Annotated in this window: 48 protein-coding genes and 1 riboswitch (1 of these 49 only partly in view); of the genes, 40 read left to right on the top strand and 8 right to left on the bottom strand. The window is 50.6% G+C overall.

Annotation, left to right across the window (positions count from 1 at the left end):
• The 9 genes from AC0LWN_RS20160 to AC0LWN_RS20120 form a co-directional block, all read left to right on the top strand.
• Positions 1-4,435 carry the 3' portion of an RHS repeat-associated core domain-containing protein gene (locus tag AC0LWN_RS20160; RefSeq protein ID WP_474668431.1) on the top strand. 2,501 nt of this gene lie to the left of the window's left edge, so only the last 4,435 of its 6,936 coding nucleotides appear in the window; its start codon lies off the left edge, out of view; its stop codon occupies positions 4,433-4,435.
• A gap of 67 nt (positions 4,436-4,502) precedes the next feature.
• Complete coding sequence (locus AC0LWN_RS20155) at positions 4,503-4,817, top strand: hypothetical protein (RefSeq protein WP_474668429.1); 315 nt, start codon at positions 4,503-4,505, stop codon at positions 4,815-4,817.
• A 145-nt stretch (positions 4,818-4,962) separates the two neighbouring features.
• Positions 4,963-5,346 (top strand): hypothetical protein, encoded by a 384-nt coding sequence (locus tag AC0LWN_RS20150; RefSeq protein ID WP_474668427.1) that lies wholly within the window; start codon positions 4,963-4,965, stop codon positions 5,344-5,346.
• Positions 5,347-5,357: 11 nt separating this feature from the next.
• The gene (locus tag AC0LWN_RS20145) at positions 5,358-5,720 is read left to right on the top strand and encodes a hypothetical protein (protein WP_474668425.1); all 363 of its coding nucleotides are present in this window, start codon (positions 5,358-5,360) and stop codon (positions 5,718-5,720) included.
• Positions 5,721-5,748: 28 nt separating this feature from the next.
• Positions 5,749-6,027 carry a hypothetical protein gene (locus AC0LWN_RS20140; protein WP_474668423.1) on the top strand — a complete coding sequence of 93 codons (279 nt, stop codon included), beginning with the start codon at positions 5,749-5,751 and terminating at the stop codon, positions 6,025-6,027.
• Positions 6,024-6,326 carry a hypothetical protein gene (locus AC0LWN_RS20135; RefSeq protein WP_474668421.1) on the top strand — a complete coding sequence of 101 codons (303 nt, stop codon included), beginning with the start codon at positions 6,024-6,026 and terminating at the stop codon, positions 6,324-6,326. The genes AC0LWN_RS20140 and AC0LWN_RS20135 overlap by 4 nt, the downstream gene beginning before the upstream one ends.
• A 417-nt stretch (positions 6,327-6,743) precedes the next feature.
• Positions 6,744-7,634 (top strand): hypothetical protein, encoded by an 891-nt coding sequence (locus AC0LWN_RS20130; RefSeq protein ID WP_474668419.1) that lies wholly within the window; start codon positions 6,744-6,746, stop codon positions 7,632-7,634.
• A 556-nt stretch (positions 7,635-8,190) separates the two neighbouring features.
• Positions 8,191-8,739 (top strand): CPCC family cysteine-rich protein, encoded by a 549-nt coding sequence (locus AC0LWN_RS20125; RefSeq protein ID WP_474668417.1) that lies wholly within the window; start codon positions 8,191-8,193, stop codon positions 8,737-8,739.
• Between the two features lie 263 nt (positions 8,740-9,002).
• A complete protein-coding gene (locus AC0LWN_RS20120) occupies positions 9,003-9,272 on the top strand; it encodes a hypothetical protein (RefSeq protein WP_474668415.1) in 270 nt (89 codons plus the stop codon).
• A 280-nt stretch (positions 9,273-9,552) separates the two neighbouring features.
• Here AC0LWN_RS20120 and AC0LWN_RS20115 read toward each other — a convergent pair whose 3' ends face one another.
• The 5 genes from AC0LWN_RS20115 to AC0LWN_RS20095 form a co-directional block, all read right to left on the bottom strand.
• Positions 9,553-10,278, bottom strand: coding sequence for a hypothetical protein (locus AC0LWN_RS20115; protein ID WP_474668413.1), 726 nt, complete (start codon positions 10,276-10,278; stop codon positions 9,553-9,555).
• Positions 10,271-12,487, bottom strand: coding sequence for a M1 aminopeptidase family protein (locus AC0LWN_RS20110; protein WP_474668411.1), 2,217 nt, complete (start codon positions 12,485-12,487; stop codon positions 10,271-10,273). Before AC0LWN_RS20110 ends, AC0LWN_RS20115 begins: the two co-directional genes overlap by 8 nt.
• On the bottom strand, positions 12,484-13,350 hold the full coding sequence (locus tag AC0LWN_RS20105) for an ATP-binding cassette domain-containing protein (protein ID WP_474668409.1): 867 nt from the start codon (positions 13,348-13,350) through the stop codon (positions 12,484-12,486). Before AC0LWN_RS20105 ends, AC0LWN_RS20110 begins: the two co-directional genes overlap by 4 nt.
• 308 nt (positions 13,351-13,658) lie before the next feature.
• A complete protein-coding gene (locus AC0LWN_RS20100; RefSeq protein WP_474668407.1) occupies positions 13,659-15,173 on the bottom strand; it encodes a sensor histidine kinase in 1,515 nt (504 codons plus the stop codon).
• Positions 15,154-15,822 (bottom strand): response regulator transcription factor, encoded by a 669-nt coding sequence (locus AC0LWN_RS20095; protein WP_474668405.1) that lies wholly within the window; start codon positions 15,820-15,822, stop codon positions 15,154-15,156. The genes AC0LWN_RS20100 and AC0LWN_RS20095 overlap by 20 nt, the downstream gene beginning before the upstream one ends.
• A gap of 154 nt (positions 15,823-15,976) precedes the next feature.
• Here AC0LWN_RS20095 and AC0LWN_RS20090 point away from each other — a divergent pair, with 154 nt between their 5' ends.
• Together AC0LWN_RS20090 and AC0LWN_RS20085 are read left to right on the top strand one after the other, a co-directional pair.
• The gene (locus AC0LWN_RS20090; protein WP_474668403.1) at positions 15,977-17,557 is read left to right on the top strand and encodes a sigma-70 family RNA polymerase sigma factor; all 1,581 of its coding nucleotides are present in this window, start codon (positions 15,977-15,979) and stop codon (positions 17,555-17,557) included.
• Between the two features lie 300 nt (positions 17,558-17,857).
• A complete protein-coding gene (locus AC0LWN_RS20085) occupies positions 17,858-18,067 on the top strand; it encodes a zinc ribbon domain-containing protein (RefSeq protein ID WP_474668401.1) in 210 nt (69 codons plus the stop codon).
• 85 nt (positions 18,068-18,152) lie between these two features.
• Here AC0LWN_RS20085 and AC0LWN_RS20080 read toward each other — a convergent pair whose 3' ends face one another.
• Complete coding sequence (locus AC0LWN_RS20080; protein ID WP_474668399.1) at positions 18,153-18,485, bottom strand: YdcF family protein; 333 nt, start codon at positions 18,483-18,485, stop codon at positions 18,153-18,155.
• 197 nt (positions 18,486-18,682) lie between these two features.
• Here AC0LWN_RS20080 and AC0LWN_RS20075 point away from each other — a divergent pair, with 197 nt between their 5' ends.
• The 10 genes from AC0LWN_RS20075 to AC0LWN_RS20030 all read left to right on the top strand — a co-directional run bounded on the left by AC0LWN_RS20075 (position 18,683) and on the right by AC0LWN_RS20030 (position 29,657).
• Complete coding sequence (locus AC0LWN_RS20075) at positions 18,683-19,261, top strand: TetR/AcrR family transcriptional regulator C-terminal domain-containing protein (protein ID WP_474668397.1); 579 nt, start codon at positions 18,683-18,685, stop codon at positions 19,259-19,261.
• 131 nt (positions 19,262-19,392) lie between these two features.
• Positions 19,393-21,087, top strand: coding sequence for an oleate hydratase (locus tag AC0LWN_RS20070; protein ID WP_474668395.1), 1,695 nt, complete (start codon positions 19,393-19,395; stop codon positions 21,085-21,087).
• A 171-nt stretch (positions 21,088-21,258) separates the two neighbouring features.
• The gene (locus AC0LWN_RS20065) at positions 21,259-21,681 is read left to right on the top strand and encodes a DUF4279 domain-containing protein (RefSeq protein WP_474668393.1); all 423 of its coding nucleotides are present in this window, start codon (positions 21,259-21,261) and stop codon (positions 21,679-21,681) included.
• Between the two features lie 72 nt (positions 21,682-21,753).
• Positions 21,754-21,975: a hypothetical protein gene (locus tag AC0LWN_RS20060; RefSeq protein ID WP_474668391.1), complete on the top strand. Its 222-nt coding sequence runs from the start codon at positions 21,754-21,756 to the stop codon at positions 21,973-21,975.
• Between the two features lie 203 nt (positions 21,976-22,178).
• On the top strand, positions 22,179-23,237 hold the full coding sequence (locus AC0LWN_RS20055; protein WP_474668389.1) for a FecCD family ABC transporter permease: 1,059 nt from the start codon (positions 22,179-22,181) through the stop codon (positions 23,235-23,237).
• Positions 23,238-23,260: 23 nt separating this feature from the next.
• The gene (locus AC0LWN_RS20050; protein WP_474668600.1) at positions 23,261-24,277 is read left to right on the top strand and encodes a FecCD family ABC transporter permease; all 1,017 of its coding nucleotides are present in this window, start codon (positions 23,261-23,263) and stop codon (positions 24,275-24,277) included.
• Between the two features lie 269 nt (positions 24,278-24,546).
• On the top strand, positions 24,547-25,587 hold the full coding sequence (locus AC0LWN_RS20045) for an NAD(P)/FAD-dependent oxidoreductase (protein ID WP_474668387.1): 1,041 nt from the start codon (positions 24,547-24,549) through the stop codon (positions 25,585-25,587).
• A 159-nt stretch (positions 25,588-25,746) separates the two neighbouring features.
• Positions 25,747-27,324, top strand: a complete 1,578-nt coding sequence (locus tag AC0LWN_RS20040) for a spore germination protein (protein WP_474668385.1) — start codon at positions 25,747-25,749, stop codon at positions 27,322-27,324.
• The gene (locus AC0LWN_RS20035; protein ID WP_474668383.1) at positions 27,314-28,513 is read left to right on the top strand and encodes a Ger(x)C family spore germination protein; all 1,200 of its coding nucleotides are present in this window, start codon (positions 27,314-27,316) and stop codon (positions 28,511-28,513) included. Before AC0LWN_RS20040 ends, AC0LWN_RS20035 begins: the two co-directional genes overlap by 11 nt.
• A 46-nt stretch (positions 28,514-28,559) precedes the next feature.
• On the top strand, positions 28,560-29,657 hold the full coding sequence (locus AC0LWN_RS20030) for a GerAB/ArcD/ProY family transporter (protein WP_474668381.1): 1,098 nt from the start codon (positions 28,560-28,562) through the stop codon (positions 29,655-29,657).
• A 1-nt stretch (position 29,658) separates the two neighbouring features.
• Here AC0LWN_RS20030 and AC0LWN_RS20025 read toward each other — a convergent pair whose 3' ends face one another.
• Positions 29,659-29,886, bottom strand: coding sequence for a YczF family membrane protein (locus tag AC0LWN_RS20025; protein ID WP_474668380.1), 228 nt, complete (start codon positions 29,884-29,886; stop codon positions 29,659-29,661).
• 157 nt (positions 29,887-30,043) lie between these two features.
• On the opposite strand from AC0LWN_RS20025, the gene AC0LWN_RS20020 reads away from it, so the two are divergent.
• The 13 genes from AC0LWN_RS20020 (at position 30,044) to AC0LWN_RS19960 (ending at position 46,743) form a co-directional block, all read left to right on the top strand.
• Positions 30,044-30,403: a (2Fe-2S) ferredoxin domain-containing protein gene (locus AC0LWN_RS20020; RefSeq protein ID WP_474668378.1), complete on the top strand. Its 360-nt coding sequence runs from the start codon at positions 30,044-30,046 to the stop codon at positions 30,401-30,403.
• A 111-nt stretch (positions 30,404-30,514) separates the two neighbouring features.
• On the top strand, positions 30,515-31,456 hold the full coding sequence (locus tag AC0LWN_RS20015) for a carbohydrate ABC transporter permease (RefSeq protein ID WP_458964181.1): 942 nt from the start codon (positions 30,515-30,517) through the stop codon (positions 31,454-31,456).
• Between the two features lie 25 nt (positions 31,457-31,481).
• On the top strand, positions 31,482-32,321 hold the full coding sequence (locus tag AC0LWN_RS20010; RefSeq protein ID WP_474668376.1) for a carbohydrate ABC transporter permease: 840 nt from the start codon (positions 31,482-31,484) through the stop codon (positions 32,319-32,321).
• A 363-nt stretch (positions 32,322-32,684) separates the two neighbouring features.
• Complete coding sequence (locus AC0LWN_RS20005) at positions 32,685-34,079, top strand: ABC transporter substrate-binding protein (RefSeq protein WP_474668598.1); 1,395 nt, start codon at positions 32,685-32,687, stop codon at positions 34,077-34,079.
• A 97-nt stretch (positions 34,080-34,176) separates the two neighbouring features.
• Entirely contained in the window at positions 34,177-35,988 is a 1,812-nt protein-coding gene (locus AC0LWN_RS20000; RefSeq protein WP_474668374.1) for a sensor histidine kinase, read from the top strand.
• Positions 35,981-37,588: a response regulator transcription factor gene (locus AC0LWN_RS19995; protein ID WP_474668372.1), complete on the top strand. Its 1,608-nt coding sequence runs from the start codon at positions 35,981-35,983 to the stop codon at positions 37,586-37,588. Before AC0LWN_RS20000 ends, AC0LWN_RS19995 begins: the two co-directional genes overlap by 8 nt.
• A gap of 27 nt (positions 37,589-37,615) precedes the next feature.
• Entirely contained in the window at positions 37,616-39,424 is a 1,809-nt protein-coding gene (locus AC0LWN_RS19990; RefSeq protein ID WP_474668370.1) for a hypothetical protein, read from the top strand.
• Between the two features lie 34 nt (positions 39,425-39,458).
• The gene (locus AC0LWN_RS19985; RefSeq protein WP_474668368.1) at positions 39,459-40,592 is read left to right on the top strand and encodes a glycoside hydrolase family 88 protein; all 1,134 of its coding nucleotides are present in this window, start codon (positions 39,459-39,461) and stop codon (positions 40,590-40,592) included.
• Positions 40,593-40,618: 26 nt separating this feature from the next.
• On the top strand, positions 40,619-42,502 hold the full coding sequence (locus AC0LWN_RS19980) for a DUF2264 domain-containing protein (protein WP_474668366.1): 1,884 nt from the start codon (positions 40,619-40,621) through the stop codon (positions 42,500-42,502).
• Positions 42,503-42,622: 120 nt separating this feature from the next.
• Positions 42,623-43,432, top strand: a complete 810-nt coding sequence (locus AC0LWN_RS19975) for a GNAT family N-acetyltransferase (protein ID WP_474668364.1) — start codon at positions 42,623-42,625, stop codon at positions 43,430-43,432.
• Positions 43,433-43,453: 21 nt separating this feature from the next.
• A complete protein-coding gene (locus tag AC0LWN_RS19970) occupies positions 43,454-43,969 on the top strand; it encodes a DNA topology modulation protein (protein WP_474668363.1) in 516 nt (171 codons plus the stop codon).
• Positions 43,970-44,057: 88 nt separating this feature from the next.
• Positions 44,058-45,212 carry an AI-2E family transporter gene (locus AC0LWN_RS19965; RefSeq protein ID WP_474668362.1) on the top strand — a complete coding sequence of 385 codons (1,155 nt, stop codon included), beginning with the start codon at positions 44,058-44,060 and terminating at the stop codon, positions 45,210-45,212.
• Positions 45,213-45,231: 19 nt separating this feature from the next.
• Positions 45,232-46,743: a carboxylesterase/lipase family protein gene (locus tag AC0LWN_RS19960; protein ID WP_474668360.1), complete on the top strand. Its 1,512-nt coding sequence runs from the start codon at positions 45,232-45,234 to the stop codon at positions 46,741-46,743.
• A gap of 438 nt (positions 46,744-47,181) precedes the next feature.
• On the opposite strand, the gene AC0LWN_RS19955 is transcribed toward AC0LWN_RS19960, so the two are convergent.
• Positions 47,182-48,354: a PstS family phosphate ABC transporter substrate-binding protein gene (locus AC0LWN_RS19955; RefSeq protein ID WP_474668358.1), complete on the bottom strand. Its 1,173-nt coding sequence runs from the start codon at positions 48,352-48,354 to the stop codon at positions 47,182-47,184.
• A gap of 206 nt (positions 48,355-48,560) precedes the next feature.
• Positions 48,561-48,709: riboswitch (FMN riboswitch) on the top strand.
• A gap of 130 nt (positions 48,710-48,839) precedes the next feature.
• On the opposite strand from AC0LWN_RS19955, the gene AC0LWN_RS19950 reads away from it, so the two are divergent.
• The 6 genes from AC0LWN_RS19950 (at position 48,840) to AC0LWN_RS19925 (ending at position 56,809) form a co-directional block, all read left to right on the top strand.
• Positions 48,840-49,829 carry a DMT family transporter gene (locus AC0LWN_RS19950; RefSeq protein WP_474668356.1) on the top strand — a complete coding sequence of 330 codons (990 nt, stop codon included), beginning with the start codon at positions 48,840-48,842 and terminating at the stop codon, positions 49,827-49,829.
• Positions 49,830-50,135: 306 nt separating this feature from the next.
• A complete protein-coding gene (locus AC0LWN_RS19945) occupies positions 50,136-51,899 on the top strand; it encodes a sensor histidine kinase (RefSeq protein ID WP_474668354.1) in 1,764 nt (587 codons plus the stop codon).
• Complete coding sequence (locus AC0LWN_RS19940; protein ID WP_474668352.1) at positions 51,896-53,536, top strand: response regulator; 1,641 nt, start codon at positions 51,896-51,898, stop codon at positions 53,534-53,536. The genes AC0LWN_RS19945 and AC0LWN_RS19940 overlap by 4 nt, the downstream gene beginning before the upstream one ends.
• Positions 53,537-53,571: 35 nt before the next feature.
• Positions 53,572-55,293 carry a type 2 periplasmic-binding domain-containing protein gene (locus tag AC0LWN_RS19935; RefSeq protein ID WP_474668350.1) on the top strand — a complete coding sequence of 574 codons (1,722 nt, stop codon included), beginning with the start codon at positions 53,572-53,574 and terminating at the stop codon, positions 55,291-55,293.
• A gap of 431 nt (positions 55,294-55,724) precedes the next feature.
• Positions 55,725-56,381 (top strand): stage V sporulation protein AA, encoded by a 657-nt coding sequence (locus AC0LWN_RS19930; RefSeq protein WP_474668348.1) that lies wholly within the window; start codon positions 55,725-55,727, stop codon positions 56,379-56,381.
• Positions 56,382-56,383: 2 nt separating this feature from the next.
• The gene (locus tag AC0LWN_RS19925) at positions 56,384-56,809 is read left to right on the top strand and encodes a stage V sporulation protein AB (protein WP_474668346.1); all 426 of its coding nucleotides are present in this window, start codon (positions 56,384-56,386) and stop codon (positions 56,807-56,809) included.
• The last annotated feature ends 862 nt before the right edge of the window (positions 56,810-57,671 follow it).

The following is a 57,671-nucleotide window of genomic DNA, read 5'->3' as shown; positions in this document are numbered from 1 at the left end:
TTTGTTCGTTCGCGATAACGTCAGTGTCAACAATAATCTGAATGTGCAGACAGGCGGTCTGTTCGCCATCGGCGGAGATATGACCCCGAACCAGACACCTATCGTTCATACGGGCATAGGCTCGGGTAAAACCATTCTGACCTATTCGGAGAGCGGTACAAGCGGCGGAAATTCCGGGAATGCAAAATCGGCCAGTGCCGCCGGACTAGCTACATCCATCGCCACTACTGTCAACAAGACCACATGGTCCAATGCGCTCCAGCAGGATACAACGTATGTATGGAACAACAACTTTCAGGTTGCCCAGCGTCAAGCGGCAAATGGAGCCATTGTCAAATACAGCTATGATACCAGCGACCGTGTAACCGGGATAACCGATGCGAGCGGTAACAAAAAGAAATTAGCGTATGACGAGCGTGGTAATATGACGCAGACAACGGACGAGAATGGTTATTCAACCCTCACACGTTATAACGCTTTGAACCGCCCGGTTGAAGAGATAGATGCTCTCGGGAAACGTTCCGCCTATGAATACGATGCAGCAGGCAACCTTGTCAAAACCACAGATGCGCTCGGCAACGCAGTAACTATTGCCAGAGACAGCAAAGGAGTACCTGTCTCCGTAACAGATGCCGAAGGGCATACAACGGCGTATACCAACGATGCTGACGGTTTTGCAAAGGAAATCAAGGACCCGAGTGGATACAGCACAACAATTGAGCGTGACAGCCTGCACCGTACGATAGGAATAGCCGATGATGAAGGCAAGCTGCAAAGTGTTGAATATGATAAAAAAGACCGTGCAGTTGCTGTCACCAACGCACTTGACCAGAAGAGCAGTGTAGTCTACGATGCCAACGGCAACCCGGAGGAACGCACAGATGAAGCTGGGGCCAAGACGATAAGCTCCTATCAGGTGTACCGCTTAAACGGAACGGAGGATGCGCTTCAGAACAGCACCAGTAAAACTTATGACGCGCTTGGCCGGGTCACAGAAGAACGGGATGAGGCTGGAGCCGCAACAGCCTACAGCTACGACAGTGTTGGTCAACTGAAAGAGGTTACCGATGCTGAAGGCCAGACCAACACTTTTACCTACGATGACAACGGAAATATGCTCACCAAGAAGGACGGGAAAGGCAATACCACCACCTACACTTACAGCAAGCGCAATGAGCTTCTAAGTGTAACTGATCCGCTTGGGGCCAAGATCCGGTATCGCTATGATACAGCAGGCAACAAGATCAAAGAAACAGATGCTCTGGGCAACAGCACTTACTACGACTACGATGCGCTGGGACAACTGGTAAAAGTAACCGATGCGCTGGGTGCCGTGACTGAATATCAATATGATAAGAACGGCAACCAGACCGCTGTCATTGACCCTAACCATTCCATCTGGACAACAAAATATGACAGCCGGGGCCTGGATGCGGGAACGATTAATCCTTTGAATGAGGAAACGAAAGTTGCCCGCAATGCGCGGGGGCTGATGACCGAATTCACAGATGCGGCAGGCCAGAAGACCGCCTACGAATATGATGCGCTGGGACGGAATACGCTGGTGCGCAATGCTCTGGGGTATGAAACTTCCTATATCTACGATGCTCAAGGCAACGTAGAGAAGATTGTTGATGCGAATCATCACGAAACTGCTTTTACGTATGATCCGCTTGGCCGGTTAACAGATGTGAAGAATGCAGAGGGCAACACCACCCATTACTCCTATGACGCCTCCGGCAATTTGCTGGACAAGACCAATGCACTTGGAGCGGTGACTTCCTACCGTTACGATGCTTTGAACCGTGTAATTGAATCGGTGAACCCGCTGCTGGAAAAGACTTCACTGGCCTATGATGAGAACGGCAACCTGCTGAAGGTCACTGAACCGGACAACAATACAACCGTGTATGCCTATAATGCAGGCAATCAACTGGAGCAGGTTAAGCACGGTAACGATCTTACAGTAAAATATGAATATGACCTAGCGGGACGCCGCTCCAAAATGACTGACAGCACCGGGGATACGCGGTATACGTATGACGCGCTAAACCGGCCAACATCGGTTATTGATCCTCGCGGCAGCAACGTACGGTATGAATGGACCGCAACCGGAAAGCGCAGCCGGATCATTTACCCGGATAACACCGTGGTCAGCTATGACTACGACAAGCTTGACCGGATCAAGCAGGTGACAGATGCACAGAACGGAATCACCAGCTATCAATATGATGCCGCCGGCCGTCTGACCGAGAAGCTGCTTCCGAACAGTGGCCGGAGCACGTACAGCTATGACGGCTTGGGACAATTGCTGGAGTTGAAGCATGAGGCGCCGGGCGGAGCACTTTTGGAGCAATTAACCTATGTCTACGATCCCGTAGGGAACAAAACACATATTGAACGCCAGGAAGGGGGCAGCGATGAGGATAATCCGACCGGCGCGCAGCGTCCGGCAGACATCTCGGATTATGCCTACGATGCGCTGAACCAACTGGTTCAGGTGCAAAAGCAGAACGGCTCCAAAGTCGTCTACTCCTACGACACCGTGGGCAACCGCCTGAGTAAAGAAACAACAGAAGCCGGAGTTACCGCTGCAGAGCAGTACACTTATGATGCAGCGAACAAGCTGACCCATTTTGAAAAAGGCAGCGACTACAAGGATTATACCTACGACAAGCGCGGCAATCTGCTGGAAGTGACCGGTGTCGATAGCGAAGCGGCTCTGAGTGTAGTCAAGGCTCAGGTAGGCGCGAAAAAGATGACGGTACCGGCTAACGTATATACGGATTCAGGTGCAAGCGGACTGAAATCGGGCAAGGATGCAGCAGACACCAGTGCAGATGCAGGTCTGCCGGATGCGAAGCTGAAAGCAGGGGTAACAGAAGAGGTCTACGGGGCAGACGAAGTGCTGAATCCCGAAGAGCTGCTGAAGGCTGCGCTGGCCGCAGGCCCGCAGGTACTGGAAAGCAACCGCTGGGATGCATCGAATCGTCTGATCGGCAACACCAACGCATCCGGCGACATTACCACCTACAAGTATGACGGTGACGGCAACCGTGTCAGCATGCGGACCACCATCGGAGATGGAACGATTCAGGATGCGTACCCTTCCGGTAATCCTGCGGGCAACCGGGACGGCTGGGAGCCGCAGAACAAGAAGCGGCAACTGGACATTTATTTCACCAATGACATCACCATGAGCATTCCACAGCCATTGACCGCAACCGGAGCAGACGGACAGAACTGGAAACAATCCTATGTCTACGGAGCCGGTGAAGAGCGTATCAGCATGAGTTATTTGGTCAGCGGAGACGAGAGCAACGATTGGGAGAAGACTGCCGGAGCCAGCGGAGCGGGTGCGGCGGCAGGTGCGCCTAAGACCCTCTTTTATCTCAGTGATGCTCAAGGCAGTGTCATTGGGCTGGAAGGCCAGGACGGCAGCATCTCGGCACGGTACCGCTATGACGAATTCGGCGTCGCCGAGAACCCGGAGAAATTCGACCTGAACTGGTCCGGCCCGGACAACTTGTTCGGCTACACCAGCCTGGGCTATGATTACTACAGCGGCTACTCCCATGCGCAGGCGCGGGATTTTGACTCCAGCATTGGACGTTTTATCAGTGAGGATACGTACGAAGGAGATATTAATAATCCGCAGACGTTGAATTTGTATACGTATGTGCAGAATAATCCGCTAAGATATACGGATCCGAGTGGAAACAAGGCATGGGAACCTTATGATGTAAACGAACTAAGGTACTTACTGAATGAGGCTATTTCGAAAGATCTCAATAAAGGAAGTAAACTTTATCAGGCATATTATAATAAAATACGGGACCGATACGGCTTTGCATCCTTTATGGACACCAACCGGTACAACTACTTGTATGGATTCTTAACGGGAACCAGTGCCTACAAGAACAGTGCCGGCAATGCAGATTGGGCGAGAGAAGAGCTAATTTCAGCATTTTTCGATGCAAATCTGGCATCGTATATTGCATCTATGGCAATGGAAGGGTCCACTCATGTAAGTACCGTTAAGATAAAAAGCCCTACGGTGACGGATAGTGAGGCGGTTGTTCCGAAGGGGACGGGGAAAGTTCCTGGAATGCCCCCTATTGTTCAATCCCGAATTAACATCTCAAATGATGGGTTTAAGCATGTTGTTGAAGAACACTTTTCAACTAAGAACAAGTCTCAATTCACTGTTTCTCAAGATGAACTTCGTTCCATTCTTTCAAGTAAGAAAGTAGTAAGTACTCCTGTTACTAGAGCTCTGGAAAGTAAGGATGGAATTCGCTATGTTAGAGAGGTTACACTAAACAGACAGATTGGTACTGATAAGTTTAATGGTTTTAAGCCGACCTCAACGATGACTATTTTGACTGATAGTCATGGAAACTTAATTACAGCATCGCCAGGAATAATAAAATAAGTTAGAGGAGGGATACAAGCTGAAACTTATTGGAAGTAGAACTGAACAAGAAATAAGAGAGCAATTAATGGTATCTAATAAGTCATTGTTTGAGGATGAGGAAAGGCAAATATTGCTGAAAGTCATTCGTCAAAATGTCCCTAGTATGGAAACGGCATATATTCTCCATTGGATACCTGAACAAGAAGAGGATTTCTATAAGATTTTAATAAATGACTCTGTAGTTGCTGATATTGAACTAAATAGAATAAATCAAACTATAACACGGGGCGTTAAACTAATACCATTAGCACAATATAAATTAGGGCTAAGCAAAAATAACCAAATAAAATTAGCGGTAGCACTTGACTTGGCTCAAAAAGACTTGCAAAAAAATAAGTAACCAAGCAATACCTTGATTGGCCTAATGCCTTTCAAGGTTTCTTTTTTAGGTGGGGCTACCCAGTGACGAATGGATAAGCCTAACAAATCACAACTTTTTATTTCTCGTAATAAGTTAAAAGAATTATTACAATCCTGAAGTACAATTGGTCAAGGTTGCTCCCAGAGCAGCAGTAATTGTAGAAGATACGGCCGCGAGCATAATAGTTGGAAGCAAGACAGAAAGATTCGCATTAGGTTTAACTGATTATTTAGACGAGTTTGCATCCGTTCACGGAGCAAAAACTTGGAAGAACTATCCGAATGCGGAAAGTTGGCAATCTACAGTATTGAATAATCTTAGTAATCCCAATGTGCAAATTGTTTTTAATTTAACTGATGTAAATGTTTGGTCTGGTGTTACAAGAGCAGCAAGAGGTGCGGGTGGTCCCACAGATTGGGAACTACTGCAAATTAAAAATAATTCACAATGGTGGGATAAAATTAAATGGTTTATTGATGGTATTGAAGTTCCAAATCCATTCCAATAAAAAGAAAGAAGATGATTATTATTTTAAGTAATTTAGAAAAAAGAAAATTTCAATTCTGGCACTATAAAGTGAGTCATGGAGAATTACTTATTAGAAGTCCGAAGAATGATAAGTACCTTGAAAATATTGATATAATGTTTTTTGATGTTAAATATGTGGAATTACCTAGATTCTTACCTGATTTGAGAATTGAAGAAGCGAGCGATGAGGATGTTAAATATGTGAGTGAAAAGCTACAAAAAGAAACTAAAACTAATGACATAGTTGTTTTGTTGTCTAATGGTAATCGTTATTTAGTTGTTTCTAGTATAATGAAAATTGTTGAAAATGATTTGGATTTATTTGAATTACCATTTGAAAATTTGAAGTACTAGCTTGCAACAAAAAGCGAAAGCGATGTGATTGAACCACAAGCGACTAACCCTCGTCTGTGGTTTTCTTTTATTCATCGAAATCGCCGAAAACCCGGACAACTTGTTCGGCTACACCAGCCTGGGCTATGATTACTACAGCGGCTACTCCCATGCACAGGTGCGGGATTTTGATTCCAGCGTTATGAATTTTTTGGGAGTCTATGAACCATATGGTGCCGGATATGCGGCTGAAATGGCAGAGAATGATAGTGAAGTATCAGTATATAAATACATTCCAATAAGTGTGATAGTGGGGTGGATTCCATGACAAATGAAGCTGAATTAAGGAAGGAAATATCATCGATTGTTCATAAAATTCTTATTTTGATTAGGAAAGACAGAATTATACCAAATGGAGAAATATCAATGTTGATTGATTATTTGGATCATTTAAAAATATTCACTAAAGGAAGAGAGGATATATCTAAAAAACTGGTATATGAATTATTTTATCTGTATACAACTGTTACTAGCCAAATATCTTACAATAATGATGAGGATATCAGCACTATTACAGAATTATATATGAGGATTACTTCAGTTTTTAATGATGGCCTTTATCAATAAAAGACCATAGGAGGGGAAACGGAACTACCCCCTGTTTGTGAGACAGAGATTAAAACACCTACCAAGTTTAAGCAGCCAGTCGTCGGAAATCTATCATACACAGGACATTGAGTTTTTTAACCTGAATTATCTTTAATTTTTGATGGCCTTGAGGGCAATGTTCTTCAAGGTCTTTTTTTATGGCCTACCCAGTGCCAAATGAATCGGGCGGCATTCTCAAATGGAAGTGGCCCATCTTACCTTCGGTTTTCTGAATTATTTGTATCAGTAAATATTCGTCGATTTGCACATCTCATCTCCCCCGGTAAAAACACTATAAGAAATTTCCTTGAAACTAAGACTTGGTCTGGCGATATTAATACTAAAGCTAGGTTAGAAGGAGCGCAGTTATTCCTTAGTACTAGAGGAGTGGGGACTATGCTTCAATTAGTGATAAACATTGACCGATGTTTAGATGAGGAGACCTATTATTTAGTAGATGGTCTTGCAAAAACAAGAAGAATGAAAAGAAATGTTAAGATACTATCTACTATGGTTCCAGGTAAAGATATGGGGATTGATGGCGAATTTTATTACAATCCATTAGATTTTTCAGAGTCTGGACAGAGCGTAGATCCATCCATTGTTGATTATAATGCTCCGCCTAGCTGCCAACCGGATCTCTGGTTGCATTGGACACCAACCGAAGATCGAAAACAAATCATGTGGACCTATAGAGAACAAACGGTAAATATTGTGGAATGGCTCGTGTATTTAATTCAAAAAGTCTTTGGACCAAAATGTTATATTTTAAGTGGAGAGGTACGAGTATCCCAGTCGATGAGGATTAGGATAGAGAACAATGAGGTATTTGTGAACGACAGAGCAATAAACGCCATGGAAATTTTGATGAACATCATGATGTCAAATAAGAATGTGGATTTGAACTCAGCAATTTTACCTGGACGAATTCTCAAGATGGAAATGTCTCCTGGTGAGAAATGGGCTATTGAGATAGAAGACACTAGTTCCGAATTGATGGCTGTATTGTCTTCAGTTGAGAATGAGATCACTTTGGTACAGCGGTATAGTGATGTTTTATTCAATTATTCAGGCGATCACCAACAAGATTATGAAGTTGAAATTCACTGGAGTAATGATGCCCTGAGAGCTGCAGTTGTCCTCAACGGTGTTCTTGTGACTGTTTATGACTTGGATAACCAAAGAATGATAAAATCCACACTGAAAGGTAATGATCTGATTCCAGTTCCTAATAAGTATTTTGAGGAGGGTATTAATGGAAATGTAGGACAAGTAATCAATATATAAATAAACAATATTAACGAATGGTGAATTTTGATAAATAGCTGATTATTGTATGGACTCCATATGAAAATCAGCTTTTCAAGTTGCTGCCCACATTTCCGCCTGGTATCACTACGATGAATTCGGCGTCGCCGAGAACCCAGAGAAATTCGAACAGAACTGGCGCGGGATTTTGACTCCAGCATTGGACGGTTTATACATGAGGATACTTATGAAGGGGATATTAATGATCCACAGACGTTGAATTTGAAATACGTAATGTGGAACGGATCCGAGTGGAAACCTGTCATGGGAACCTTACGAGGTATAGGATCTAAGACTCTTACTGAATGATGCTATTGCCAAAAACCTCAATAAAGGAAGTAAACTATATCAGGCATATCATAATAAAATATGGGAACGATACGGCTTTGCATCCTTTATGGGTACCAACCGGTACAACTAATTATATGGTTTGTTAATGGGAACCAGTGCCTATAAGAACAGTGTCGGCAATGCAAGCTGGGCGAGAGAAGAGTTAGTAAAGGCGTTTTATAAAGCAAAAAAGTGAGGTGAAAAAATGAATCGAGAAGAAGCAATAGCTGTTATCTTAAAATCAGCGATTGAAGATTTGTCTAAGGAAGAAAGGGAAGAAATCCTAATTGATTGGTGGGGGATAGACCAAGACGATCCCGAATTTGATAAGTTGCCTGAAATATTACAATCAGAGATGCTCCAATTTGATGAACCTCAGAGAGATGTAATGGATGAAGTATATAATGCGTTGTTATTTGTAGCATTAAGAAAAAAGTATCTTGGGGTCAGAAATGAGTATTTATCGAAGAGAATATCAGTAATCTTACACTCCAATCAGGAGGTTGAGGGTTTACAGGAAGAACTTTATAGTTGTCCGTGTTGTGAATTTAAGACACTTCCTACAAAAGGTGAATACTATATTTGCCCAGTATGTTTTTGGGAAGATGATGGAAACAGAGATCCAAATTATTATAGTTCACCTAACCATATGACTCTTGCTCAAGCTCGTGATAAGTTTATTAAGTTAGGTGCTGTGGATGAATCTTCGTTACGATTTCTTACGTCAGATAGACTTGAGTTGTATAGTAAATAAATGAGGATGTAATACATGTTTAGCCTTGAGGGATGAAACCTTCAAGGCTTTCTTTTTAAGCCACTCAGTGCCTATTGAATCGGGTGGCACGTCCTGAAGGGAATTAACCTTCATCACCCTCGTATGATATTTCTCTAGTATGCCTGTTCGTACATGTACAGTGTTGACAAATCTGTATTCATAACCGAAGCTTAGCTAATAAAATAGTTAAGGGGCATATTGGTTCGAGATATTACATCAAATAATTATGGAGCGAAAAAATAATGTTAAAGAACCAAATTCTTATTCCAACTTGTTTATGTTCAGAAATTTACTGTTTGGTTATTGTGCAACAACTAATGGACTTATTCGGTATTTCAGAGGAAGAGGCTTTTCTTAGAATCAATTCTTTTTGGAAGGGCAATGACTTCACATCAGAAGATGATATGATTTTTCATGAATCTCCTGATTTTTGGGCAAAAACAATATACTATGAGCAAACTAATTGGTGGAAACTAAAAGAAGAGCAACTAACTCCCAAAAAAATTGATTAAGAAGGTGATTCCCATGGTAAGAGGACCAAAGAGAGAAAAGATCCTCGCTTCGCGATAAACAACGGGAAGTGTTGGAACACCTCATTCGGCGGTCGAGCACTCGTAGTCTTTAGCTTAGAGTCATAGAAGAACTGGAAACTACCATCGTGTTGACGCTCAGCGACCAGCCGCGGAAAAACAATTAACCCCGACCTTGAGGCAAAAACACCTCAAGGTCTTTCTTGTATCCATCTGGAATAGCCCAATTTGTTTCACAATCTCTTCTACCTCATCATTCTGATTACATCCGTCTGTCCTTTTTATTTAGAACGGTATACAGCAGTAAAACTCCGCCCAGCAGCGTATAAGAAAGCTTGCCCATAACAACGGAACCCGGAACAGAAAAGCCGGGGTCAAGGGTGCCAAGCGATAGCGGATAGGCAGTAAAGAAATCTGCGCCGAGCAAGTCAACCGCTGCCGGAAGCGGCAGGAGAGAGAGCAGGAGGAACAGAGGGATCAGCACAAATAACAGCAATGACGGGCGGGTGGAGCCTACCAGCAGGCCGAGTCCCAGCAGAAATATGAGCACCGGCAGCAGAACCATCAAGGTTGGGGCAAGCAGCGCGGATACAGGTACAGATGCTCCAAATAGAACAAGTAAAAAAACGATGCCCAGCAAGACGGTGCAAAAAGCGAGCGCAAGCCATGCGGTAGCTGCTGCAGCGCATTTAATCGCGAGATGCCGGGCGGGTGGAGTTGGCGTTGCGGCTGTCAGTGTCTCCACGCGGCGGGCCTTGCCGGAGAAAAAGCTCCACAAAAAGAAGAATAGCGCGATGGACAATAGAGGCAGCATTTCCGCCAGATAACTGCCAAAGCTCCAGGGAGAGAAGGGTGCGGTATGCGCTACGCCTTGGACCGTTCTGGTGCTGAGAATCTGCCAGCCAAAACAGAGCGAGATGGCGACAAAGCCCCAATAAAATTTGCTGCATACAATAATGCGAAGTTCATAAAAAAAGATCTTATTCAAGCTTCAGTTCCTCCTTCGTTAAGCCGCAGGCGTCCAAAAATTGCTGATAGGTCAAATACGGAGAGTTAGGGTCGATTTCCCGATTAAAAAGTCCGCTCAAAATGGCATCCATCTTTTTCTCTCCGCCAACAAGCTGCTCTGCTTTCAAAATTTTCAGTGGCATTTCGGAGTATTGTCTCATCTGAGACAAGCTGTTGGTCAGATCCGTCCGATAGGATTTCGGCAGTTTCTCCAGATACTCCGGATTGCGGATGTAGAAATTTTGGTAGTAGTCGTTCACCTCAGCCCGCCAGTGGTCCACATAGTTTTGTTTGGCGTACGCTTCCCCGTACAACTCCTTCATCAGGCGATAGGTGGTGTAGACGGTGAGCCCTTCTGAACTCCAGGTGGCTTCGGGGTCTTCCTGGGAGAACATATTGCCGAGGCCCCACCACTGATGGATAATTTCGTGCGCCAGCACTTCATTGCCGCCAGCACCTTTACGGGAGTCCTTAAGGCCCCGCTCGCTAAAGCTGTCCTCTCCCATAACACTGGCCCCGTTGCCGGCATAACCTCCGCCCGATGATCCGATTTCAACAATTCTCATCTTGCCGTCCTTATAAAATTGCAGCGGCCCGTAATGTGTAGTGCAGTACTCAAATACTTGTCTGATAACGTCATCCACATTAAATTGCTTCATAATGGCCGCATGCTTGGCGCTGTACCAAAAATCCACGTCAATGCCAGCGGCTTTGATGTTGTGCGAAGCGTAGTCACCCGCGTATAGGATAGCGCTTGTTCTGCTCGTTTTAACTCTCCATTGCACAGTGCCGTCCAAATGTTCACCGGTTTGCACTGCGGTTTCGGTGCCGAAGAAAACCGGCGTCATACCGGAGGGCAGCGACAGGTCGATGGTATAGTCAGGAACGCCATCCGGTTGCCAGTCAAAGTTCAAAGGAAGGGGAGCAAAGCTTTGATTGGCCAAATAAACATAATCTCTGCTGATTTGCTCAGTTCCTCCTTGAGTAAGCTCAAGAATATTCCATTCCTGCGGAAATCCTCCGTATTCAAGGAAAAGCTCGATCTTCTCTTCGGCGGGAATATCCACCTCCATCGTTTTTGCGTTCAGCTCGTCATTAGCCAAATCCCGGAAGGAAGTGGCCTTGCCGTTGGCGGTAGCCGAAGTGAAGGTGTAACCCGGAATGACCGAAAAAGAAATGGTCTGAGTCTTGCCGCTGGCGTTCAGCAGTTTGAATACGGCTTCGCCCCGCTGGCGTCCGGCGGCAAGATCGGGGTTCGCTGTTACATGAATTGACGAGATGGTTACTTGTTCATTGAATTGGATGTTGTCATTCGCAGCGAAATTGATCTCCTTCTTGCTATGGTCCAAAAAGGGCTGTGAGGTGTAGGTCAGGCATCCGCCAACCGCAAGTACTGCCGCCAGCAGCGGCACATAGAGCTTGCGGATGTTCAAGGCCAATGAACCAAACAGACCTTTGTTATATCGCCGCACACCGAGAAAGGAGGCGATCCAGGCGGCGCTGAGAAGCAGCAGCCAGAACAGGCGGTTCCACCAAACCGACCTCAGCAGCCGGGAGGTTCCAAACACATCGGACAAATAGCTTATTGACGGATTGATCCAGCGGAGCAGCCAATGCTCACCCCAGACAATTAAGCTCAGCAGTACAAATGCGGCAAAAAGAGCCAGAGTCAGATCCAGCCGCCGGGTGATGTGATAAGCCGCTGCGGTGAACAAAACGGCAAAGATCATGGCTGGCAGCATAACGGCCAGATATACCGTTACATAAAGGTCTAAACGGAACACAGCACCGATTTGCGCGTGTGTAAAAGGAAACCAGGCCAGCAGAGTCAATACTTGAGCAGCAGCGGCAACCAGAATTAATGCCAATGTTCGGACTACCGCCGCACTGAAGGGCGAAACAATAGCATCTGTCAGCACGTCCGTGCGCGTTCGATGCACCCGGTTGAGTTCAAGGGCTGTCAGCAGGGCAAACAAAACTGCTCCTGCCAGTGCCCCCACCATTGCGGGATTACCCAGATAGGTTCCGTTGACAGAGGTGAGGTAACTACTACTCGAGTAGGAGGGTAATGGTCGATAGACCCACACCCCCAGAGCCGGTGCCAGGGCGGTGACTGCCGTAAGCAGCCAGGTAAGCCTGTCCCGAAAAAGCCGCCGGGTTTCCACTCGCAGCAGGGAATAAAAAGTCATTGCAGGGCGCCTCCTTTTTCAACAAGAAACAGATAGGCATCCTCCAGCGTTGGCTCTACCGGCTGGGCATAGCTGGGCAAGCTGTCTGCCACGCCCCGGCAGGACACGCCCCGCGCGGTGTTGATCCGGGAAGTAATGAGAATCGTTTGGCCATCGTCATTGGCTTCGTTTTCCATAAAGACGCCCACATGCCCTTGTGCCAGCCGTATAAGCTCGTCCGGGCGTCCAGTGAACAGGACTTTTCCGTCGTTAATGACGATAAGCAGATTGCACACGGACTGCACATCTTCAATAATGTGGGTGGAGAGCAATACGATTTTGTTCTGGGCCATCCGGGAGAAGAAATTCCGGAAGCGGATGCGCTCCTCAGGGTCAAGTCCTACAGTTGGCTCATCAAAAATAAGAAATTCCGGCTCCCCAAGCATCGCCTGCGCGATGCCTACGCGTTGCCGCTGTCCGCCGGAGAGTGTGCGGATACGGGCTTTGCGCTTATCTTCCAGGCCGGTGTCGGCAATAGCCTTGTTGATTGCCTCCTTGCTGTTAGGGATGCCTTTGAGTGCAGCCATGTAGTCCAGAAACTGCCACACGGTAAGCTCGTCGAACAGGCCAAAGGTTTGCGGCAAATACCCCAATTTGGATTTTAGTGCCTTTTCACAGGCTGACAGGGGTTTGCCGTCAATCATAATGGAGCCTTCTGTAGGCAGAAGGCCTGCCACCAGCAGCTTCATAAGTGTGGATTTGCCGGCTCCGTTTGGGCCAAGCAGGCCAATCAGATTGGGTGTCTCGAGCTTCAGGCTTACATCCCGCAAGGCTTGTTTGCCGGCAGGATAGGTCATGCTCAAGTGGTCAACGGTTATTTGCATGTTGTTAATGATCCTTTCTGTTGAGAGTTTCATAGAGTGCAGGAGGCCTGCACCCTGTTGTTGACAATAATAGTTTCTTATTTTGAATCAGAGTTGGATTTAATTTGTAGATTGTATGGAGAAACAAACTAAAAAAACAGCGGCACGAATGTGTGCCGCCGTTAGAGGCTAGAATGGCTTTAACCATCAGTTGTTAGAATTCCCCCATTTCTAAAGTGGCGGGATAGGAACTATCCCCTAAGCTTGGGTAAACTTGGAGCAGTAGCTCTATTGACCAAGAAGCACCTACCTCTTAGGTGGCGTGTAGTTCACTTGAAGGTTACTGTCACCACTACACTATTGTCAGAATTTATGATCTGGCACCTCGCGCCGTGGCGGTCCAGAATGATTTTGGTAATGTGCAGCCCCAGGCCGTTGCCGCCGCTCTCGCGATTGCGTGAAGACTCGACCCGATAAAAGGCTTCGAATATATGCGGCAAGTCGTTCTCCGGGATAGAGGCACCGCTGTTTTTGATGATCAGAACGGGAATGCTGTCTTCTGCAGACAGGGACACAGATATGGAAGCACCCTTGGGGGAGTAAAAAATGGCGTTGGTGATTAGATTGGCCACTGACCGGCCCAGCAGCGCCGTATCGCCGCACACTGTCAATCCCGGAGCAGCTTGCACTTCCAGCGTCTGCTCCTTCTGCTCAGCTAATTCTGCGGCCTGTTCAGCTTGAGTTAGGACGAGGGAGGACAAATCGACGGCTTCCCGCTTCAGGGTGAAGCCGGCATTCTCCAATCTGGATATCTCCAGCATTTCGCCAACCAATCCCTCCATGCGGTTGGTCACAGCAAGAGAACGGAGCAGATATTTGTCACGGTTCCGGTATATGTCCACACCTGCAAGCATCCCGGATATTTGTCCCTTCAGGATGGTGATCGGTGTTTTTAATTCGTGGGAAGCTGCGGAAAAAAACGTCATCCGCTGCCTCTCCAGCCTCATCTTCCTGTCCAGCTCCTGGTGCAGGGCGGCGTTGGCCGTCTGCAATTCGGCAAGAGCGGAGGACAGTCGGTTTGACAGCTCGTCCAAATTTCGGCCCAGCACCCCGATTTCATCCGTACGTTTTTCCTGGCATCTCCATGTAAAGTTTAAATCGGCCATTTTTTGCGAAATCGCGCTGAGCCGGACAATGGGTTTTGTAATGTACCGGGAATACAACATCGCGCCAAGCAGTGAGGTTGCCAGCACGACCAGCGCCAAATAGGGCCAGACCTGCGTCAGCGCCTGTTTTGTACGGTTTACGACTGTCAATCCGGAAAAAACCGTCAGAGTGTAGGGTTTAGCGGAATCCCGAAAGGTGAATGTATACGAAGAGGAGTCACGTGTTATAGAAATGGCGCTATTGCTTTCTGGACTCATGACCTCTACGCTGTTTGCCTGTGTGGTGGCTGTATCAAGCTTGTCTCCCGGGCTATGCGTGATGGAAGTTGTCACAGAAACATTCGAGTTATCGCTGCGGACTCCGCTAATTTCTTCGGAAACCGGCAGGTCCATTTTGCGGCCCTCGGCATTCAGAAGCGTGACTTCGGCCCCTGTCTCAATCATGAAACGGTCTATAATTGGCCCGCTGTCCTTAAGTGCAGTTTGCTGCAAATCATTCAACAGCCTAACAGAGCGGTTCTCCAGATCGTTCTTGACGATGGAAGTAAAGGTAATCGGAGTGGTCCAAACGATAAAAGCATAGGTTATGCCGCAGGCCGCCGCCAGAATCAGCGCCGTAATTATAAATACGCGTGCTGTCAAGCTGCTCCGCAGCGCCTTAATTTGTTTTTGCAACACGATATCCAACCCCCCGGACCGTTTCAATATAGTCCCTGTCCAGCTTTTTTCTCAGATTCTTAATGTGGCTGTCCACAATCCGCTCATCGCCAAAAAAATCGTAATTCCACAAGCGGCCGAGTAAAACCGTACGGGTTAATACCCGCCCCTGATTTTGCAGCAGCTCCCTCAGCAATTCGAATTCCCGGCTGGTCAAATCCAGCGGAAGATCGTCCACAGTGAGCTGATAGGCGTCCAGGTCTAATACGAGATCCTTGTAGACCAGCAGGTGGTTATCCGCTTCATCGCTGCCCATCCGGCGCAGAACTGCGGCGATTTTCCTCAATAGAACCGGCATGGAGAAGGGTTTGGTTACATAATCGTCAATGTTTAAATCGAAACCTCTGAGCTGGTTTTCTTCCGCATCCAGAGCGGTAAGCATAATGATGGGAATGCCTGATTCACGGCGAATCAGCTCGCAGACCCCGTAACCGTCAATTTTGGGCAGCATGACATCCAGCAGAATCAGGTCCCACTTTTCGTTATGGAATAGATCCAGGGCCATAATTCCGTCGTCCGCAGCTCCCGTCTGGTAGCCTGAGTCCCTCAAATAGGCGATGAGCATTTCCTGTATATCCGGTTCATCCTCAATCACTAGAATTCGTTTCATATGTATCACTCCTACCCTGAAGTATAGCGTATAAATTTGGAAATTGGATGGATTTTGGTCATTCGGGGATTGTTGACTTTATAATGAAATGTAACCTTTCCCCGCGAACGTGGCACTTAGATTATGAATACAGAAGAAAAGAGGTGCGGGAAACATGCGGCAGTGGGTAGAGGATGCGAGGAAGGGGGACGCAGAGGCGTTCGGACAGCTGATGCTGCATTTTCGCGGGATGGCTTATGCGGTGGCTTATGATCTGCTGAAGGATGTCCATCTGGCGGAGGATGCTGTACAGGAAGCGTCCGTGGAAGCCTTAGTGAATCTGGGCAAATTGAGCGAGCCGTCTGCGTTTCCGGGCTGGTTCAAGACTATTGTTGTAAGGCAGTGTCAGCGGACTTTGCGGCGCAAAAGCCATGCCATGCTTCCTTTGGAGGAAGCTATGTTTTGCTCCCAGGATTCTCAGGGGGTAGCGGAAATCGCGGAACGAAAGGCGGAGGAGCAGGTACTTCAGCGCACAGTGGCGGCGTTGTCGTCCAAGCTGCGTGTGCCGGTACAGCTATTTTATTTCTATGGATACTCCCTTCAGGAAATTTCCGATTATCTGGGCATTCCGGTCCCGACACTCAAGAAGCGGCTATATGATGCCCGGCAAAAGCTAAGAGGTGCGCTGCCTGTAGCCGACCTGGCTTCTGTATTCAATCATTTGTATGAAGGAGGCAGGCACATGCTGCATATTGTCAACGGTGATGTTGTAGGCGACATGCTGAAGAAGGGGATCGTGCAGGGCGATGTACTGGTATGGAGAGAAATTTACTCTTCCGGTCCCATATTTGAAGAACTTTCCGGGGTAAAAGAACGTGAACAACGTGCCCAATACTTGGAGCAAAGACTCGGCATCCCGTCCGCTGAATACATAGCGGGTTGTGAGGAACAAGAGAAGAAGCTTCATGGCTTAACCCGGTATGACGAAGTCATATTATGGTTCGAGCATGACCTGTTCGATCAGAGCATGCTTTCTTACCTGCTGCATTGGTTCACAAGGCATAAGATTGGCCGCACGAAGCTGAGTCTGCTCTGTATCGGAGAGTTTCCGGGAATTGAGCGGTTCCACGGTCTTGGCCAGCTGTCTCCGGCCCAGCTCAAGACCTTATCCGGGACCTGGCGGACGATTGGCCGGCAAGAAATGGAGCTTGGAAGCGAGCTGTGGCAGGCATACGCGTCTCCAGACCCCGTTCGAATGGCTGATTTGCTGGAAAAGAGGAGAGCGGACTTGGAGGCATCCGCCCTACCTTTTGCCTACGAAGCCTTCAGAGCTCATTTATCGCGGTTGCCTTCGGTGCGCTCCGGTCTTGGGATCGTGGAACAGACAACACTTGAGGCCGTTCGGGCTGGAGTCAATACACCGCTGGAGTTATTCCGTCAGGTTACGGACACGCTGCATGTTCTCGGCATGGGGGATCTTGAATATTGGAAATTTCTCCGCGCTTTGGCGGTGGGCAGCCATCCTTTAATTAGTATTGACGGCGTGGCAGCAGTGGCAGATTTCAGAGAAATCCCGAACTTTTTGAACCGCCATCTAGATCTGACTGAGCTGGGGGAACGAATATTGGACGGAGCGGCAGACCGCGTTGCGGTGCAAGGGATTGACGAGTGGTATGGAGGCCTGCATTTGCAGGGATATGACGTGCCGTGGCGGTGGGACAGCTTAGCCGGGCGACTGGCAGGGAGAACATTTTAATCGCTGCAACTGACGAAGGATTTTGGAAAAGTGTGCTTGAGGGATCTCCTTGTTATAAGGGGGTCTTTAATTGTTTTTACCAATTAACTGGATTGGAAAAATTTTGGGTGGTATGATTGGATTATAAATTCGCCAGCTGCCAATGAAATACGGCCTAATCATCAAGTGAAAAAAAATACAGCTTTGCGCCTTTGGAATCATTGTAAGGAAATGAGATTATATTCTAAACTGATTAAGCCGATGTAATAACTATTGGACGAAACAGAAACTAAACAGAGAAACCTTTTGGAGGAGAGTACCATGGCTAGAAAACATTTTATTTGCAGTAAATGCGGCTGTAAAGATTACGCTGTGGATCAATTCCAGGCGACCGGCGGCAACTTTGCGAAGCTTTTTGATGTCCAGAATAAGAAATTCATTACGATCAGCTGCCAGGAGTGCGGCTACACCGAGCTGTATAAGGCCAACACGTCTACCGGATTGAATGTGCTGGATTTTTTGATGAGCTAACCAGAAAAGCCGTTTCCCTGGGAAAGTCGATTTGGTAGGTCAATAAGGCTCTGCGGGCATGGTAGTTCTTACACACCAGGATTATTTATTTAGGATAGATCCCGGCTTGTGTTAAGACCTCTAGGGACAGACTTGAATTCTGAAAGGTATTTGCCGCTTGATCCTCTTGTAGTATTGCATCCTTGGGTATCCCTAACCGGACGCCTTCATCCCGTAAAAATGCCCATTCCGTTGTCTCCACATTAGGGGTTGCACCTCCTGAAGGAAGTACAAAAGGCGCCAATCCCTGATGGTATAATTCTGCTGCCTTCGCCATTAACTGAGGTTGACTGCTGCCCGGAATCAAGATAACATCCGCCGGCTCCATTTGCGTCTCGAAGAACATAAAATTTGTGATGCAATCAAAAGGAAACGACATTTCACTTACCCCCTCCCATCCTTGTAAAAGAAGCTTCTCCCTCTCCTATCGGTAAAATCCAGATTTTAGCTTAATACTTTGCTCCTATTGCATTTGAGATGGAAGGAGAAGTAAGCTTTTACATAGAATGATAATTAGTGATGGCAGAAAGAGCACTCATTAGCCGTAATTTTCAAAAAAGGGGGCAGAAAGCAGGCATGACCTATTCACAAGTCACCAAAAATGCATTGGCCCGCTCACTCAAAAAGCTGATGCTCACAAAGCCGCTCCACAAAATCACCATTCAGCAGCTTACCGCCGATTGCGGCGTGACCCGGCATACCTTTTACAATCATTTTCAAGATATCTATGAGCTGCTGGGCTGGGTCTATCAGACCGAAATTATTGAAGGACTTGAGCAGTACCGCAATGCCGCCGGCTGGAAGCAAGGATTTTTGAGCGTGCTGTACTATACCCAGAGCAACAAAACCATTTGCCTGAATACCTTCCATTCCCTGGGGCGCGAGCATCTGGAGAAGTTTCTGTACGGTGTGATTTATGGCGTCATGATCAAGGTTGTGGATGAGCTGGATGCGCTGGAGGAGCTGCGGGCAAGCGTCCAGGCCAAGCAGGAAATCGCCGATTTCTATACGCTGGCTATTCTGGAGCAGGTGATCCATTGGCTAAAAGCAGGAGCGAACTCTGATCCGGCCCAGATCGTGGGCAAGGTTGCCCGGATTATGGACGGCAGCATCTCCCGGAGTCTGGCGAAATACCAAACGGCTGCGATAAAATGACACAATCCCCGCCATATGTGTAAACGCTGTACAGATGCGAATAGCTGTCCATAGAATTCTTTTCTCCCGCTGGGTATAGTGAAGTCATTCAAAGGCACTTATCCTGGTGATTGAGGAAGGGACGGAGACAAATGGGCACTTATCAAAGAATTCACCCGCTGGTACAGGAAGGCATCGCATCGAGAAAAGCTTATCTGATCGGAGGAGGCATCGGTTCACTGTCGGCAGCGGCTTTTCTGATCCGTGACGGGCATATGCCCGGCCGGAATATTCACATTCTGGAGCAATCGGCCGTATACGGCGGTTCGATGGACGGAGCAGGTAATGCCAAGGACGGCTATAGCGCCCGGGGCGGACGCGAGATAGAGGAGCATTTTGAATGCTTCATGGAGCTGTTCGGCTTCATTCCGTCGTTGACCAATCCCGACCGGACGGTGCTGGACGAATTCCGTGAGCTGAACCTTGCCGAGCCGATCGAATCTCACTGCCGTCTGGTGGAAAATGCGGGGCAGAAGGCAGATTTCTCCTCGCTTGGACTGTCTACGGCGCATGCGCTGCAGCTGGGCAAGCTGGCAATGGTGACCGAAGAGAAGCTGGGCGCGGTGACGATTGAGCAGTTTTTTGACCCGAGCTTTCTGGAAACGAACTTCTGGTATTTCTGGCGCTCAATGTTCGCGTTTGAGAATTGGCACAGCGTGGTTGAGGTCAAGCGCTACATGGAACGGTTCATGCACCTGATCTCGGGAATGAATCAACTGAAGGGTATTTTGCATACGGAATACAACCAGTTCGACTCGCTGATTCTTCCGCTGATGAAATGGCTGGAGAGCAAGGGCGTTCATTTTGACAAAGGGTATCAGGTTGCCGATCTGGATGTGGATTTCAGCGGCGGCGAGAAGACCGTTACGGCGATTCATGTCCTGGTGAACGGAGCTCCGAAGACGATTTCAACCTCGCGCAGTGATCTGGTGATGGTAACGAACGGCTCCATGACAGAGAATTCTACCCTTGGCGACCTGGAGCATCCGGCGGTCCTCAACCGTTCAGTCACAGAGCGCGGCTGCTGGAGTCTATGGGAAAAGCTTGCCGCCAAATCTCCTGATTTCGGCCATCCGGAAGTGTTCTGCGGGGACATTGACAAGAGCAAATGGCTGTCTTTTACGATGACTTTTACCGATGATGAGATCGTGTTCCCTTACTTGCTAGAGCTGACCGGCGATCTGCCGGGGATGGGCGGCGTAGTCACGATTAAGGATTCCAACTGGATGATGTCGTGGACTGCACCGAAGCAGCCGCATTTCATCAACCAGCCGGACAATGTGAAGGTGCTGTGGGCGTATGGCCTCTTCCCGGATGCCGAAGGCAACTATATCAAAAAGAAAATGAGCGATTGCACCGGACGCGAGCTGCTGGAGGAGCTGTGCTACCACATGGGGCTGAAGGACCGCATCCCGGAAATTCTGGCTCATACCACCAACGTTATCCCTTGCATGATGCCTTACATCACCTCACAGTTCATGCCGCGCGTTGCCGGCGACCGTCCGCAGGTTGTACCGCAGGGCAGCACGAACCTGGCATTCCTCGGCCAATTCGCCGAAGTACCGGACGACTGTGTGTTTACCGTGGAATATTCGGTGAGATCAGCAATGATGGCCGTATATAGCCTACTGGCGCTGGAAAAAGAAGTGATCCCCGTGCACCCGAGCAAATTCGATGTGCGTGTGCTGCTGACCGCCGTGCGAACCTGCCTCGGCAACAAGCCGCTGCCGCTTGACCAGACGCTGGGCCAGCTGTTATCGGGAACGGTCATTTCGAAGCTGCTGTAAGCAGTTCAAGGCGGGTTTATAAAGGAGATTATAAATTGGGAGCTCCAGCAGCCACAGCGTTGGCAAAGGGACTCCCTTTTTGCGCATCTGCTCAGGACAACCGGAAGGGATTATGGTATGAATAGAAGGAGAATAGAAGAACTCTTATGAGAATTGAAATGAGGTATAAGTATGGAAGGTGAGTTTTCCTTCAGTATATACGCTGACAGCTTGGATTTTGAGGAGATTAGTACAATGCTGAGTTCGGCTCCAAGCCGTATCATTAAAAAGGGACAGATCGTAGCGCAAGCAAGCCAAAGGAAAGTTCCGTTCGACAGTTGGCACTTAAAAGAGAAGTTTTTTGAGGATACGGCACCGGAAGCCGCGCTTACCCGTTTACTGGATAAGCTGCTTCCGTACCGGGAGGAGATCAGCAAGCTGCAGCAAAAATATGAGAGAGTACATCTTAACGCTTATCTGAGGTCCGAATACGGACAGATGGGTATGGATCTCCCCCCGGAAACAGTTAGGGCACTTGGTGAGCTAGGGCTGGGATTAAGTGTGCATATTCTTTCTTTTGGCGGAGTGGAGCCAAGGGGAATTAATCATGACTAATGACATGTTTCGACATTATATGCCAGAAAAAAGTGGTATTATGATGTAAAACTTCCTCTGGAGGGACCTGCTATGAAAAAGATACTGGGCAGAATCGCGGTCGGGCTGCTGCTGCTGACGTTTGTGGCTATTGTGCTGTGCTTCTATTTTAACAAGTTTATGTATGCATACTCCTTAATCCTGGTCCTGTTCTTCATCTTTGCCGGGATGGGCCAGCTCTACAAGCTGAAAAATGACGAATACATGTACCACAAAGTGAACCAGCGCGATTCGTATGAGGATTACACCAGATAAATTGAAAGCAATACCCCTAAAACTTCAAAACCAAAACCCCGGGCGAAATGGGCTAATCATAGGATGCTTGCCGGGGTTTTTTGCTGTGCTCACAGGTAGATGTGTCTCAGAGTTTGCATTTACCCATTGCCAAAATACGGCTCTTTCCTTTACAATACTATAATGATAATGATTATCAATTTCATAGGGAAAAGGTGGAAGACATGAGTCTGCAGGCAGCGGCTGGTACAAAGGCCGGCCAGCGACAGAATGAGGTGAAGCTTCGTTCACGCTCTTGGGCAGCGACGCTGATCCTGATCGGTGGCCTGATTGCCCTTGTGCTGGGCATTGCAGTATCGGTCTCGTTCGGGGCTGCGGATATCAAGCTGTCCGTGGTATGGAGCGCTATTTTTCAGTTCAACCCGGATATCACGGATCATCAGATCATTCGGGAGCTTCGGCTGCCGCGCGTGCTTGGCGGCGCTATGATCGGCGCCAGCTTTGCAGTAGCGGGAGCGATTATGCAGGGAATGACCCGCAATCCGCTGGCGGATTCAGGGCTGCTGGGCATTAATTCAGGCGCAGGCTTTGCGCTGGCGCTTTGTTTTGCTTTTTATCCGAATCTGTCTTTTATGTATTTGATTCTATATGCTTTTGCGGGTGCAGGGGCTGGTGCAGGAATTGTCTACGGTATCGGGGCGTTCGCCAAAGGCGGACTTACACCTGCAAGGCTGGTGTTGGCAGGTGCGGCCTTCAGTGCACTGCTCTCGGCACTTAGCGAAGGTATAGCACTGTATTTCCGAATCGGACAGGACTTGGCCTTCTGGTATGCGGGCGGTGTAGCAGGAACGACATGGTTCCAGCTGAAAATTATGTTCCCCTGGGTCTTAGCGGCAATCCTTGGGGCAATCGTATTATCCCGTTCCATTACAATGCTCAGTTTGGGTGAGGACATTGCCAAGGGTCTGGGGCAGCGCACCGGCCTGATTAAGCTGGCGGGCGCTGTGCTTGTTCTGATTCTTGCGGGTTCGTCGGTAGCTGTCGTGGGAGCTGTTGGCTTCATAGGACTGATTGTTCCCCATTTGACGCGGTATTTGGTAGGCGTGGATTACAGGTGGATTATTCCTTGCTCCGCTATCCTTGGCAGTCTGCTGGTGGTATTGGCCGACCTGGGTTCCAGAATGATCATTCCGCAGCATGAAACCCCGCTGGGCGCGATTATTGCGCTTATCGGCGTTCCTTTCTTTCTGTATCTGGCCCGCAAAGAAAGAAGGGAGCTGTAATGGTGCAAAGAACAACAAGAACGATGTCCTTCGATGCGGTTAGACGCAGACGCGGACTGCAAGTGCTGACTATTGTATCGGCACTCATTGTGATTGTGTTTATTATCAGCATGAATACAGGATACATACGCTTGACTCCGCTCGAATTGCTGGACACGATGCTCGGCAAGGGAACGGACAAACAGGAGCTGATCTTGTTTGACTTCCGGCTGCCGCGAATCGTAATCTCCGTTCTGATTGGGGCGGGGCTTGCAGTTTCGGGCGCGGTGATGCAGGGGGTATTCCGCAATGATCTTGCCGATCCCGGGATTCTGGGGATTAATGCCGGAGCGGGCCTCATGGTAATGCTGCTTGTATCCTTTTATCCTACAACATCCGCCGCGCCTGTATATTTGCTGCCGCTGGTGGCATTTGCCGGAGCAGCCCTTACGGCGGCCTTGATTTATGTTCTTGCTTACAAACGGCATCAGGGCATCTCCCCGATCCGGCTGCTCCTTACGGGGGTGGCTGTTGCAGCAGGCATGAGTGCAGCGATGATTGTGCTGACCTTACGGCTGGACCCGGACAAATATCAGTTTGTCGCTACTTGGCTGGCTGGAAGTATTTGGGGAACCAACTGGAAATTCGTGCTTTCCCTGCTTCCCTGGATTGTGATTCTGTTACCCTTTGTTTTTTATAAAGCCAGGGTAATGAATGTTCTGAACCTGGGCGAACAGACCGCCATCGGACTTGGTGCGGCAGTAAACAGGGAGCAATTCCGCCTGCTTGCGGCGGCGGTAGGCCTCGCGGCCGCAAGTGTCGCTGTTAGCGGCGGAATCGGGTTCGTTGGTTTGATCGGACCGCATCTCGCCCGGAGGCTGGTCGGTCTGAAGCACCAGTTGATGCTTCCGGCTTCGGCGCTGCTTGGATCGCTGCTGGTCATTACGGCGGATACGATTGGCCGCTGGATTCTGCAGCCGTCCGAAATTCCGACCGGGATTGTCGTAGCCGTTATCGGCGCACCTTATTTTCTCTATTTGCTGGCCCGTACCAAGGCATAACTGTATAAGTTGAACTAAAGAACTACCAAAAGGCAGAAGTGGCGGAGGGGAAGTTTGGAACTGTAGGAGCGGTAGCGTCCGCCTTTATGTTTGGATTTCTACCGTAGACAGCGGTTCAAATCAGGAAATCCAAACATAACAGCGGCCGGAAGTCCAAACATTCCCCCGCAGTTACGACCAGACCTTAATATGTAAATCTAAAGTTCAACTTATTTAGAAGCTGAGATTTGTACAACTGAAAATTACTTTATACCTGCGGAGGGGAAATCATGAAGAGTCAACTGGAATTATACGATGTGACCATTATTGGCGGAGGTCCCGCCGGGATGTATACAGCCTTCTATAGCGGTATGAGAGATTTGAAGACAAAACTGATTGAAGCGAAGGAAGAGCTGGGCGGAAGAATGCTCATCTATCCGGAGAAGATGATCTGGGATGTGGGAGGCGTCACCCCGATTCTTTGCCGGAAGCTGATTGACCAGCTGGCAGAGCAGGCCCGGACCTTTGATCCAACCATAATTTTGGGGCAGCAGATTATTGCCCAGGAGCGGCAGGAGGACGGCACATACATTCTGACCTCGGCTACCGGCGAGCAGCACTGGACACGTACGATTATTCTGACGATCGGCTATGGTATCTTGCAGATGGCGAAGCTGGAGATTGAGGGAGCGGACCGTTATGAGGTGACGAATCTCCATTATACTGTGCAGGAGCTGGAGCCGTTCCGCGGCAAGCGGGTACTGATCTCCGGCGGCGGGGATTCGGCGGTGGATTGGGCCAATGAGCTGGAGTCCATTGCTGCCAGCGTGACAATTGTGCACCGGCGCGATCAGTTCGGCGGCCATGAGAAGAACATTGCGCGTATGAAGGCATCCTCTGTTGATGTGCGTGTTCTCCATGCGGTAAGCCAGTTGCACAGCAGTAGTGGGGAGGAAATTGACAAGGTTACGATCAGCCATGTTGAATCCGGCGCAAGCGAGCAGCTTGAGGTTGACGCAGTAATTGTGAACCACGGCCTGAAAAGTGATTTTGGACCGCTGAGAGAATGGGGACTGGATATGGGCGAATGGTGCGTGAGCGTCAGCGGAAGGCTTGAGACGAACCTTCCGGGTGTATTTGCCGCAGGGGATTTTGTAGACTACAGCAGCAAGGTCCGGCTGATTGCCGGAACCTTCACCGATGCGGTACTGGCTCTGAACAGTGCGAAGCTGTATATAGATCCTGAGGCTCCCAAGGTAGCCTATGTCTCTTCGCATAATGACCGGTTCAAGGAGAAAAACAAAGCGCTCGGCGTAAGCGACGATCACTAGCAGGCATACTATTAACGGAATTGCAGCGCTCTAAGAGGCCGCCCGTGTGTAGAGAATTCTACATGCAGGCGGTCTCTTGTTGCTCTGTGCTTGAGCGTATTCCATAAGCTGCATAAAAAGAGGGTAGCGGGCGAATAGTATGTTCAGGAGGTGCTGATAATGGCTATTCGAAGAAAAGAACCGAAAACAACCGGAAAAGCTGATGACAGCAGCCAAAACTCCCCGCTCTCCCACAGCCTTGAGGATAATTTGCAGCAGATCAGAAAAGGTCTGGGAGACAGTCTGGACCTGACGATACGCCATTTTGAACCGATTGAATGGGCTCCCCAGGTTGCTGCAGTCTACATGGTAGGCATCACCGATAAGGAAATCGTTGATGATTTCATTTCACATGCCATGTCCTTTCAAGCCTATCGCGGTGAAGAGGAGCCCAAGGTATTAACGGGCATGGATGTTCTAAATTACATGAAGGAAAAAGCGCTGAATGTCGGTAAACAACAGCCTGTCAAAAATCTTAGCGAGCTGTTTGCTGCCCTATTGTCCGGGAACACCATCGTTCTGATTGATGGCCAGGATGAAGCGCTCAGCAGCAACACAAGCGGAGGCGAGGTGCGCAGCGTCTCCGAAGCGGGAACCCAGGTGTCGATCCGCGGCTCGAAGGAAAGCTTTACGGAAACGATTTCGACCAATATATCGCTTGTGCGCCGGAAAATTAAGAACCCTAATCTATGGGTGGAGTCGATGAAGCTGGGTGCGGTGACTCAGACGGATGTGGCGATTATGTATATGCACGGAATTGTGAACGAGGAGATTCTCGGGGAATTGAAGCAGAAGCTGCAGGAAATCCGGGTAGATTCTATTTTGGAATCGGGCTATATTGAGCAATTAATTGAAGAAAGCGGGTATTCACCGTTTCCTACACTATTCAACACGGAACGGCCCGACAGCGTTGCCGGTAATCTGCTGGATGGAAGAATTGCTGTTTTTGTGGATGGAACGCCTTTTGTACTCATTGCTCCTACAACATTTTTTATGTTTTTCCATACCGTAGAGGATTACTATCAGCGGTTTGATATTTCGACATTGATCCGTTTATTACGGTTCCTCTGTCTGCTCATTTCTATGTTCGGCCCTGCTATCTTTGTTGCAGCGCTTAACTTTCACCAGGAAATGATACCTACTCCGCTGCTGATTAATTTGGCTTCACAACGGGAAGGGGTGCCATTTCCTGCTTTTGTCGAAGCCTTGATCATGGAGGTTACGTTTGAAATTATCCGCGAGGCAGGAATTCGTCTGCCCTCACCGATTGGACAGACCGTATCCATTATTGGAGGTTTGGTTCTTGGACAGGCGGCAGTTCAGGCGGGGATTGTCTCTCCAGCCATGGTTATCGTAGTTTCATTAACGGGGATCTCAAGCTTTACCACCCCTGCATTTAATATGGCGCTCTCTGTACGAATGCTGCGTTTTGTTATTGTGTTTATTGCCGCGTTTATGGGGCTATATGGTATAGCCATATTCAGCATGATGCTGGTAGCCCATTTATGCAGTCTGCGTTCACTTGGAGTTCCATATATGTCGCCTATGGCTCCTTTTGCCCCGCAGGATCAGAAGGATATTTTTATCCGCTCCCCTATCCATTTCACGAAGATCAGGCCGCGCCTGGCAGACAAGTCCAATATTGTACGCAAGAAGGCGGGTAAAGGCAGCGGCCGGGGAAACAGCAATGAGAGCTAAAATAATCGTTTGCATGGTTGTATATTTGGGTATCTCCGTGATCCTGACCGGCTGCTGGAACAGCAGGGAATTGAACGACCTGGCGATTGTGAGCGGGATCGGGATTGATAAGGTGCCCGGCTCGGATAAATATCGGGTTGCATTTCAGGTGGTGGTCCCATCAGCTTCGAACTCCAGTCAAGGGGCAGGCAGCGGCCAAGCGTCGATTACCATTTATTCCTCAACCGACAGCACCATCTACGGAGCGCTTCGCAGAACCTCGAAGCGGGCAACCCGGAAGCTGTTTTTTGCTCATACACAACTACTGGTACTGGGAGAATCTGTGGCCAAAAGCGGTATCAACGAAATATTCGATATCTTTGAAAGATCGCATGAGCTCAGGCTCAACACGGCTATACTGGTAGCAAGGGATACGGATGCAGCTTCGGTCCTAAAGGTATTATTGGCGCAGGAAAGCGTTCCTTCTATTGGGCTGGTCAAAAAGTCGGACAACACTGCAAAGGTGTGGGGAGAGAACCAGAAGATCAATGTTTTTGAGGCGATTAATGATATCACAGGAAATGGCGGCATGACCATCAGCGGGGTGCGGATTACCGGCAGCGTGGAAGATGGCAAGAAGAAAACGAATCTGGATCAATCCGAGGTACAGGCAGCCGTACTGATGAGCGGTCAAGCCGTATTCAAGAAAGGAAAGCTTATAGGCTGGATCGAAGGTCCAGAAGCGAGAGGTGCAGGATGGATTGTTAACAAGCTTCTGGAAACCAATTTGAATGTTGACACTAGTGATATGAAGGATGCCGTTGCCGTTAACGTGCTGTTTTCCAAAACAAAGGTCAAGGTAGAGATCGTGAAAGGATTGCCGGTTTTCCATCTCCTAGTCACTGAGGAAGGAAATATTTATGAAACGAAGACCTTCGTGGATTTAAGCAAAAAAGCGGAAATCAAGAAGCTGGAAGCGGCCTTGGAAAAGCAGACGAGGGACGAAATCCAGCAGGCTGTGCAGGCGGCGCAAAAAATGAAATGCGATTATTTGAACTTTGGAAATGAATTAAAACGCGTAAGTCCGGCTGTATGGGCAACTGTAGAGAAGGATTGGGAACAATTATTTGCCAAAGGAACGCTTGATCTCAAGATTAAAGCCTATATTCGCGGTACTGGAATGAGGCTGGCGCCGTTCACGGCCCCTTGAGGGAGGAGCGCTTGGTTTCTAATGAATAGATAGGGTGAGCTAAGTGATGAGAAAAGAAGCCGTCGGACCAAGTCAGTTATTCTCTATGATCGTGCTTTTTGAATTTGGAACGGCGCTGGTTGTTCCTATTGGCCTGGAAAGCGGTCGTGCAGTATGGCTGTCCATACTGATGGCCTTGCCTGGAGGAGTGGTGCTGTACCTGATCTACAATGATTTGTACCGGCAGTTTCCGGGTCTGATCATCAGCGGCTATACACAAAAAATACTTGGCAAGGCTATCGGCTGGCCGCTGAGCCTGCTGTACATTCCGGTGCTGCTGTTCAATGGCTCCAGAAATTTGCGGGAGGCGGGCGACCTCTTAATCTCGGCTTCCTATGACCGTACACCGATCCTGATCATCACTGCGATTATGGTCATTGCTGTAATGTTCATTCTGAACAAAGGCATCGAAGTATTTGCCAGAACCGCCGAAATATACTTTTGGATTATGATGATCATGGGGGTCATCTGCAATTTTGTAGTGATTGCTGCCGGACTGGTTGATTTCAAGCACCTGTTTCCGCTTCACGCCAAGGATCTATGGGACGCATTAGGTTCAGCATACCCCAGCATCTGGATTTTCCCGTTTGGAGAATTGGTCTGCGTTACAACGATACTTCCATTTTTCAGCAAAGTTAACAAGGCGAAGAGAGTAGGCGTAACAGCAGTGATATTAAGCGGGCTGCTGCTCACGATTACTCATATGGTTGAAATGTCGGTGCTTGGCGAGGACATGTACAGAAGAGCGGCCTTTCCGATATATACGACGATAACATTGGTGAATGTGGCTAATTTTATCCAGCGGCTGGATGCACTTGTCATTTTAACCTTGATTATTGGCGTGTTTTTTAAAATGTCGATCTATTGTTATGCGGCAACGGCAATCACTGCGGATTTATTTAAGGTTAAGGATTACCGGAAAGTGGTTGTGCCTGTCGGGGTGGTTGTTCTGTTCAGTTCTTTTGTCAGTGCGGAGAATTATTCCAATCATCTGAACGAGGGAAAGGAATTCCTGAAATATATTTTACCTGTCCTGTGTGCATATATTCCAATGTTTCTATTTGTTGTCCACCACATACGTAAACGGTTTGGCTGGTACGATTAGCTTAGGAGTGGGATTTCTTGTTCTTCTTAAGCGCCTCCCATGCTGCGAGGATAACCGGGAAACAGAGAAACGCGATGAGGAGCACCAGCTCCTGAAAGGTTGTAGTGGCAAAGACAGAGCCTAAGAAGCTGAACGACTTGGAGAATGGGGTTCCGGTCAGCCAATCAAGGGATATCACGATAGTTAAGTCCAGCATGGCAAGCACCAGGTAAATCAAGAGGATTTTCACGGGGATCGTCTCCTTTATGGATGAATTAACGTTACTATTCCCTTCTTCGCCGGTCTCTAGTCATTTTTTCTAATTGACAGACTATGAACAAATCGGTAGATTGATTGAAGGCTGGAGTCATAAGGTTATTTACTTCAGGAAGGAGGCGAGGCGTGTCATGACGACCTGGAATTTGCAAGGGACGGTCCACCATTTGCTGATCTGCGGCGGCAGCAGCTGCCGGAAACATAAAGGTGAAGAGGTAGCCGAAGCCATAGAGAATGAGATTGAGAAGCAGGACGCGGCAAGCAGGATACATACCACTGTGACCGAGTGCAACGGAAGATGCTCGGATGCCTGTATCGTGATCTCTTATCCTGAAGGGGTATGGTACAAGGAGATGACCCCCAAAGCCGGCAAAAAGCTGGTGCGGAAGGTTCTGCAGGGGGAACAGCTGAAAGATCACATTCTATACACCTATGACGGAGGGCTGCGGGCCGCGACTGAAGAGGGTGCCAAGGGTAAAAGGAAGAAGTAAAAATTACATCCAATAAGATCAAAATACCGTCAAAGCGCTGACGGTATTTTTTTTATAATGTAAGCAGAGTTAAGGCATGACCTATAACGAAACAATTGAGGTGCTTAAGACATGGGGCAAAATATGGAGACTATAACGCAAAAGCCGCGGGCTGCGCGGGAGCGCAAGTCCTGGTCGCTGCAAAAGGGCGAAACGCTGTCCGGACTGCTGTTTGTAAGCCCGATGCTGATCGGGGTTACGGTTCTGGTGCTGATCCCGATCATTGCTACGATGGTGCTCGGCTTTGCCGACTGGAACTTTGTGCAGGGCTTTGATGGTATCCGCTGGGTGGGGCTGCAGAATTTCAGCAATCTGCTGCAGGATGATATGTTCATCCGCTCGGTGCGCAACAACTTTATTTTTCTGCTGACGGTGCCGGTGTATTTGCTGGTGTCGATGGTGCTGGCGATATTGATTGACCGCTATGTGTATATGAAGGGCTATTTCAAAATCGCTTATTTTGTCCCTTATGTATCCATGACTGTCGCAGTGGCGATTGTGTGGCAGGTGCTGTTCCAGCCCTCCTACGGGCCGATTAACGAAATGCTGAAGGCCTTCGGAATTGCCGATCCGCCAAAATGGATTGCCGATCCGAATTTTGCCCTGATCTCGATTATGATGATCTCCATCTGGATCTCTATCGGCTTCAATATGATTATCTACATCGCCGGCCTGCAGTCCATTCCGAAGGATTTATATGAGGCTGCCGATATCGACGGGGCAAACAGCTGGACGAAATTCAGACGGATCACTTTCCCGTTGCTGTCGCCGACAACCTTTTTCCTGCTTGTAACCGGTATCATTGCTACGTTCAAGGTGTTTGATATTATTGCAGTTCTGACACAAGGCGGGCCGATTGGCTCAACAACGATGATGGTCTGGTACCTGTATGATACAGCCTTTGTTAATCTCAAGGTTGGTTATGCTTCCGCCATTGCTGTAGTGCTGTTCATATTCGTCATGCTGATTACGTTCGGACAATGGCTGGCCGAGAAGAAATGGGTCAATTATTAGACAGAGAAGTGAGGGGAAGAAGCATATGGAAATGCGCTCAGGCCTCGATTGGCGCAAAATTATCGTTACGGTTGTGATGTTTGCGGGAAGTATATTGTTCCTGCTGCCTTTTATATGGATGCTGGTCACCTCGTTCAAGGTGGAGTCGGAGGTATTTGCTTATCCGATCCAGTGGCTGCCTAAGCAATGGAATGCGATTGAGAATTACAAGGAGGTCTGGTTCGGGGATTACCCGTTCACGCTGTATTACTGGAACTCGATCAAGGTGGCGGTGATTACAACTGCGGCGTCCTGCCTGATCTCGGCAATGGCTGCTTACGGCTTCTCCAAAATCAAATTCCGCGCCAGCAATATCCTGTTTATGATCGTGCTTGTTACTTATATGATTCCAGGACAGGCCATTCTGATTCCGCAGTTTATTATTTACCGCAACATCGGGCTGTTCGACAGCCAACTGGGCCTCATTCTGCTAGGGACTTTTAGTGTGCTCGGAACGTTTATGCTGCGGCAGTTTTTTATGGGCCTGCATCAAGAGTTCATTGAATCGGCCAAAATCGACGGTGCAGGACATCCGCGTATTTTCTGGTCGATTGCCCTGCCGCTGGTGAAGCCTGCGGTGGCCACCTACGCGATTCTCCGTTTCATCTGGACCTGGAACGATTATCAGAACCCGCTGATCTTCATCCGCAGCGACAAATTGCTGACCCTCCCGATTGCGATCCAGAAGTTCACTTCCATGAGCGGAGAATTCTATTCTCTGATTATGGCTGCGGCGGTATCGGCAATCCTCCCTCTGATTATTATTTTTATTCTGGGTCAAAAGAATGTTATTGAGGGAATCGCGCTCGGTGGTGTGAAGGGGTAAAATCACAGGTGGACTGGCTGCTACAACCGCAAAAACTGGTGTATAAGATGAACTTGAAAAAATCAAAAAAAAGGGCGGAGTGATGGAGGGGAAGTTTGGAACTGGAGGAGCGGAGCGTCCGCCTTTATGTTTGGATTTCTACCGCGAACAGCGGTTTAAATCAGGAAATCCAAACATAACAGCGGCCGGAAGTCCAAACATTCCCCGCAGTCACGACCAAGCCCCCAATTTTTAAATATCAAGTTCAGTTTATATAGAAGTAAAAATAATTCAATAAAAGTAAATATTGTTTCATGTGCCAAATGAAAGCGTATTCTATAATTCATTTATGAGTCACCTAAATATTCAAGGGAGGGTTCAATGATGGTCACAAGAAAAGTATGGCCGGCGGCAATTGCGGGGGTTCTGATGTTAAGCCTGCTGGCTGGCTGCGGCGGCAATAATGCTGCAAATAGTAATGAAGAGGCGGGCAAGGCAACGAATGGAGCAGCAGCCGGCAGTACAGAGAAAACAAACCTGCGGCTCTATACCTATGGTACGGAGGAAGCCTACAACTGGAAGCACACGCTGGAGGCTTATGAAGCAGCCAATCCGGATGTCACGATTGAACTGGTGCAGTTGAGTGAGAAAGGCGATACACAGGAGGCTTTCAAGAAGCTGGATCTGGAGGCGGCATCCTCTGCACAGATGGATATTCTCATGTTCAGTGATGCAGCCGGTTATGCGCAGCGTGTGGCGCTCGGCATGGCTGAGCCTTTGGATGACTATATTGCCAAGGATGGCTACAAGGTAGAAGAAGACTATAAAGTGGATACCCATCTGGATGGCAAGGTCTATGCGCTGCCAGGCAAATTCAATCCGTGGTATGTGCTGCTGAACAAGGATAATCTGGATGAGGCGGGGCTTGCGGTTCCAACCGATTGGACCTGGGATGATTTTGCCGATTATGCCAAGAAGCTGACCAAGGGGGAAGGTGCTGAGAAGCGTTACGGCGCGTATTTTCACGGTCCGCAAGCAGGGGGCTGGATGGAGTTCCTGAAGCTGAAGATGGAGAACCAGCCGCAGAACTCTGAATTTCTGAAGGCAGACGGCACCTCCAATCTGGATGACCCGAATTTTAAGGCAACGCTTGAGCTCAGACTGAGAATGGAAAAAGAGGATAAATCCTCGGTGCCCTACACTGACATGATCTCTCAAAAGCTGGCTTACCGCACACAATTCTTCAACCAGTCCGCCAGCATGATTCTGATCGGCAGCTGGATGAACACGGAAATCGGCGGAACGGAAAAGGTGCCTTTGAACTTTAATCTCGCGGTAGCTCCATTTCCCAAGAACAACGCTGCGGATGAGAATGGTCTGACTCCAGTGACTACAGATTATGTGGCCGTTGCTGCCAAATCCAAAAACAAGGAAGCCGCCTATAAATTTGTCCGCTGGTACACTACGGAAGGCCAGCTTGTCCAAGGCAAAAACATTCCGGCCTGGAGCAAGGTGACAAGTGATCAAGTCGAAGGCATTATTGACACGATCCTTGCCGGCACGAAGAATCCGGAGAAGGTTGACAAGAAATCACTGGTAGACACACTCGTAGCTTCCAAAGCATCGGCAATCATTCCACCGGCCACCTATCAGGCTGAGGCATACAAAGCGATTAACGAGGAATATGAGAAGATGATTCTGGGCAACCAGGATGTGGATACGACGATTCAAAACTCCCAGGACCGTGTTAATAAAATAATTGCGGCCAACAAAAAATAATTTGATATAATGTTAACAAATTCAAGTGAGCATGGGGCGGCCTGCCTTCCTTAACTGGAGAGCAAAGCCGTTTCTACTTGTTTAGGGGGACACGGCCATGCTTAGCAGACTCAGGGAGCTCACCCCGAAATCAATCCGGCACAAGCTGATCATAGCTTCTATAGCCTGTATTCTGGTTCCGGCTGCCCTCACGCTGCTCATTTACAATTCCTTGACCCAGGAGGCCGTCAAGCGGCAGGCGATCGCCAATGCGGAGGATTCCCTGCAACTGGTGAACGGCTCGGTGACGAACAGCCTGAAAGGGATGCTGACCATCGCCAATTATGTCCAGACCAATCCGGGGCTGAAAGCCTATTTCAAGCTGGCGGCGACCGATAATGTCAGCGGCAATGAGTATCAGCGGTTTATGGACTCGAACCGGGTGCTGGAACAATTGGATACCCTTACAGTCGTTGGACAGAACAGCTACGTTACAATTCTATTGACGAATAATACCTATTTCATGAACTATTCTGTTAGCGATTACAATCCGCTGGATATCAAGAAGAAGAGCTGGTTCCGCAAGATGACGGAGCTGAAGGGATTGGAGTCCTACTGGGCGGGCGTGGAGCCGACCGGGTTCTCCTACGATAAATTTGATCATCCTTATCAGATCACGGTGGCCCGGACTCTGCGTCTGGACAGCACGGAGATCTATGGCTATGCGGTGGTGACGATTATGGAGGATCAACTGCATAATATCTTTGGCAATCTGTCGGCGGGACAGAAGGTGGTGCTGCTGGACGGGGATGGCAACATTGTGTCGGAGGCGGATTCGGAACGGCTTGGCCAGCCTTTTCCTTATGCGGCTGCTGTAGACGGGCTGGATGGCTCCGGGGTGGTGACGATTGCCGGGGACAGATATCTGGTGGTCCAGCAGCAGCTTTCCTTCAACGGCTGGCGCCTGGTGCTGATGCAGCCCTATAAGGAGAGCATCGTCGATATCAGCTCGATCTTTAACCGTGTGTTTATCATTCAACTGCTCTCTTTCTTCTTATTTCTTCTTCTGCTGATTACACTTGTGCGCGCCTTCACGAAGCCGCTGGTAAGGCTCGGCAAGGTGACAAGCGCGGTACAGCGGGGCAATCTGGAAGTGCGTTCCGGGGTCCGGGGCAATGACGAGATTGGACGGCTCGGCCTGCTGTTCGACCAGATGCTCGACCGGGTGAAAGAGATGATCTTTGAGGTATCGGACACCCAGGCACGCAAAAGAAAGGCAGAGCTGAAAATGCTCCAGGCCCAGATCAACCCTCATTTTCTGTTCAACGTGCTGAACTCGATCCGCATGAAGGTGATGAAACGCGGAGATCCGGAGAGCGCCAAAATGATCGGCTCGCTGTCCATGCTGCTGCGGATGACCATCAGCCGGGAGGAGGACGAGATTTTTCTGCATGAGGAGATGGATCTGGTCTCGCATTATGTCGGCCTGATGAATTTGCGCCAGAAGGAGAAAGCGGAGCTGCAGCTGGATATAGATCCGAAGGCTTTTCTGATTAAGGTGCCGCGCTTCTTCCTTCAGCCGCTGGTCGAGAACGCGCTGATTCACGGGCTCAGCCAGCAGCCGGGGATCATCAGCATCCGGGCGGCAGTAGAGGAGAAGGGGATTGTCCTCACGGTTGCTGACAACGGGCGGGGGATGAATGCAGATGTGCTCGCATCCATTAAGAGCCGGTTGGAGGAGGAGACCGGGAGCATTCCTGCCTCCGAGGAGCCTAAAGGCTCTTTCTCCGGCTTGGGCATGTCTAATGTGGCGGAACGGATGCGCATGCTGTTTGGCGGGGATTTTGCCATTGATGTGTCCAGCACAGAAGGCACAGGCACGCTGATTGAGATGCATATTCCACACAGGGAGGAGATAGGGGATGTATAAGGTCATGCTCGTGGATGATGATTATCCGGTGATAGAGCTGTTATCCGAGAGCATCCGCTGGGAGGAGCTGGGCTTTGACCTGATGGGCACTCATGAGAATGGTGAGAGCGCGTGGGAGCATGCGCAGCAGGAAATGCCGGATATTCTGATTACGGACATCGGTATGCCACGGATGAACGGACTGGAATTGTCCGCCCGTGTCAAGGAGCTGAAGCCGGGGGTCCAGATCGCGATTTTGTCCTGTCATAATGAATTTCAGTACGCCCAGCAGGCGATGCGCCTTAATGTACAGGATTATTTGCTGAAGGATGCGCTCGACCCTGAGGATCTTGTAGGGCTGCTGCGGAGATTCAAGGAGTCTCTCGAAGAGGAAAATCGTGCAGGCTGGGAGAATTCCAGAATCAAGCATCTGTTCAGAGAGACCAGAGAGCTGCGCAAGGAGCGAAGCATCAAGAACTTCATTCACCAGCCGCTGCTGTCTCCCGAGAAATGGATGGATGAGGTTGCCGAGTACGGACTGCTTCAGCATGAGGAATTCTGCCTGCCCGTCATAGCGTACCTGGAGGATTACAGGCACGTGAAATACCGTTTTTCCTCGGATCAGACGCTGCATTTTGCCGTGAGCAATGTCATGAATGAAGTGCTGGACGGGATGAAGCCGCGCGGACTTTATATTGGCTATAATGTGAGAGCCTCATTCCTGCTTTTCTCCTACAGGCCAGGACTTCATGGAAATATTTATGCTGAAGCCGCTGCCGGGCTGAAGGTCATCCAGTCAACCTTGTCCAGAGTGCTGAAGGTCCGCATGTCATTCATTACCGGGGAGGGCGCGGGTACGCCGAAGGAGCTCAAGCAGCAGCTATCTGTATTGCTGAATGCCGAAGAGCAGCGTTTCTACCTGGTGCCGGAGGAGATTGCGAAAAGAAAGACTGTTCTTTTACCGTCCATCCCGGGCAATCTCTTCGCCCATTATGATCAGGCAACGGCGGAGCTGAGGGAGGTGCTGCTTGGGCGGCAGGCGGAGCAGGCGCGAGCCGTGACAGAGAAATGGATATCTCTGATCCGTAATGAGAAGTACCCGCCGGAAATGGTAAAGGACTGGACGCTGAAGCTGTTGCTGGACCTGAAACTGAAGCTGCATTCCTTGCAGTATATCCGGCCCGCTTATTCGGCAGATACGCTGCACAAGGAGATTGTGGATATTGATTCTCTGCTGGCGCTGCGGGAATGGCTGGACAGTCATCTTGAATCCATTGTTGCCGCGAAAGGGGCGGGAGCCGGAGGCAGCAAAAGGGCTGAAGTGACGGAAGCCTGCCAGTATGTTTCTCTGCGTCTGGGTGCAAGGATCAGTCTCGATGAGGTGGCGGATCACTTGCATTTGAATGCCAGCTATTTCAGCAGGCTCTTTAAGAAGGAGACAGGCATTACTTTTATCGAATATGTTACGAGGCTGAAAATGGAAAGAGCTAAGGAGCTGCTGGATGGGACCCATTCCACCGTGGGGGAAATCTGCGAACAGCTTGGCTATGACAACCAGAGCTATTTTATAAAGACATTTAAGATTCATGCGGGGGTAACACCGGCGGAATACCGGGGCTAGCTTGCATGGCGGGAAAGGCGGCGCGTGATGGAACGATCCGAACTGCTTGCGGCAGTCAGAAATATGGAGGAAGCCGATCTCAGGCTGTATTACCCGGATGGAAATCCGGCGGGCTTTTGGTCGACGGTAAGGGATTCACCGCTGTACGCGGAGGAAGTAGCAGAAATTCGCGGAGAAGGGGCAAGGCTGAGGGGGACGTCGATTCCAGGGCTTACTTATGAGCTGTTCTCCATCTATAGCCGTACCGGCTCCAGGCTGGAATATGAGCGGGTCTATTTCGAGCGGAGAAGAATATTGAATACGGCTGTGCTGCTCATGCTGCTGGAGCCGGAGCAGGAAGCGCATGTAAGCGCTGTATGCGAGATTCTGTGGAGTATCTGCGGCGAAAATACCTGGTGTCTGCCCGCGCACGTGGGGGAGAGCGGAATTTCAGAGACGATTGATCTGTTCTCGGCCGAGACCGGCTTTGCGCTTAGTGAAATCGGCTGCTTGCTTGGGGACCGGCTTCCAGCCCTGCTGCAGGCCCGGATTAAGGAAGAAGTACATAAGCGCCTGTTCGTGCCCTACCTGACCTCGGGTCCATACCACTGGGAGACGGCAACGCATAACTGGGCCGCTGTCTGCTCCGGATCGATTGGTTCGGCAGCCCTGCTGCTGATAAAAGACCCTGAGGTCCTTGCAGATATTCTCATCAAGGTGCAGGGTACGATGGAATATTACCTTCAAGGCTTCGGGGAGGACGGTGCCTGTCTTGAGGGGCTGGGCTATTGGAATTACGGCTTTGGTTATTTCGTCTATTATGCCGATCTGCTCCGCCGTAGAAGCAAGGGAGCGCTGGATTGGTTCCGGCGGGACAAGGTGGGCAGCATTGCCGCGTTCCAGCAGAAATGCTTTCTAGGCGGGGGCTTGGTGGCGAATTTCTCCGATTCTCAGCAGACCGGCAGCGTGTTCCTGGGCCTAAGCCATTATCTTGCTGCGGCCTATCCCGAAGTGGAGCCGCCTCCCGCGTCTCTTCGGGCCGCGTACACGGACGACCACTGCAGCCGCTGGGCTCCGGCGCTGCGCAACCTGCTCTGGCGCAGCCCGGAGGCGGGCAGCAGTGAATGGGACAGCGCCAGCAGCTATTTGCCGGATGCAGAGTGGCTGTTGTCCCGCAGAATCGGGCCGGAGGGTGCGTTCGGCTTGGCCGCGAAGGGCGGGAACAACGATGAGCCTCACAACCACAACGATCTCGGCCAGTTCATTCTGCTCGGAGAAGGAACGGTCTACCTCTCTGACCTTGGATGCGGGGAGTACACCGCCGATTATTTCGGTGCAGCACGGTACTCTTATGACTGCAACGGCTCGCAGGGCCATAGTGTTCCGATTATTGACGGGCAGTATCAGCGTGCCGGAGCGGATGCATATGCGGAGGTTCTAGAGGCTGCTGCGGGCGGAGGCACGGATGTGCTGAAGCTCGACTTAACCCGGGCCTACAGCAATGTGCGGCTGGAGCAGTTGACGCGTTCCTTCAGGTGGCACAAGGAAGGGAAGCTGCCGGCGCTGGAGCTGATCGACGAATTTCGGTTTAGGGAAGCGCCGGAGGCGTTGACTGAGCGGTTCGTGACCTTTTGCCAGCCAGTGCTGGAGGACGGCAGTATTCTGCTGAGAGGCCATGGCGGGCGGGGGCTGCGCATCTTCAATGAGGGCGGCGCACTTAGGGCGGAAATTTCTGTACATACCTATAAGGACCATTTTGGAGCTGTTAAGACCTGGTATGGTCTCGATTATCATGCCTTAGGGGAGCCCGACAAGCAGGCAAGATATGAATTCAAGTTTCAGTTCATGAACTTATAAATAATATCAAATCCATGAATGGCGGTGGCTCAAGATGACGGAAACAAAGCTGAATTGGGTAGAAGAGGCATGGAGCAAGGCACTGGAGAAAACACAGCGGAATAGTCTGCGGATAGGCGCGGGATTCCCCCATGCCAGTCAAGGCGGAACCTATGTGCTGGAGCAGCCGCACTGGTGGACGGCGGGCTTCTGGCCGGGCCAGTTGTGGCTGCTGTATAACGGCAGCAAGGATGAATCTTTGCGGGCGCTGGCCGAGCAGTGCGAGGAGCAGCTGGACCAGGTGCTGAATGATTATGTGCGTCTGGACCATGATCTGGGGTTCATGTGGACCTTGACCAGCGTGGCTTCTTATAAGCTGCTGGGGAGCGAGGTCTCGAAGGTAAGAGCGCTGAAGGCGGCGAATTTCCTGGCTGCACGCTTTAATCTGAAGGGCAGCTTCATCCGGGCCTGGAATCCCTGGTACGAAGGTGAGGACAACAGGGGTTATGCCATTATCGACTGCTGCATGAACATGCCGCTGCTCTTCTGGGCTGCGGAGGTCACCGGAGATCCGCGTTACCGTCATATTGCTGAGGCGCATATGGATACGGTCGTGAAGCATTTCATCCGCCCGGACGGCTCAGTGTATCATATTGTCCGCTTCGACCCGGAAAGCGGGGAATTCATCGAAGGCTTGGGCGGCCAAGGCTACTCGGCAGAGTCTGCCTGGTCCAGAGGAGCGGCCTGGGCAATCTACGGGCTGACGCTGGCCTATCATCACACCGGCAAAACTACGTATCTCCATACAGCCCAGAAGGTGGCCCACTTCTTCCTGGCACGCCTGCCGGAGGATCATGTGCCGCATTGGGATTTCCGCGCACCGGAAGAAGCGCGGAAATTCCGCGATTCATCGGCCGGTGCGTGTGCTGCGAGCGGACTTCTGCTTCTTGCCGGGAAGGTCGGGGAGATCGAGGCACCGGTATACCGGGAGCCTGCGATTAAGATGCTGGAGTCGCTGTACCGCAATTACGGCACCTGGGGCAATGATGCCGAGGAGGGGCTGATTCTTCATGGCACGAGCCACTATCCGGCAGGTACGAACATTGACGTTCCATTGATTTACGGGGATTACTTCTATGTCGAAGGTCTGGCGCGTCTGAAGAACATTGGCCCATTTTATTGGGAATAAATAAGCTCACTATGGGAGTGGTAAGGATGAGTAAGCATTTGGAGCAGATAAAAGCGAATCCGCTGGTTACCAAAGAAGATATGAAGGAAGCCTTCCGGCAGCTGGTCTATCCGCTGAAGCCGCATTACAGCGAGGGGCATGCCCGCCTGAAGCTGGGAGTAACCGGAGTCCATTATGGCCCGGATATTGCGGAGATGGAAGGCTTCTCGAGGGTGCTGTGGGGGTTCGTGCCTTTTCTTGCCGGAGGCGGAGAAGATGCGCTGTGGGACAACCTTCTGGACGGCATCAGGAACGGTACAGATCCCGGGCATCAGGAATATTGGGGTCTGGTCGGCGATTATGATCAGCGGCTTGTAGAGATGGCGGCATTCGGCTACGCACTGTCACTGATTCCAGAGCGGATCTGGGGGCCGCTGAACGAGCGGGAGCGCTCGAATCTGTATGCCTGGCTGAATCAGATGAATTCGCATCCCTGCTATGATTGCAACTGGCTTTTCTTCAATGTGCTGGTCAATCTGGGCTTCCGCAAGGCGGGACTTCCTTATGACGCGCAGCAGATGGAAGCCAACCTGCGGCGCATAGATGATTTCTACTTATCGGACGGGTGGTACAGCGACGGAATCGGCGGGCACAGCGATTATTATGTTCCGTTTGCACTGCATTTCTATGGTCTGCTGTATGCCAAGCTGATGAATGACGAGGACCCTGAGCGTTCACGTGTATTCAAGGAGCGCGCCGCGAAGTTCGCAGGTGAATTTATCCATTGGTTTGCCGAGGATGGTTCGGCCCTTCCGTATGGAAGAAGCCTTGCATACCGCTTCGCGCAGTCTGCATTCTGGGGGGCGCTGGCCTATGCCGAAGTCGAGGCGCTGCCTTATGGTGTAATCAAGGGATTAATCCTGCGCAATCTGCGGTGGTGGTTCAAGCAGGATATTCTCAATGAAGCAGGCGTGTTGACCATTGGTTATGCTTACCCGAATCTGGTGATGGCGGAGAATTACAATTCTCCGGGCTCGCCTTATTGGTCCCTGAAATACTTCATGCCGCTGGCGCTGCCGGACGAGCATCCCTTCTGGATTGCCGAAGAGCTGCCGCTTCCTGAGCTTGAGACGCTGGCTGTGCAGCAGCCTGCGCATTTGGCCATTTGCCGCCAGCCGGAAACCGGCCATGTCGTCGCCTTCAACAGCGGGCATCTCTCGACCAATGATCATACGCACACTTCGGCCAAATATGAGAAGTTCGCTTATTCCACGGCTTTTGGCTTCAGTGTGCCCCGCTCGGAATGGGGAATTGGCCAGGGTGCGTTCGATTCCATGCTGGCCCTCAGCGAGGCTGGCGACAATCTGTACCGCGTAAGAAGACAGAACGAGGAGTCGCGGATCGAAGACAATATCCTGTACTCCCGCTGGAAGCCGTGGCCGGACGTTGAGGTTCAAACCTGGGTTGTGGCTGGTCTTCCCTGGCATATCCGTATCCACCGCCTGCAGACCGAAAGAGCGCTGGATGCCGCTGAAGGCGGTTTTGCTGCCAGCCTAGAGCCTGCGCACCAGGAAATCGTCTCTGCTGACCGCAAAGGAATCACGGCAATCAGCAGCCACGGCGTCAGCGGAGTCCTTAGTTTTGCCGGCCACAGAGAAGCTGTGATGATCCGTCCGAATACCAACACTAACGTGCTGATGCCCCGGACCGTTATTCCGACACTGCTCGCCAGTCTAACTCCCGGAACACACTGGCTCGTCTCGGCGATCTATGGAGAGCCGGTTGACATGAGCACAATGAGCGCGGAGATTGCTGCACGACATACTCAACAAGCAGGCGATCCGCTGCAGCTTCTGGGCGTCCGGATTAGTGAACAGAAGATCAGCATTACGGCCCGCAATGGCCGAAGCGTAATTCTTCCGCTGGATTGATTCAAGCGAATATTATGTCGTGTAGATGCTCTGTTGCCGGAAATTGTTGGCAGCGGGGCATTTATTTTTGCAGGAGGGAGGATTATGATTGAAAGAAAGGGAGATTAAGGGGGAGAGGTAATGTTTGAGAGATTTGAAGCGGATGATCGGGTGCTGGAGAGTGGGCAGTTCGTCCGGGAGGAGGTTCGGTATAATATCATCCGCCGGATTATCGAATATCCCGATGCGGTCCTTCTTACTACAGCGGAGCGCAATTTGATTCTCGCTCAAGCCGGGGGGCATAATCCGTGGCTGTGGGTGTCGGATGAGCTTGAAGCTCAGCAGCAGACCAGGCTGGTGCAGGAGCTGGCAGAGTGGGTAAGCGATTATGATTTCCCCGGGATCTCTGCACAGCAGGAGACGGCGAAGACGTTTGCGGAGGTTTTTTGCGGAGCCAAAGGTAAACTCTATCATACCAATATGATACTGGAGGCCTATCAATGCCCTGAGGTGCGGCGGCCTGCGCAGGTCAAGGGAGAGCGGATACAGGCGAAGGCGGAATTGATTCCGGTGATTGCGGAGTTCATGCTCCGTTTCATGGAGGACGCCTTTGGCGAGAAGGGGCAGGCGGAGCATTTTTTGAAGATGGCTGAAGAGGATGTCCGCTCCGGGAATCTCTATCTATGGACCGTGGAGGGCACGCCTGTTTCGATGGCCAAAATCACTAACCGCTCAGCCCGGCATGGACGCATTAATGATGTATTTACACCGCGTAACCACCGCAAGCACGGATACGCTAGTAGGCTGGTTGCGGAGCTGAGTGCGTTGCTTCTTGCCGAAGGTCTGACCCCAGTGCTCTATGCGGATGGCAAAAACCCCGATTCGAATAAGGTCTATCAGTCGATTGGCTTTCGGCACGCCGGACAAATTGCCGACATCAAATTTGACTGAGTGCGCCACATAGGAGGTTGTATGCAAAGAATATTAATAATCGGTTCAGCAGGTGCGGGCAAATCGACCTTGAGCCGAAGGATTGGCGAAGCACTGGATCTTCCCGTAATCCATCTGGACGCCTTTTATTGGCAACCTGGCTGGGTAGCCACGGAACGCGAGGATTGGGAGCAGGTCGTCAAGGCCCATGTGGAAAAAGACACCTGGGTACTTGACGGGAATTATTCAGCAACCCTGGATATACGGCTGGAGCGGGCGGATACGGTGATTTTTCTGGATATGCCCAGGCTGCTGTGCCTTTACCGTGTTATTAAACGGCGGATTCAGTATCATGGACGGACCCGGCCGGATTTGAATGAGGGGTGCCCGGAGCGGCTGGATTGGCCGTTTATCGTTTGGATCTGGAATTACCGTAAGCGCAGCAGAAGCAAGGTAGTTGCGAAGCTTGAAGCGTGCCGGGAGGAGAAGCAGGTGATTATCCTCGACAGCCGCCACAACATCCAAAAATTCATCAGCTCCATCACCCGCCAAATTTGACTTGCGGCCCCGGCGTTGACTATGCTATTACATAGTACAAATAATCTTACATATGAATGAGGCAAATGTGGTAAGGGGTGGGGGAACGATGGATAGGCTGCAGGTATGGCCTGAGAAGTTCAAGAAATTTATTCTGAATAACAGATTTGTGGTATCTCTGCTTATTGTGCTGCTGATCGGGGTAAATGTGCTGGTATTCTCGAAGGTTCCGTTCGTCTTTAAGCCGATATCGGTGCTTCTGAATACGGTGGCTGCACCGCTGCTGCTGTCAGGGATCTCCTACTATCTGCTGAATCCGCTGGTTGACCGGCTGGAGCGGAGATTCAAGATCAGACGGGCATATGGCATTGTCATTTTATATCTGCTGATTGCCGGGATTGTCACGCTGATTCTGCTTACGGTGATCCCGATCATCCGTTCTCAGTTGGTTGGCCTAATTGACAATTTCCCCAAATACAGCTCTGAGATTCAAGATCAATTCGTCAAACTGACCGGCAGTGAGCTGTTTGGGCAGATTCAGGAAAATGTCGGCACGGATTTCAAGGATATCACCAGTAAAGTGACCACATGGGGGACCACTTTTCTGAACAATGCCGTTAGCGGTGTAGGCAACTTCGTTGGCGCGCTGACGGAGATTATTTTGGCTGTGGCTACCACGCCGTTTATATTGTTCTATCTATTGCGGGACGGAAGAAAGCTGCCTGATTATTTGTTGAAGTTCATTCCTACCGCTCTGCGGCCGCAGACCCGGGAAGTGATGTCGGAAATGAACAGCCAGGTGGCCTCCTATATCCGCGGGCAAATTATTGTTAGCTGCTGCATCGGCGTTCTGCTCTATATCGGCTATCTGATTATCGGGCTGGAGTATTCACTGGTGCTGGCAATTGTCGCGGCTTGTACGGCTGTTGTTCCTTATTTGGGTCCGGCGATTGCCATCACTCCAGCGTTGATCGTTGCAGTGGTGACCTCTCCGTTCATGCTGCTGAAGATGGTGTTTGTATGGACTGCCGTCCAGCTTATTGAAGGGAAGTTCATCTCTCCGCAGATCATGGGCAAGTCGCTGAAGGTTCATCCGATTACGATCATTTTTGTCATTATTTTTGCAGGTAAAATGTTCGGGGTGCTCGGCATCATTCTGGCAGTACCGGGTTACGCCGTGCTTAAAGTGGTTGTTACCCATGTGTTCCAGTGGTTCCGCCTCCGCTCCGGATTATATCAGCAAACTGTAGAGAACAAGGAATAACAGGAAGAGGATGATTGACATGACAGCACCACTGGTAACCACATTATATGGGAAGCTGCAGGGCGCCGAAGAGGATGGCGTAAAGGTGTGGCGCGGGATTCCTTTTGCAGCGCCGCCTGTCGGCAAGCTGCGCTTTCGTGCGCCGCAGCCGCCGCAGCCTTGGAGCTCCGTTAGAGCTGCGCTGGAGTTCGGGCCGGTCAGCCACCAGCCAGTGAGTACCAGCAGCACCCGGTTTGGCGGCACGTCTCCGGTGTATTCGGAAGACTGTCTCTATCTGAACGTCTGGTCTCCTGCCGCAGAGGGTGAATCGCTGCCCGTGATGGTCTGGATTCATGGCGGAACCTTTGTCACCGGTGCGGGCAGTCAGCCGATGTTCGACGGTGCCAATATAGCCCGTAACGGCAAGGTGGTCCTGGTTACAGTAAATTACCGGCTGGGACCGTTCGGCTTCCTGCACCTGTCCCAGCTCGGCGGAGGCCTTGCCTCTAACGCCGGCCTCCTGGACCAGATTGCCGCGCTGGAATGGGTGCAGGGGAACATTGCCGCCTTCGGCGGCGATCCGCAGCGCGTTACAGTCTTCGGCGAGTCGGCGGGCAGCATGAGCATCGCAGCACTACTGGCAATGCCTGCCGCGAAAGGGCTGTTCGCGGCAGCGATCATGGAGAGCGGCGCGGCGCAGAGTCTGCAGCCGCAGCAGGGGGAAGAGATTGCCGCAGCGCTTCTTGCTGAGCTGGGGCTTACCCCCGGCGGCGACCTCACGCTGCTGGACACTCTTCCGGCAGAACGGATTCTGGAAGCGGGCGCTCGTATGACGTACAAGCTGTCCGGTGAAGCGCTCAGTATGTTTTTCCAGCCTGTAGTGGAGCCTTTCACCTTGCCGGTGGAACCCGCTGAGGCTATAGCCAGTGGCGCGGCAAGCGGGATTCCACTGCTGATCGGGACCAATCTTCATGAAGGAAATCTGTTCTTCCGGGAAGAGCGGCCAGGCGAGAGCTTCGAGCAATCGCTGAAATCGCTGGAGCTGCTGATGGGTATAGATGATCTGGCTGAGCTTGCCAAGGGTTATCCGAAGTCATGGGAGGGCCAGGCCGAGTTTCTGACGGACCTTTTTTTCTGGGGCAGCTCGATTGCATTGGCGGAGAGCCAGCTAGGGTTAGCTCCGGTCTGGATGTACCGGTTCGACTGGACCGTTCCCGGTCATCCGCTGCTGGAAAAGGCCGTTCACGGTGCGGAGATCCTGTACGTGTTCGGCAACCTGCATCAGTTGAAGCATTACGGCCTTACAGTTACTCCAGAGATGGAGCGTCTGTCGGAAGCGATGCAGATGACTTGGACGGCGTTTGCCCACCGGGGCGATCCGTCTTCAGCCGGCCTGGCTTGGGCGCAGTATACGCTGGCAGACCGTGCCACGCTGATTTTTGACCAGGAAGTAAGAGTGGTGCAGGACCCTGATCAGGAGAAGCGCACACGCTTGTTCTCTTCCGCTTCGAACTGGCCTGCGCCAGCCGCAGGCGCAACTGAAGCTAACTAATATACTAAACCGCAGCGCTGCCGGACAAACTGGCAGCGCTGCGGTTTTTTTTCATGCTCGAACAGGGAGGCTTTTCTGGTAGATTCACACTCCGCTGAACTCCTGATCCAAGCAGAGGAAGCTCTTGCTGGAGTCGTTGCTTATCCCGTTATCGTAATTTGCCGAACATGCTAGTTGGAATTTCTCCACTTCATTTCTCTGCATGCACACCCAAGAGGTTGTTAAGTGGAAAAAGGAAACTTAAATCAGAGGAATTAAGCGGAATTGGGAGTAACTCGAAGAATTAGTTTTACTTTTTCCACCTAAAGACTGAAATTCTGCAGAAATCAAAGAATTAGTTTGCTTTTTTCCACTTATGGCTGCTGAGCAGGGGGGATTCCGTCACCGCCGCACTCCCCAGCCTGCCGGTCATAGGGCTGCCCCGGTTGCACCAAAAGATCATTTCAACGACGTATAGCCTGTCTTCTCCACCAGCTCCTGCCCCTCAGCCGACTGCATCCAGTCCAGGAACGGCTGGACGTTAGGGTTGACGCTTCCTGCGGTAACTGCGTAAAACTCGGCGGCAAAAGGGTATTTACCGCTGCGGATACCCTCTTTGTCAGGCTTGACTCCGTTGATCTCCAGCAGCTTGATGTCAGCATTGCCATTCATCTCGGAGGCATAGAACAAAAAGCTGAAGCCCAGCGCGTTCTTGAAATTGCGGTAGTCAGCTGTCCGGGAGATGATTCCGCTCATAACGTCCATAACGTCATCCTGCGGCGGTGTCATAAGCGTGCGGCCTTCCATGATTTTCTCCAGCATGGTCTGGCTTCCGCTGCCTTCATCCCGCTGAAAAGCCCGAATCTTCTCACGTTTGCCGCCGACCTCCTTCCAATTCGTCAGCTTTCCGGCATAGATATCCTTGATCTGATCTGTGGTCAGCCCGGAAACCTTGTTACGCTTGTTAACAAAAAAGACAAAGGCCTCTCGCCCGATTGGAGTAAGCTTAAGCTTCTTTCCGACCCGCTTAGCCTGTTTCTGCTGGGCAAGGGAGGGGGCGGCGGCAAAAATAATGTCGCTCTCTCCGGCGATCAGCCGCTTGTAGGCTTCGGGGGTTGTGGTGCAGAGCACCGTTCCCTCATCCATTCCATTCAAATTATAACTGCCTTCGGGGTATACGGCCTGCACATAAGCAGCATACAGCGGATAGAGCGCAGTAGCCCCGTCTAGCCGGGGGAGATTGTCCTTAATGTGGTACGAGGCCGTATGATCCAGAACAGCAGCTTTGGAGCCTGGAGCGAACGGCGTATACTGGTTCAGATCTACTTCCCGGTCATTCACTACAGTCAGGCTGTTGATGTACAGCTTATTCAGCTCATGTCCGGCGGTAGCCAGCAAGCAAAGACCGGCGAAGACTGCGAGGGCGATATGCCGGACACGCCGGGAGAGCAGCTGAAAAATCGCGATTACGGCATAAACGGCCAGCCCAGCGGCAATAACCACAACAAGCGGCGCGTAAAAGACAAGTCCACCGGCTAATGAGACGATAATATACGCGATAAATCCCGAAAAAACAAGGGCGATCAGCGCCAGAATCGAATAGAGCAGATTCGTTCCAAAGGATCTTTTCACAGCGGCCTCTCTTTCCTGTAACTAAAATATGGATAAAAAACACATTTCTATTATATCTGAACTCTACCAGAATATCTTCCAGATAATGAGATGGACCTGTACCAAAAATGCTGTGCATGATGAAAGAAATGTGAAGATTTTCATAAAATACTGGACGAAAAGCAGGAACAGAGGTATTCTGAGGTTGTGAAAATAATAACGGAATACAAGATTCTCGGGGTAAGGTGAAATTCCTGACCGGCGGTGATGTTCAAGCGAACTAAGCCCGCGACTTCTTTTCCCTGTCCGCAGGGGAAGGAACTGATCTGGTGACATTCCAGAGCCGACGGTAAAGTCCGGATGGGAGAGGATCATAAGGCATAGGCGACAGGGTTATTTCTGCTGTCTTTGCTCTGAATAACCCCCGAATGATGCCTGTTTGTTTCAGGTGATTCGGGGGTTTTGGTCTCTTATCGAGGGTTTGTATCGACAAGGAGAAATGAGTTATGAGTCAAGTTACTGCTTCATCTTCAGGAGCACGCACAGCACCGCTGCGCAGCGGATTCTGGCTGGTTGTGCTGGGAGCGGCGCTATGGGGCGTCGATCCGTTGTTCCGCATCATTTTGCTCAAATCACTGACCTCTTCCCAGATTGTGCTGCTGGAGCATGTCGTGCTATTTCTGGCTGCTGCACCGGTGCTGTGGCGCCACCGCGCCGAGCTGAAGGCTGTCCGCTTGCGTCAGGCCGCAGCACTATTGATCGTATCGTGGGGCGGCTCTGCCGTGGCGACGATCCTCTTCACCAAAGCCTTGTCCAGCGGTGACCTGAATGCCGTGCTTCTGCTGCAAAAGCTGCAGCCGCTGTTCGCCATCGGTCTTGCCGCTGTAATTCTTAAAGAGCGTTTGCCTAAAAATTTCGGAATATTGATCGTTGTCGCTCTTGCCGGAACCTATCTGTTAACCTTCGGCTGGACGATTCCTTTCGGTCATGTGAACAGCTTTATCGGCGTCAGCAGTCTGCTCGCGCTGGGGGCTGCTGCATTATGGGGCGCTTCTACGGTGATGGGCCGTTATTTGCTGGGTTCGATGAAATACGAGACGGTGACTTCGCTGCGCTTCATTCTTGCTTTGCCTTTGCTGTTCGTCATTACAAGCATGGAGGGGGCGCCTTGGCAAATCAACGGGGGGTTAGGCACATCAGCATTGATTGGCCTCAACCTGCTGCTTCAGGCTCTTCTGCCGGGACTGCTCAGCATGCTGCTGTATTACAAAGGGCTTAACACCACCAAGGCCTCATATGCAACACTGGCCGAGCTCAGCTTTCCGATGACCGGTATTCTGATCAACTGGATTGTATATAACCAGCTTGTAACCTTGCCGCAGATTATCGGCTTTGCGCTGATCTGGACTGCGCTCTTCTTCATCTCGAACCAGCAGAGCCGGCAGGCCGAGCCAGCCGCCCTTGATCTGTCCAAAACGAATAAAATCAGCGCCTGAGGGGACTGACCCCAGGGTGCTGCCAGTAAGAAGAAGATGTCTCCGGCAGCCATTTGCGGCTAAGGAGGCATCTTTTTTGTCTGATGCTGCCGCTTGGAGTATTCCAGCTATTACCTTTGCGTCCCGGAAGAAACTTTGTACAATAAAAGCTGTGACTCTATCCTGAAATAACGATGTCTAAACAGAGGACATTGTTATGGAAGCCTCGAATTTGGCGAAGCCAAATTGAGGGCCTTCTATGAATTTTCATCGTCTGAAGTGCCGATAAAGAGCGGCATGGATGTCTAGTGCGGGGTGTGAAGCAGTATGTACAGAACTAATTTGTTCAGCAAAATCGTAGGTATCATGGTCATTATGCTCATCCCGATTACCATTCTCTATTTCTACTCCAATAAGACGACTACCGATGTGCTGCGGAGCGAGCTGAACACTTCGAATAATAACCAGCTCAGCTTTTTTCAGAGCCAGGTGGAGACCAATATGGAGCTGCTGTCCTCCTGGCCGATTCTGCTGATTCATGATCCCGATATTCTTAGACTGAAGGACATTTCTCTTGCGCAAGGGAAAATGAATCTTGACGCTATCCAAATGGTAAAGCGGATACAAACCAAAATCAGCATCCAGGAAAGCTCCTCCAACTGGAACAGCAAGCTGTTTCTGTACTCTCCCTCTATTCAACGGATGGTAACGGAGAACGATGCCACGCTGTATAGTGACGATGATTTGAAGCGCAAGGTGAAACCGGGCTGGCATGTGGAGAAAATCAAGGATCAGGGAGAGGAGCGGTTCCTGTTCTCCTGGTATTCTTTTACACCGTATATGTCCGAGTTCTCTCCGCAGCAGGCAGCCACGATTATGAAGGTAGAGTTCGACAGCCGCAACATTGAGGATATGCTTGATAAATTCAAGAGCGACGGCAGAAGAGATCCTTTCTACTATAAGCCGGGAACGGGACTGATCTTCAACCGGAGCAGCGACCGGGTGCTGGCGGAGCAGCTGGTGAAGCGGCTGGAGCAGGGGGCGCTTACCGGCAGCGGAAACCGGACGCTGGACATCGGCCAGCAATCCTACAGTGTCAACATCGTATACTCCGCCAAAATGGGCTGGTATCTGATCGATTACATGCCGCTCTCGGAGATCCTGCAGCCGATACATACCTCCAACCGGTTATTTTATGTCTCAGTCGGGGCTCTGCTGCTCATGAGCAGTCTAGTGGCTTACTTGCTGTACGTGCAGGTGCAGGTGCCTGTCAGACAACTGGTGGGCGGGTTCCAGAAGCTCAAGCAGGGTGATTATTCCGTCCGTGTCGGCATTAAGGGCAGAAATGAGTTCAGCTTCCTTTCCGTCCGCTTCAACAGTATGGTTGAGCAGATGCAGGAGCTGATTGAAAATGTGCTGATGGAGAAAATTCATGTGCGCGAAGCGAAGCTGAAGCAATTGCAGTCGCAGATCAACCCGCATTTCTTCTATAATTGCTTCTCCTTTATTACGAGCATGGCGAAGCTGGACAATACCAAAGCAGTGATTGGCATGTCGCATAACCTGTCCAGGTATTACAGGTACACCACCCGTCAGGAGCGCGATTTGGTGCCGTTGCCCGAAGAAGTGGAATTCGTGACCCATTATCTGGAGATTCAAAAAATGAGAATGGCCCGCCTGCAGTATTCCGTGAGTATTCCGCCGCAAATGCGCAGGCTCGAGATTCCTCCGCTTGTGCTGCAGCCCTTGGTGGAGAATGCGGTGCTTCACGGTATAGAACCGGCGGCGGATGCCGGACGGCTGATGATAACGGGCACCTGCAGCGGCAGAAGGATGACGCTCACGGTGGAGGATGATGGAATAGGGATGCAGCCGGAGAGCATTGCCAAGCTGGAGCAAATGCTGAACCAGCCGATGGATGAAGAAATGGGCTGCGGACTATGGAATGTCCATCAGCGGCTGCGGCTTCGTTACGGCGAAGAATCCGGCATCACCTTTGCTCCTTCGCAGCTCGGCGGCTTGCAGGCCACCATTCATTGGCTGCTGCCCATCGTCCATTCTGAAAAGAGCACCCGGGAGGGAAAACAATGATCGAGCTATTATTGGTTGATGATGAAGCTTATGTGACGGAGAGTCTGGCCCGTACAATTCCCTGGGGGGAACTGGGAGTGGAGCAGGTGTATCAGGCGGCTTCCGGCCCCGAGGCACTGCAAATTCTGGAGCAGCATGACATCGACATTATCGTTACAGACATCTCCATGCCCGGCATGACCGGACTTCAGCTGATTGAGACAGCAAGTGAACGCTGGCCGGATCTCCGCTGCATTCTGCTTACAGGATACTCCGATTTTGATTATGCCAAGAAGGCGATTCAGCTTCAGGCGTTCGATTATATTCTGAAGCCGGTTAATGACGAGGAGTTCATACGGAGTGTCTCCGGCGCAATTGAGTCGCTTAAGGATGAGTGGGAGGCGCATGATCGCTACCATCTGCTGCTGTATAACCGCAAAGCCGACTATAGCGTGCTGCGCGGCAAACTGATGCATGATTTGCTGCTTGGGAAGCGAATGACTGAGCGGGCGCTTGCCTCGAAGCTTAAGGAATACGAGATTCCGTTCGATACCGGAGCAGAAGCGGTGATGCTGCTCATTCAGCTTGGCAAGCATTACACAGCAATGGACCCGGGCTCCATCTCACTGATGGAATATGCCATTTGCAATATTGCGGAAGAGCTGTTCGAGAACCGGTTCCGTGTCTGGTTCAGCAAAGCACCGCATGACTGCCTGATTCTGCTCGCGGAGCTGAGCAGAGAGACGCTGAACGAGATCGGGCTGCTGGACAACTACGAAGAGATCCGGCATGAGCTGCTGAAGGCGAATATCGCCAGCTTCCGCGAGAATGTCAGCGATTATCTGAAAGGCGAGATCTCGCTCGTCGTCTCGGAGTGGTTTGCTTTTCCCGATGAAATGACCGCTGCATACCGCAGTGTGCTCAGTACCATTTATTTGGCGGCGAATAATGAATCCGACTATGTATTGTTCCTGAAGGACAGCCATTTGCAGGAGCAGCAGGCCATAAGGCCGCTGGACAGTCTGTATCGCCCGCCGACGCTGATTCACCTGCTGGAGTCCAAGCAGTGGGAGGCCGCCCGCCAGAAGCTTGAAGACGTGTTCCGGGATATGGAGGGCGTGCGCTTTTCCAGAGAGCATCTGTATGAGGTGTTTCTGTCCATCACCAATGCCATCATGTATATTGCTCATAAGAGCGGACAATTCATTCTGCAGATTGACCAGCACTTGTTTGATCCGCTGATTGCCCAGAATATCATCTCTTCGTTCGACAAGCTGCGGGTGTGGGCGTTCGAGCTGCTGGAGCGGCTGAAGACAGAGCTGTCGGAGAGCGACCAGAATACGAAGAGTTACATTGTCAAGCAGGTGCATGTGCTGGTGGGGAGCGATTCCGGTCATGACCTGTCGGTGAAGACGATTGCCGAGCAGGTATATCTGCATCCGGTGTATTTGTCCAAGATTTACAAAGCCGAGACGGGAGAAGGACTGGGGGATTATATCATCCGCATGCGGATGGAACGCGCGCTCTATCTGCTGAAGAATACGAACAAAAAGGTCTATGAAATCACCACAGAGCTGGGTTATCAGAATCCGCAATACTTCAGCAAAATGTTCAAAAAGCACTATGGCATGACGCCGAATGAATTTCGGGATGGCTAGAGGCCGGATTATGAGCGAATCCAAGGGGGAAGACAATGGGTAGGGCAAGAAAAATGTGGCTGCGGCTCCTGGGCTTAAGCGTCGTGCTGGCCGTCAGTCTTGCAGGCTGCGAGGGCAACGATAAGCGGGAACCCTCTAACTCTAACGGTGAAGCTTCCGGCGTCAATGCCCAGCCCGCAGTAACTGCCGGCAATGGCTATAAGGATAAATACGATCCTGAAGTAACGGTTACTACCGTGTGGGGCGTCGATCCGGAGCTTAAGTTCAAGAACGGTGAATCCATCGAGGATAATGTGGCTACCCGGTGGGCCAAGGAGAAGTTCGGCATCAACGTCAAATCACTCTGGTCTATCACGGATACAGGCGGAGCGTTCGGCACGAAGCTTCGCTTGTCGATGTCCTCCGGCCAGGAGCTGCCTGATATCGTGACCATCGGTACGGCTGACGCTGCGGTTGCACAGGACTTGATCGATTCCGGCATGTATGCGGAGGTCGGAAGCCTATTCGATAAATACGCCTCCAGCACCTGGAAAGCTGCGATGGCTCAGGACCCAAGTGTGTGGAACCCATACATCCGTGACGGCAAAAAAATGGGCCTTCCTGTCCTCGACTATGCGTACAATCATGACTATATTTTGTGGTTCCGCCAGGACTGGCTGGATAAGCTGCATTTACAGGTTCCTGTTACAATTGCGGAACTTGAAAAGGTTATGGAAGCCTTCAAGTACCACAACCCTGACGGATTGACACCTGAGCAGGTTACTCCGCTGAGCATCGGCTTCAAGACTACGATGAACACCTGGATGGGCGATCCTTCCTGGATTTTCGGCGCCTATGGCGCACTTCCGCAGCAGTGGAACGTAGGCGCGGACGGCAGGCTGGAGTACGGCTCCGTGGATGCAAGGATGAAGAAAGGCCTTGCGAAGCTGAAGGAATGGCTCGGCAAAGGCTACATCCCGCAGGAAGCGGGCCTATGGGATGAGAACAAAACGGCAGAGCCAGCCGTTGCAGGAACAGCGGGAATTATTCCGGGTCCCTACTGGATGAGCGGCTGGCCGCTGAAGGATACGCTGCAGAATGTGCCGGATGCCGTGTGGGCACCCGGAGTAATCCCGGCTGGACCGGATGGAATCGTCATGCGCCACGGCACGCAGTATGCGAATGGTGTTACGCTGATCAGCAAGAAGATGAAGCACCCGGAAGCGTTCTTCACCTATGAGAACTACCTGTTCGATAACTTTGCGGACCCGCAGCCGGGCAGCGGGCTGGATAACGGTCTTTTTGCCGGGTATGATTATGAGCTGAGCGCCAGCGGCAAGATGCTGTCCAGCGATAAAATTTCCGGCGGTTATGTCAACAGTATCCGCTACCTGCTGGTGCGTGACGGAGCGCGTATCCCCGATGCCCAAATGAAGGCGATGCTGCATCTGGCGGACGGTATGGAGCCGGCCTCCAGGCTGGAGAAGGATGTGGCGGTTAACTACGGCAAGGCTACTCCTGCGGCGGCCACAGTGCTGCTGAAGCAGAAGGAGAAATCCTTCAAGAACATGTTCACAGGACCTGCTACAGAAACGATGAAAGCGAAGCTGGATTACTTGAACAATCTGGAGAGCGAAGCGCTCAGTGCCATCATATACGGCGAGCAGCCGCTGGAATATTTCGATTCCTTCGTGGCTGATTGGAAGTCGGGCGGAGGCGAGCGGATTACCCGTGAAGTGAACGAATGGTATGACAAGGTGACGGCAGGCGGCAGCTGAGTCAAAATGCTGCATAGACGCGGTACGAACTTAAGCGGACGTAATAAAGAAGGCAGAACCGGGGTGATCCGGTTCTGTCTTTTCGTGTTGCGCTGAAATGCCCCTTAGTTCAGAAATGCGTTAAGCGCAGCCGTTGCACGCAGAGTCCTTTGCCGCCGCTGACAGAGCACTAACGTCCATGCCGGCTTCGGTAATCAGCACCTTTTTGCCGTAGCGCGAGACCAAGTCGTTCATGTTGGCCAGAGTTTGCGTATTCTTCGTGGACCAGTCGAGCTTAACAAGGCTAGCGGTTCAACAGGTTTTGTCCTACGGAAATGGTATAGACATTCGATTTGAGCAGCCTAAGAGTAAAAATAAGCCTTTTCTCCCATACTACCGTTATTCTTGCACTCAAGCTGCTTCACATTACAACCGTCAGGAGGTATCCGCGGATGAATGCCCGTACGGCGCCAACGATCTACATACAGCTCAAAAACCGGGTGACTGTGCCAAAAGGCAAAGGTGTGCTGCTGCGTGACGTGGCCTTTTTAATAACAGAGCCGGAGTGGAAGGAGCCGCTGTATTCAATTGTGCTGCAGGAGCCGAGACATAGCGACGGCAATCTGATTCTGATAGACCTGCTGACGGTCATTCCCCGGATTCATGAGCTTTTGCCCGGAGCGGATATTCAGCCGATTGGCGAGGGGCGTACTATCGTGCAGATTGAAGGCCCGGTCGAAGCCCGCAAGCCTTCTATAGCGCTATTTGTGCTGGTATGGCTGCTGCTGTTCTTCGGCTCGGCGCTGACGATTATGAATTTTCATGCCGATGTCAGCATGCAGGAGGTGCAAATCCGGATTGTTGAAATGCTGACCGGACGCCGGGATGAGCATCCTTATATGTTCCAGATCGCCTATTCCCTGGGCATCGGGTTTGGTATGGTGATTTTTTTCAACCATCTGTTCAAAAAAAAATGGAATGAAGAGCCTACTCCGCTGGAAGTGGAGATGTTTCTCTATCAGAAAAATATCGACCATTATGTAGTCAACGAAGAGTACAGCAAAATGAAACGCCGTGAAGAAAAAGTAAAAGGGCGCATGGAGGAATAAGCATGACCGCACAACTGTCGATGGGGCTGAATCTGCTGCTGGGCATTGCCGGAGGGATCGCTGTGGGCGGCGGGGTGATTGCTCTTTTTATTGTGCTGGATGTGGTTCCACGGCTGGCTCAGCTCACCTCCTCCTATGATAAAGTGCATTGGTACGAAGGGGCGATGGTAGGTGGCTCGCTGCTCGGGACCATGAGTGATTTCTGGAATTGGCGGATTGCCGCCGGGCCTTTGGTGGAACTGGGAGTAGGGATGTTTGACGGAATATTTATCGGCATGCTCGCCGCAGCGCTTACGGAGGTGCTGAATGTGCTGCCGATATTAGCCAAACGCCTGCACATGACCCATCTGCTGTTCGGGCTGCTGATGGCGATGGTCTGCGGCAAGGTTGCGGGCTCTTTGTTCGACTGGTTTGTGTACCGACAGTAAAAGGGGGTTACGGAGTGGTTAGGTATATTCACAGCGGGGACTATGTTGAAAATAAGAAGGATGCAGCCAAGCCAGGTGCACCAGGCGCACAGCAGAGCAGCGTGGAAACCGATGGCAGCGCGGCAGCCGATAGCAGTATGGAGGCCAATGACAGCAGGGAATCCAGTGGCAGCGCTGAATCTGATGGCAGTATGGAAGCCAGTGGCAGTGAAGAAGCTAGCGGCAGCGTGCAATATGATGGCAGTATGGCAGCAAATGACAGTGCGGAAGCTAATAATAGCGTGGAATCTGATGGCAGCACGGAGTTTAGTGGCAGTGGAGGAGCCAGTGGTAGCGAAGAAGCCAGTGGCAGCACGGAATCCAATGGCAGCATGGCAGCCAATGACAGCGTGGAATCCAGTGGCAGCGCGGAAGCCAACGACAGCATGGAAGCCGCTATAGCGGCGAACAGCACCTCGGTAGTGGCTGCGGCAGATGTCGATGTTGCCCTTCAAGCCGGCAGCGGCTTAACGGGAGCTGGAGCAGACCCGGCTGCTGCGGATTATTCGTCTTCGGGAGCAAGCGGAACCGCCGGGGAAAAAAGTGCAAATCCCGGGGAGCAGGATGCAGGGAATGCTGCCGCACCCGAAGGCAGTCAGCCGCAGGATGCGGAAATGGCCAGCGAGCCGGGAACAGAGAAGCCGCAGAGCGGCAAGAAAGGCTTCCTGGCCAGACTGTTCGGAGACGATGAGGAGGAGGAAGAAGACGACGCTGCGCCAGAAGCTGGAACTGGTGAAGGTGCAAACACTGGAGCCGATGCAACGGCAGGAGCCGAAGGTGCAAACACTGGAGCCGATGCAACGGCAGGAGCCGAAGGTGCAAA

Source organism: Paenibacillus sp. sgz302115 (assembly GCF_056120445.1).
Note: the sequence above shows the minus strand (reverse complement) of the source record. Positions and strands in the feature narration are given on the sequence as shown.

What these genes read in the sequence shown, in the direction of transcription:
- AC0LWN_RS20135 (WP_474668421.1), top strand. Translation starts at nt 6,024, where the DNA reads ATGACAAATGAAGCTGAATTAAGGAAGGAAATATCATCGATTGTTCAT.
- AC0LWN_RS20090 (WP_474668403.1), top strand. Translation starts at nt 15,977, where the DNA reads ATGCGGCAGTGGGTAGAGGATGCGAGGAAGGGGGACGCAGAGGCGTTC.
- AC0LWN_RS20080 (WP_474668399.1), bottom strand. Translation starts at nt 18,485, where the DNA reads ATGTCGTTTCCTTTTGATTGCATCACAAATTTTATGTTCTTCGAGACG.
- AC0LWN_RS20075 (WP_474668397.1), top strand. Translation starts at nt 18,683, where the DNA reads ATGACCTATTCACAAGTCACCAAAAATGCATTGGCCCGCTCACTCAAA.
- AC0LWN_RS20085 (WP_474668401.1), top strand. Translation starts at nt 17,858, where the DNA reads ATGGCTAGAAAACATTTTATTTGCAGTAAATGCGGCTGTAAAGATTAC.
- AC0LWN_RS19960 (WP_474668360.1), top strand. Translation starts at nt 45,232, where the DNA reads ATGACAGCACCACTGGTAACCACATTATATGGGAAGCTGCAGGGCGCC.
- AC0LWN_RS19995 (WP_474668372.1), top strand. Translation starts at nt 35,981, where the DNA reads ATGTATAAGGTCATGCTCGTGGATGATGATTATCCGGTGATAGAGCTG.
- AC0LWN_RS20065 (WP_474668393.1), top strand. Translation starts at nt 21,259, where the DNA reads ATGGAAGGTGAGTTTTCCTTCAGTATATACGCTGACAGCTTGGATTTT.
- AC0LWN_RS19970 (WP_474668363.1), top strand. Translation starts at nt 43,454, where the DNA reads ATGCAAAGAATATTAATAATCGGTTCAGCAGGTGCGGGCAAATCGACC.
- AC0LWN_RS20130 (WP_474668419.1), top strand. Translation starts at nt 6,744, where the DNA reads ATGCTTCAATTAGTGATAAACATTGACCGATGTTTAGATGAGGAGACC.
- AC0LWN_RS20055 (WP_474668389.1), top strand. Translation starts at nt 22,179, where the DNA reads ATGAGTCTGCAGGCAGCGGCTGGTACAAAGGCCGGCCAGCGACAGAAT.
- AC0LWN_RS19925 (WP_474668346.1), top strand. Translation starts at nt 56,384, where the DNA reads ATGACCGCACAACTGTCGATGGGGCTGAATCTGCTGCTGGGCATTGCC.
- AC0LWN_RS20040 (WP_474668385.1), top strand. Translation starts at nt 25,747, where the DNA reads ATGGCTATTCGAAGAAAAGAACCGAAAACAACCGGAAAAGCTGATGAC.
- AC0LWN_RS19950 (WP_474668356.1), top strand. Translation starts at nt 48,840, where the DNA reads ATGAGTCAAGTTACTGCTTCATCTTCAGGAGCACGCACAGCACCGCTG.
- AC0LWN_RS20005 (WP_474668598.1), top strand. Translation starts at nt 32,685, where the DNA reads ATGGTCACAAGAAAAGTATGGCCGGCGGCAATTGCGGGGGTTCTGATG.
- AC0LWN_RS20105 (WP_474668409.1), bottom strand. Translation starts at nt 13,350, where the DNA reads ATGCAAATAACCGTTGACCACTTGAGCATGACCTATCCTGCCGGCAAA.
- AC0LWN_RS20000 (WP_474668374.1), top strand. Translation starts at nt 34,177, where the DNA reads ATGCTTAGCAGACTCAGGGAGCTCACCCCGAAATCAATCCGGCACAAG.
- AC0LWN_RS20155 (WP_474668429.1), top strand. Translation starts at nt 4,503, where the DNA reads ATGGTATCTAATAAGTCATTGTTTGAGGATGAGGAAAGGCAAATATTG.
- AC0LWN_RS19990 (WP_474668370.1), top strand. Translation starts at nt 37,616, where the DNA reads ATGGAACGATCCGAACTGCTTGCGGCAGTCAGAAATATGGAGGAAGCC.
- AC0LWN_RS20020 (WP_474668378.1), top strand. Translation starts at nt 30,044, where the DNA reads ATGACGACCTGGAATTTGCAAGGGACGGTCCACCATTTGCTGATCTGC.
- AC0LWN_RS20030 (WP_474668381.1), top strand. Translation starts at nt 28,560, where the DNA reads ATGAGAAAAGAAGCCGTCGGACCAAGTCAGTTATTCTCTATGATCGTG.
- AC0LWN_RS19935 (WP_474668350.1), top strand. Translation starts at nt 53,572, where the DNA reads ATGGGTAGGGCAAGAAAAATGTGGCTGCGGCTCCTGGGCTTAAGCGTC.
- AC0LWN_RS20060 (WP_474668391.1), top strand. Translation starts at nt 21,754, where the DNA reads ATGAAAAAGATACTGGGCAGAATCGCGGTCGGGCTGCTGCTGCTGACG.
- AC0LWN_RS19965 (WP_474668362.1), top strand. Translation starts at nt 44,058, where the DNA reads ATGGATAGGCTGCAGGTATGGCCTGAGAAGTTCAAGAAATTTATTCTG.
- AC0LWN_RS20010 (WP_474668376.1), top strand. Translation starts at nt 31,482, where the DNA reads ATGGAAATGCGCTCAGGCCTCGATTGGCGCAAAATTATCGTTACGGTT.
- AC0LWN_RS19980 (WP_474668366.1), top strand. Translation starts at nt 40,619, where the DNA reads ATGAGTAAGCATTTGGAGCAGATAAAAGCGAATCCGCTGGTTACCAAA.
- AC0LWN_RS20110 (WP_474668411.1), bottom strand. Translation starts at nt 12,487, where the DNA reads ATGACTTTTTATTCCCTGCTGCGAGTGGAAACCCGGCGGCTTTTTCGG.
- AC0LWN_RS19975 (WP_474668364.1), top strand. Translation starts at nt 42,623, where the DNA reads ATGTTTGAGAGATTTGAAGCGGATGATCGGGTGCTGGAGAGTGGGCAG.
- AC0LWN_RS20015 (WP_458964181.1), top strand. Translation starts at nt 30,515, where the DNA reads ATGGGGCAAAATATGGAGACTATAACGCAAAAGCCGCGGGCTGCGCGG.
- AC0LWN_RS20120 (WP_474668415.1), top strand. Translation starts at nt 9,003, where the DNA reads ATGTTAAAGAACCAAATTCTTATTCCAACTTGTTTATGTTCAGAAATT.
- AC0LWN_RS20145 (WP_474668425.1), top strand. Translation starts at nt 5,358, where the DNA reads ATGATTATTATTTTAAGTAATTTAGAAAAAAGAAAATTTCAATTCTGG.
- AC0LWN_RS20035 (WP_474668383.1), top strand. Translation starts at nt 27,314, where the DNA reads ATGAGAGCTAAAATAATCGTTTGCATGGTTGTATATTTGGGTATCTCC.
- AC0LWN_RS20125 (WP_474668417.1), top strand. Translation starts at nt 8,191, where the DNA reads ATGAATCGAGAAGAAGCAATAGCTGTTATCTTAAAATCAGCGATTGAA.
- AC0LWN_RS19940 (WP_474668352.1), top strand. Translation starts at nt 51,896, where the DNA reads ATGATCGAGCTATTATTGGTTGATGATGAAGCTTATGTGACGGAGAGT.
- AC0LWN_RS20050 (WP_474668600.1), top strand. Translation starts at nt 23,261, where the DNA reads ATGTCCTTCGATGCGGTTAGACGCAGACGCGGACTGCAAGTGCTGACT.
- AC0LWN_RS20095 (WP_474668405.1), bottom strand. Translation starts at nt 15,822, where the DNA reads ATGAAACGAATTCTAGTGATTGAGGATGAACCGGATATACAGGAAATG.
- AC0LWN_RS20045 (WP_474668387.1), top strand. Translation starts at nt 24,547, where the DNA reads ATGAAGAGTCAACTGGAATTATACGATGTGACCATTATTGGCGGAGGT.
- AC0LWN_RS19945 (WP_474668354.1), top strand. Translation starts at nt 50,136, where the DNA reads ATGTACAGAACTAATTTGTTCAGCAAAATCGTAGGTATCATGGTCATT.
- AC0LWN_RS19930 (WP_474668348.1), top strand. Translation starts at nt 55,725, where the DNA reads ATGAATGCCCGTACGGCGCCAACGATCTACATACAGCTCAAAAACCGG.
- AC0LWN_RS19985 (WP_474668368.1), top strand. Translation starts at nt 39,459, where the DNA reads ATGACGGAAACAAAGCTGAATTGGGTAGAAGAGGCATGGAGCAAGGCA.
- AC0LWN_RS20070 (WP_474668395.1), top strand. Translation starts at nt 19,393, where the DNA reads ATGGGCACTTATCAAAGAATTCACCCGCTGGTACAGGAAGGCATCGCA.